Source organism: Streptomyces sp. NPDC048483 (assembly GCF_040651455.1).
Classification (GTDB): domain Bacteria; phylum Actinomycetota; class Actinomycetes; order Streptomycetales; family Streptomycetaceae; genus Streptomyces.
Window position 1 is genome coordinate 1 of sequence record NZ_JBEZJZ010000063.1, and the last position, 46,866, is coordinate 46,866.

43 protein-coding genes and 2 pseudogenes are annotated in these 46,866 nt (G+C 70.6%); 26 read left to right on the forward strand and 19 right to left on the reverse strand.

The window, feature by feature from the left end; translation table 11 throughout:
• A pseudogene (locus AB0D04_RS27120) lies at window positions 1-253 on the reverse strand (hypothetical protein); the annotation flags it as partial.
• 693 nt (window positions 254-946) lie between these two features.
• On the opposite strand from AB0D04_RS27120, the gene AB0D04_RS27125 reads away from it, so the two are divergent.
• The 3 genes from AB0D04_RS27125 (at window position 947) to AB0D04_RS27135 (ending at window position 3,455) form a co-directional block, all read left to right on the forward strand.
• Window positions 947-1,618, forward strand: coding sequence for a transglycosylase SLT domain-containing protein (locus AB0D04_RS27125; RefSeq protein WP_362708219.1), 672 nt, complete (start codon window positions 947-949; stop codon window positions 1,616-1,618).
• A gap of 344 nt (window positions 1,619-1,962) precedes the next feature.
• Window positions 1,963-2,820: a lysozyme gene (locus AB0D04_RS27130; protein WP_362708222.1), complete on the forward strand. Its 858-nt coding sequence runs from the start codon at window positions 1,963-1,965 to the stop codon at window positions 2,818-2,820.
• 236 nt (window positions 2,821-3,056) lie between these two features.
• Window positions 3,057-3,455 (forward strand): spore-associated protein A, encoded by a 399-nt coding sequence (locus AB0D04_RS27135; protein WP_362708224.1) that lies wholly within the window; start codon window positions 3,057-3,059, stop codon window positions 3,453-3,455.
• A gap of 65 nt (window positions 3,456-3,520) precedes the next feature.
• On the opposite strand, the gene AB0D04_RS27140 is transcribed toward AB0D04_RS27135, so the two are convergent.
• Window positions 3,521-3,910, reverse strand: a complete 390-nt coding sequence (locus tag AB0D04_RS27140) for a VOC family protein (RefSeq protein WP_362708226.1) — start codon at window positions 3,908-3,910, stop codon at window positions 3,521-3,523.
• A gap of 107 nt (window positions 3,911-4,017) precedes the next feature.
• Window positions 4,018-5,103 carry a LacI family DNA-binding transcriptional regulator gene (locus tag AB0D04_RS27145; RefSeq protein WP_362708228.1) on the reverse strand — a complete coding sequence of 362 codons (1,086 nt, stop codon included), beginning with the start codon at window positions 5,101-5,103 and terminating at the stop codon, window positions 4,018-4,020.
• Window positions 5,104-5,349: 246 nt separating this feature from the next.
• Here AB0D04_RS27145 and AB0D04_RS27150 point away from each other — a divergent pair, with 246 nt between their 5' ends.
• The 6 genes from AB0D04_RS27150 to AB0D04_RS27175 all read left to right on the forward strand — a co-directional run bounded on the left by AB0D04_RS27150 (window position 5,350) and on the right by AB0D04_RS27175 (window position 15,132).
• Window positions 5,350-6,642 carry an extracellular solute-binding protein gene (locus tag AB0D04_RS27150; RefSeq protein ID WP_362708230.1) on the forward strand — a complete coding sequence of 431 codons (1,293 nt, stop codon included), beginning with the start codon at window positions 5,350-5,352 and terminating at the stop codon, window positions 6,640-6,642.
• A 26-nt stretch (window positions 6,643-6,668) separates the two neighbouring features.
• On the forward strand, window positions 6,669-7,562 hold the full coding sequence (locus AB0D04_RS27155; RefSeq protein ID WP_362708233.1) for a sugar ABC transporter permease: 894 nt from the start codon (window positions 6,669-6,671) through the stop codon (window positions 7,560-7,562).
• The gene (locus AB0D04_RS27160) at window positions 7,559-8,440 is read left to right on the forward strand and encodes a carbohydrate ABC transporter permease (protein WP_362708235.1); all 882 of its coding nucleotides are present in this window, start codon (window positions 7,559-7,561) and stop codon (window positions 8,438-8,440) included. The genes AB0D04_RS27155 and AB0D04_RS27160 overlap by 4 nt, the downstream gene beginning before the upstream one ends.
• 54 nt (window positions 8,441-8,494) lie before the next feature.
• A complete protein-coding gene (locus AB0D04_RS27165) occupies window positions 8,495-9,754 on the forward strand; it encodes a glycosyl hydrolase (RefSeq protein WP_362708237.1) in 1,260 nt (419 codons plus the stop codon).
• An 82-nt stretch (window positions 9,755-9,836) separates the two neighbouring features.
• Window positions 9,837-11,987, forward strand: coding sequence for an endo-beta-N-acetylglucosaminidase (locus tag AB0D04_RS27170; protein ID WP_362708239.1), 2,151 nt, complete (start codon window positions 9,837-9,839; stop codon window positions 11,985-11,987).
• 70 nt (window positions 11,988-12,057) lie between these two features.
• On the forward strand, window positions 12,058-15,132 hold the full coding sequence (locus AB0D04_RS27175; RefSeq protein ID WP_362708241.1) for a glycoside hydrolase family 38 C-terminal domain-containing protein: 3,075 nt from the start codon (window positions 12,058-12,060) through the stop codon (window positions 15,130-15,132).
• Here the strand turns inward: AB0D04_RS27175 and AB0D04_RS27180 are convergent.
• Entirely contained in the window at window positions 15,104-15,406 is a 303-nt protein-coding gene (locus tag AB0D04_RS27180) for a hypothetical protein (RefSeq protein ID WP_362708243.1), read from the reverse strand. The two genes, AB0D04_RS27175 and AB0D04_RS27180, sit on opposite strands and share 29 nt — an antisense overlap.
• 191 nt (window positions 15,407-15,597) lie before the next feature.
• Here AB0D04_RS27180 and AB0D04_RS27185 point away from each other — a divergent pair, with 191 nt between their 5' ends.
• Both AB0D04_RS27185 and AB0D04_RS27190 read left to right on the forward strand, forming a co-directional pair.
• The gene (locus AB0D04_RS27185; RefSeq protein ID WP_362708245.1) at window positions 15,598-15,792 is read left to right on the forward strand and encodes an antitoxin; all 195 of its coding nucleotides are present in this window, start codon (window positions 15,598-15,600) and stop codon (window positions 15,790-15,792) included.
• Window positions 15,793-15,894: 102 nt separating this feature from the next.
• Window positions 15,895-16,464 (forward strand): GNAT family N-acetyltransferase, encoded by a 570-nt coding sequence (locus tag AB0D04_RS27190; protein ID WP_362708247.1) that lies wholly within the window; start codon window positions 15,895-15,897, stop codon window positions 16,462-16,464.
• A 77-nt stretch (window positions 16,465-16,541) separates the two neighbouring features.
• On the opposite strand, the gene AB0D04_RS27195 is transcribed toward AB0D04_RS27190, so the two are convergent.
• The 4 genes and pseudogenes from AB0D04_RS27195 to ligD form a co-directional block, all read right to left on the reverse strand.
• Window positions 16,542-16,745: a cold-shock protein gene (locus AB0D04_RS27195; RefSeq protein WP_362708250.1), complete on the reverse strand. Its 204-nt coding sequence runs from the start codon at window positions 16,743-16,745 to the stop codon at window positions 16,542-16,544.
• 235 nt (window positions 16,746-16,980) lie between these two features.
• Entirely contained in the window at window positions 16,981-17,823 is an 843-nt protein-coding gene (locus AB0D04_RS27200) for an endonuclease (RefSeq protein WP_362708252.1), read from the reverse strand.
• A 269-nt stretch (window positions 17,824-18,092) separates the two neighbouring features.
• A pseudogene (locus AB0D04_RS27205) lies at window positions 18,093-19,346 on the reverse strand (lipid II flippase MurJ); the annotation flags it as partial.
• 82 nt (window positions 19,347-19,428) lie between these two features.
• Window positions 19,429-20,325 carry a non-homologous end-joining DNA ligase gene (gene ligD / locus AB0D04_RS27210; RefSeq protein ID WP_362708254.1) on the reverse strand — a complete coding sequence of 299 codons (897 nt, stop codon included), beginning with the start codon at window positions 20,323-20,325 and terminating at the stop codon, window positions 19,429-19,431.
• A gap of 40 nt (window positions 20,326-20,365) precedes the next feature.
• On the opposite strand from ligD, the gene AB0D04_RS27215 reads away from it, so the two are divergent.
• Both AB0D04_RS27215 and AB0D04_RS27220 read left to right on the forward strand, forming a co-directional pair.
• On the forward strand, window positions 20,366-21,439 hold the full coding sequence (locus tag AB0D04_RS27215; RefSeq protein ID WP_362708256.1) for a Ku protein: 1,074 nt from the start codon (window positions 20,366-20,368) through the stop codon (window positions 21,437-21,439).
• Between the two features lie 58 nt (window positions 21,440-21,497).
• Entirely contained in the window at window positions 21,498-21,881 is a 384-nt protein-coding gene (locus tag AB0D04_RS27220; protein WP_362708259.1) for an RNA-binding S4 domain-containing protein, read from the forward strand.
• A 20-nt stretch (window positions 21,882-21,901) separates the two neighbouring features.
• Here AB0D04_RS27220 and AB0D04_RS27225 read toward each other — a convergent pair whose 3' ends face one another.
• Entirely contained in the window at window positions 21,902-22,339 is a 438-nt protein-coding gene (locus tag AB0D04_RS27225) for a YchJ family metal-binding protein (protein ID WP_362708262.1), read from the reverse strand.
• Window positions 22,340-22,551: 212 nt separating this feature from the next.
• Between AB0D04_RS27225 and AB0D04_RS27230 the strand changes: the two genes are divergently transcribed.
• A complete protein-coding gene (locus AB0D04_RS27230; RefSeq protein WP_362708264.1) occupies window positions 22,552-22,746 on the forward strand; it encodes a hypothetical protein in 195 nt (64 codons plus the stop codon).
• A gap of 72 nt (window positions 22,747-22,818) precedes the next feature.
• Complete coding sequence (locus AB0D04_RS27235) at window positions 22,819-24,462, forward strand: ABC transporter ATP-binding protein (protein WP_362708267.1); 1,644 nt, start codon at window positions 22,819-22,821, stop codon at window positions 24,460-24,462.
• A 26-nt stretch (window positions 24,463-24,488) separates the two neighbouring features.
• On the opposite strand, the gene AB0D04_RS27240 is transcribed toward AB0D04_RS27235, so the two are convergent.
• Complete coding sequence (locus AB0D04_RS27240; RefSeq protein ID WP_362708270.1) at window positions 24,489-25,994, reverse strand: PLP-dependent aminotransferase family protein; 1,506 nt, start codon at window positions 25,992-25,994, stop codon at window positions 24,489-24,491.
• 254 nt (window positions 25,995-26,248) lie between these two features.
• On the opposite strand from AB0D04_RS27240, the gene AB0D04_RS27245 reads away from it, so the two are divergent.
• The 4 genes from AB0D04_RS27245 to AB0D04_RS27260 all read left to right on the forward strand — a co-directional run bounded on the left by AB0D04_RS27245 (window position 26,249) and on the right by AB0D04_RS27260 (window position 29,692).
• A complete protein-coding gene (locus AB0D04_RS27245) occupies window positions 26,249-26,842 on the forward strand; it encodes a hypothetical protein (RefSeq protein ID WP_362708318.1) in 594 nt (197 codons plus the stop codon).
• A gap of 11 nt (window positions 26,843-26,853) precedes the next feature.
• A complete protein-coding gene (locus AB0D04_RS27250) occupies window positions 26,854-27,642 on the forward strand; it encodes a glycerophosphodiester phosphodiesterase (RefSeq protein ID WP_362708321.1) in 789 nt (262 codons plus the stop codon).
• Between the two features lie 54 nt (window positions 27,643-27,696).
• Window positions 27,697-29,064, forward strand: coding sequence for an MFS transporter (locus AB0D04_RS27255; RefSeq protein WP_362708272.1), 1,368 nt, complete (start codon window positions 27,697-27,699; stop codon window positions 29,062-29,064).
• A gap of 250 nt (window positions 29,065-29,314) precedes the next feature.
• A complete protein-coding gene (locus tag AB0D04_RS27260) occupies window positions 29,315-29,692 on the forward strand; it encodes an RNA polymerase-binding protein RbpA (RefSeq protein ID WP_006601711.1) in 378 nt (125 codons plus the stop codon).
• Between the two features lie 118 nt (window positions 29,693-29,810).
• Here the strand turns inward: AB0D04_RS27260 and fxsA are convergent, their stop codons facing one another.
• From fxsA to AB0D04_RS27285, 5 genes are all read right to left on the reverse strand, one after another.
• On the reverse strand, window positions 29,811-30,389 hold the full coding sequence (gene fxsA, locus AB0D04_RS27265) for an FxsA family membrane protein (RefSeq protein WP_362708274.1): 579 nt from the start codon (window positions 30,387-30,389) through the stop codon (window positions 29,811-29,813).
• A gap of 65 nt (window positions 30,390-30,454) precedes the next feature.
• Window positions 30,455-31,213: a polyprenol monophosphomannose synthase gene (locus AB0D04_RS27270; protein WP_362708277.1), complete on the reverse strand. Its 759-nt coding sequence runs from the start codon at window positions 31,211-31,213 to the stop codon at window positions 30,455-30,457.
• A complete protein-coding gene (lnt, locus tag AB0D04_RS27275) occupies window positions 31,210-32,883 on the reverse strand; it encodes an apolipoprotein N-acyltransferase (protein WP_362708279.1) in 1,674 nt (557 codons plus the stop codon). Before lnt ends, AB0D04_RS27270 begins: the two co-directional genes overlap by 4 nt.
• 550 nt (window positions 32,884-33,433) lie before the next feature.
• Window positions 33,434-35,074, reverse strand: coding sequence for an amidohydrolase family protein (locus AB0D04_RS27280; protein ID WP_362708282.1), 1,641 nt, complete (start codon window positions 35,072-35,074; stop codon window positions 33,434-33,436).
• A 62-nt stretch (window positions 35,075-35,136) separates the two neighbouring features.
• The gene (locus AB0D04_RS27285; RefSeq protein WP_362708285.1) at window positions 35,137-35,577 is read right to left on the reverse strand and encodes an Lrp/AsnC family transcriptional regulator; all 441 of its coding nucleotides are present in this window, start codon (window positions 35,575-35,577) and stop codon (window positions 35,137-35,139) included.
• 213 nt (window positions 35,578-35,790) lie between these two features.
• Here AB0D04_RS27285 and AB0D04_RS27290 point away from each other — a divergent pair, with 213 nt between their 5' ends.
• Entirely contained in the window at window positions 35,791-36,216 is a 426-nt protein-coding gene (locus AB0D04_RS27290; protein ID WP_362708288.1) for a hypothetical protein, read from the forward strand.
• A gap of 6 nt (window positions 36,217-36,222) precedes the next feature.
• On the opposite strand, the gene AB0D04_RS27295 is transcribed toward AB0D04_RS27290, so the two are convergent.
• Window positions 36,223-37,317: a phosphotransferase family protein gene (locus AB0D04_RS27295; protein WP_362708291.1), complete on the reverse strand. Its 1,095-nt coding sequence runs from the start codon at window positions 37,315-37,317 to the stop codon at window positions 36,223-36,225.
• Window positions 37,314-38,486, reverse strand: coding sequence for a hypothetical protein (locus tag AB0D04_RS27300; protein ID WP_362708294.1), 1,173 nt, complete (start codon window positions 38,484-38,486; stop codon window positions 37,314-37,316). The genes AB0D04_RS27295 and AB0D04_RS27300 overlap by 4 nt, the downstream gene beginning before the upstream one ends.
• A gap of 122 nt (window positions 38,487-38,608) precedes the next feature.
• On the opposite strand from AB0D04_RS27300, the gene AB0D04_RS27305 reads away from it, so the two are divergent.
• Window positions 38,609-39,589, forward strand: coding sequence for a hypothetical protein (locus AB0D04_RS27305; protein ID WP_362708297.1), 981 nt, complete (start codon window positions 38,609-38,611; stop codon window positions 39,587-39,589).
• Complete coding sequence (locus tag AB0D04_RS27310) at window positions 39,589-39,864, forward strand: hypothetical protein (RefSeq protein ID WP_362708300.1); 276 nt, start codon at window positions 39,589-39,591, stop codon at window positions 39,862-39,864. The genes AB0D04_RS27305 and AB0D04_RS27310 overlap by 1 nt, the downstream gene beginning before the upstream one ends.
• A 27-nt stretch (window positions 39,865-39,891) precedes the next feature.
• On the opposite strand, the gene AB0D04_RS27315 is transcribed toward AB0D04_RS27310, so the two are convergent.
• Entirely contained in the window at window positions 39,892-41,064 is a 1,173-nt protein-coding gene (locus tag AB0D04_RS27315) for an acyl-CoA dehydrogenase family protein (RefSeq protein WP_362708303.1), read from the reverse strand.
• Window positions 41,065-41,466: 402 nt separating this feature from the next.
• Between AB0D04_RS27315 and AB0D04_RS27320 the strand changes: the two genes are divergently transcribed.
• Window positions 41,467-42,717: a glycoside hydrolase family 18 protein gene (locus tag AB0D04_RS27320; protein WP_362708306.1), complete on the forward strand. Its 1,251-nt coding sequence runs from the start codon at window positions 41,467-41,469 to the stop codon at window positions 42,715-42,717.
• 81 nt (window positions 42,718-42,798) lie between these two features.
• Here the strand turns inward: AB0D04_RS27320 and AB0D04_RS27325 are convergent, their stop codons facing one another.
• Window positions 42,799-43,455, reverse strand: a complete 657-nt coding sequence (locus AB0D04_RS27325; protein ID WP_362708309.1) for a TetR/AcrR family transcriptional regulator — start codon at window positions 43,453-43,455, stop codon at window positions 42,799-42,801.
• 319 nt (window positions 43,456-43,774) lie between these two features.
• Between AB0D04_RS27325 and AB0D04_RS27330 the strand changes: the two genes are divergently transcribed.
• The 3 genes from AB0D04_RS27330 (at window position 43,775) to AB0D04_RS27340 (ending at window position 46,600) form a co-directional block, all read left to right on the forward strand.
• A complete protein-coding gene (locus tag AB0D04_RS27330) occupies window positions 43,775-44,284 on the forward strand; it encodes a DUF6230 family protein (RefSeq protein ID WP_362708323.1) in 510 nt (169 codons plus the stop codon).
• Window positions 44,275-45,255, forward strand: coding sequence for a DUF6114 domain-containing protein (locus AB0D04_RS27335; RefSeq protein ID WP_362708312.1), 981 nt, complete (start codon window positions 44,275-44,277; stop codon window positions 45,253-45,255). Before AB0D04_RS27330 ends, AB0D04_RS27335 begins: the two co-directional genes overlap by 10 nt.
• 76 nt (window positions 45,256-45,331) lie before the next feature.
• Complete coding sequence (locus tag AB0D04_RS27340) at window positions 45,332-46,600, forward strand: GAF domain-containing protein (RefSeq protein WP_362708315.1); 1,269 nt, start codon at window positions 45,332-45,334, stop codon at window positions 46,598-46,600.
• The last annotated feature ends 266 nt before the right edge of the window (window positions 46,601-46,866 follow it).

Sequence of the window (46,866 nt, forward strand, 5' to 3'; positions counted from 1 at the left end):
GGAGGCGGCCGGCGCCCTCAAGGGCCTCGGACTGCGCACCCACATCGTGGAGTTCAACGCCCGGCTGATGGACGGAGCGCTTGTCGAGGCGGGCGTGACGGTGGTCGCCGTCGTAGCGCTTGTGCTGGCTCTGGCTCTGGCTGTGGTGCGCGCGCTGGCCGTGCTCGGGAGCGGGCGCCGCGGCGGCGGCACCCGTGGCGAGGATGCCTGCCACCATGGCGCCGGTGAGAACAGTGGATACACGACGGAGCATGAGCTTTCCCTACGGTGAGTGAGTGGGGGACTACTGCTTGCGATCTCACCATCCGGCACGCGCGGCCCGGCTGCCACACGACAGCCCGCATGCTGCTGCGAACGGACCATCAGCACCGCCGTTTCGCCGTAGTGAAACTCCCTGACGGGCTAGTGCGCCGGGCCGACTCGAGCGGCATGACTTACCGCACCCTGCGCCGTGCGCACAGCGGGAATCCAACACCCCTGGGCGCCCGCGGAAGTGGCCTGTGCCACTTTTATGGAATACGGGTGTGCCGCATTACGGATTCAACTCGGATTCCCCTCCCCGCAGCCGGGTACACGGCCGGTACGGGAAAGCCCAATTCGCATGTGAGCCAGGCAACTTTGGCGCGGTACGGGAAGCGGATTCGGGGCTCCCAGAGGTGATGCCGGGCACAGGGCGTACGTCACGTACGACCTCTGCTAGTTGGCTAAATTCCGGGCCACAGGCGAGAAATGAGCCCGGCTCCGGGAATCACGCACCTTCTCACGAAGACGCCTAGTACAAGCCGTCATTGCCAGCTGCTGGGGCGTTCGCTAACTATGGATTTGCGCCGGGAACGAGCCAGCGAATTCCGCCCCTAAAGGCGAACGCGGCACATAGCTCTCGGACTCTCTACGCGCCGTAGAAGGCCGCCTCCCCGTCCCCAGTACCTGGAAGAGGTCACTCCGTATGCCTAGCTTCACCCTGACCCGCACCGCCCGCATTACCCGCATTACCCGTACGCACAAGGTCGCCACCGCCGTTCTGGTCGCCGCCGGCGCCACCACGGCCCTGGCCGTCACCGCCCAGCCCAGCACCGCCCAGGCCGCCCCCGCGCACGCCCCGGCCGCGGTCAAGCCGGTCAGCGCGAACGGAATGCCGGCTGCGGTGCAGGCCAAGGGCGACGCCCCCAAGGCCGAGCACCCGGCGATCGAGTCCGTCGCCGCCCAGGTCAAGGCCAAGGACGCCCCGAAGAAGGCGCACACCGCGAAGCAGGCCACCCACCGCTCCGCCGAGCGCAAGGCCGAGCCCAAGCAGTACGCGAACAACCTGGACGGCTGGATCCGCGAGGCGCTGGACATCATGGACGCCAAGGGCATCCCCGGCTCCTACGACGGCCTCCACCGCAACATCATGCGCGAGTCCTCCGGCAACCCCAACGCCGTCAACGACTGGGACATCAACGCCATCAACGGCATCCCCTCCAAGGGCCTGCTCCAGGTGATCCAGCCCACCTTCGACACCTACCACGTCGCCGGCACCCCCGATAAGCTCACCGACCCGGTCGCCAACATCACCGCCGCCGCCAACTACGCGGCCGACCGCTACGGCTCCATCGACAACGTCAACTCCGCCTACTGAGCCACCGGCATCAAACGGAGAACCCTCCGCGGACAGCCGGCAGCGACCGGCTGTGCGTACGGCGGGACAAGGTGAAGAGGCCGACAGGATGGTCGGCAGAGGCAGTGCGAAGCGGCGGAATGGCGCGTTCGCCGCTGCGCAGCGAAGCGGGCCCCGGCAACTGCCGGGGCCCGCTTCGCGTGGGGATATGACGACCAGTCGGGTGAGATGCCCCGGCCGGTCGGCGGACGGAAGGCCGGTCCGGTCTTAGTCGTGGTCGGTTCAGCATATAAGTCTTCTTATCGGCAGGATTCTGCTCAAATTCCGCCGTACCTGACCCAACCGAAGGACTTCGGAGGCACGCGATGCCCTTGCGCAGATCCGGTCCGGCCCGCCGCACGCGCCATATCACGGCCGGAACTTTCGTCTCTCTCTTCTCCGTGCTCGTGCTGCCCCTCGCGCTGCCCGGTTCCGCTGGGGCGTCGGACGCGGGAAAAGGACCCGCGCACCCGGAGCAGGACTGGATGGGCTCCACCATCGCCGCCCACGAGGGGGGCGACCGGGCCGGAGGTTCCGAGCCTCGCTCGACCCGGCCCGCCGTGTCGGGTGTGGACGTCTCCAGCCACAACGGCAACGTCGGATGGTCGGCGCTGCGCGAGGGCGGCGTGAAATTCGCGTACGTCAAGGCCACGGAGGGCCACAACTACCGGAACCCCTACTTCCTGCAGCAGTACAAGGGCGCATACGACGCCCGCCTCATCCATGGCGCGTACCACTTCGCGCTGCCGGACCACTCCAGCGGTGCCGCGCAGGCGAATTACTTCGCAAGTCACGGCGGCGCCTGGTCCAAGGACGGCAGGACGCTGCCGGGGGCGCTCGACATGGAGTACAACCCGTACGGTTCGACCTGCTACGGCAAGAGCCACGCGGAGATGGCCGGCTGGATCGCGGACTTCGCGAAGACCTACCGGGCGAAGACCGGTCGCGATGTGGTGATCTACACCTCCACCAACTGGTGGAAGCGGTGCACCGGCAACTCGGCGCAGTTCGGCAACAGCAACCCGTTGTGGATCCCGCGCTACGGCGGCTCCGTCGGCGCGCTGCCGGCCGGCTGGAAGTTCCACAGCATCTGGCAGCACACGTCCTCGGCGCCGAAGATCGGTGACCGCAACCGCTTCAACGGTTCGTTCGCCCGTCTCAAGGTCCTCGCGAACGGCGGCTGATCCCGCGACAGCCGCGACAACGGCCGGTCCCCGACGCCCTCTTCGGCGCCGGGGACCGGCCGTTGTGCCCAAGTTGATTCGGGCTTTGGAGAGTTGCGGTACAACCATCCCGGTACGTCCGCTGTCCAACACTGCGACCTGACCACGCGACGCATACACCCGGCGGGGGTATTCCCATGAAGCGTTCTCGTGCCATCGCAGGATCTGCGGTGCTGGCCGTAGCAGGAATTGCCACAATGGCAACGGCCACCACCGCCTCGGCCGCACCCGCAGGCGCAACTGCCGCCTCGTACAACGGGGCCTGTGGCAGCGGCTACAGCGTAGTGAATTCCGTACCGGTCACCGGCAAGGGGACCGTGTACCTGACGTACAGCGCCAAGACCGGGAAGAACTGTGTCGTGACGGTACGGAACAGCCCGGGTAAGCCCGTGTACATGTACACCTATCTCGCACCGAGCGACGGAAGCACCGAAACGGTGTACGACAGCGGCGAATACACCTCCTACGCCGGCCCGGTGTATCTGGCGGCCAAGGGGCTGTGCGTCGACTGGGGCGGCACGATCGAATCCGTCAGCGTGAGCGTCTCCGGCTCGAACTGCGGCCGGATGGCGGCGGGTGTCGTGACGCATCACTGATCGGGCATTCATCGGGGGAGCGGACCGCGTCGGCCCGCTCCCCCTTTTCCGCTACCTGGCGCGGCTCACGCCTCGAGATTGCCGTACGGCTGGGTGAGGAGTTCCATGGCATGGCCGGCGGGGTCCAGGAAGTACACGCCGCGCCCGCCGTGGTTGTAGTTGATCTCGCCCGGATGCTGCTGCCGGGGATCGGCCCCATACATCAGCCCGGCCTCCTTGATACGCGCGAACGACGTATCGGACTCGTCCTCCGAGGCGAGGAAGGCGTAATGCTGGGTCGTGATCAACTCGGGGTCGACGGTGGCGAAGTCCAGCGTGACACCATTGCTGGTGTCGACCGGAATGAACGGACCGGCTTCCGTCCCGACCTGCAAACCGAGGATATGCGCCAGGAATTCGGCCAAGGCCCGGTTGTCCCGGGCGGAAATGATGGTGTGATTCAACTCGACTGACACGGTGGAATGCCTCCAACGGGCATCTCCCGGGCACCTCCACGCCTCACCCGGCCGGTGACCGACGCGCGATGCCGTAGGGCAATCCTCAACACGGGCGGGCGGCGCTGTCACGGTGCGCCGGTGCTCTCCCGGGCCTCCAGGTGCGGCAGTTCGCCCTGCACGGTGCGCAGCGGTCCGCCGTCGAGGACGGCGAGGAGTTCCTGGGCGGCGAGCCTGCCGAAGCCGGGGGTGTCGCGTACGAGGGCGGTCAGGCGGGGGTGGGTGACCCGGCACAGCGGGGAGTCGTCCCAGGCCACGATCGACAGCCTGTCCGGTACGGGGATTCCGCGCTCGGCGGCGACCGAGGCGCCGGCCACGGCCATCACATCGTTGTCGTAGATGATCGCGGTGGGCGGCTCGGCGGCGTCGAGGATGCGGCGGGTGGCCTCGGCCCCTTCGGCGTCGGAGTAATCGGTGGTCACCGAGCGCACCTGCCGGTCGTCCAGGCCGCGCAGGTCCGCTTCGGTGCGCAGCGAGCGGATCCGGCGCTCGGTATGGGCCAGGCCCGGCAGGCCGGCCACGTGCACAATACGGCGGTGCCCGAGGCCGTAGAGGTGGTCGACGAGCCGGGCCATGGCCTTGGAGTCGTCGGCCCAGACGGTGGAGAGCAGGGGGCGCGTGCGGGGCGCGTCCGGAGGGTCCGGTGCCGGTTCGGCGTGGCCGCCGACGACGACGGCGGGGAGGCCGAGCGAGGCGAGCAGCTGCGGGCGCGGGTCCTGGGTGCGCGGGTCGACGACGAGGACGCCGTCGACGCGGCGCTCGGCCCACCAGCGGCGGTAGAGCGCGCATTCGGTCTCGAGGTCCGCCACGACCTGGAAGAGGAGCGCGATCTTCCGGGCGGCGAACACCTCCTGGATGCCGGAGACGAGCTGGAGGAAGAACGACTCCACGCCGAGGGTCTGGGCGGGGCGCGCGAGCACGAGGCCCATGCAGCCCGCGCGTTCGCCGGACAGGGCGCGGGCCGCGCTGTTGGGCTGCCAGCCCAGTTCCTCCGCGACGCGCCGTACCCGGGCGCGGGTGTCCTGGGAGACGCCCGGCCGGTCGTTGAGCGCGAAGGAGACGGCGCTCTCCGACACACCGGCCCGGCGGGCGATGTCCTTGATCGTCGGGCGGCGTGCCGGCTTACGGCGAGCGGCCTCACCGGGCGCTGTCATGGCGGGCTCTCCTCGTGACCTAAACCGCATTAGTGCGGTCAGTCTGATCAGCAGGGAGGGGCATGTCAACCGGCCCTCCGACCACACTTCGCGTACCGGGGTATTGACACTCACTAAAACGCATTAGTACGGTCTGCCGCATCGTTACCCGGGGCGGCTGTCGCGCAGCAATTCTGCTTGTTTCTGGTCGGAAAAGTCAGGACAGAAAGTCAGGGCAAGAGGTCATAGCGAAGGAGCCAGCCAGCCATGCGTATTTCCCGCCGAACGGCCGTGGTCAGCGCAATCATGTTGACGTCTTTGCTTGCGCTGACCGCCTGCGGGACTCCGGAGAACTCCGGTGGATCGGACAGCGTCTCGGGGAAGGTCGAGGGAAAGGTCACCTTCCAGACCTGGAATCTCAAGGCCAATTTCAAGGATTACTTCGAGGGGCTCATTGCGGACTTCGAGAAGAAGTATCCGGATACCGAGGTGAAGTGGATCGACCAGCCGGCCGAAGGGTATCCGGAAAAGCTCAGCGCCGATGCGGCGGGCGGCACCCTCCCCGATGTCGTCAACGTCTCCCCCGACCTCGCCTGTCCGCTGGCCAAGGCCGGTCTCGCGCTGGACCTGGAGAAGGCCGCCGGCAGGTACCGCGGGGAGTATCTCGAGGGGGCGTGGCAAAGCCAGAAGATGCCGGGGATGCCGGGCGTCTATGCCTTCCCCTGGTATCTGAACACCGGGCCGATGTTCTACAACAAGGAGCTCTTCCGGCAGGCCGGTCTCGATCCGGAGAAGCCACCGAAGACATACCACCAGCTCTTCAAGGACGCCCTTTCGATGGCGCGGAAGAGCGGCCGGAAGACGGCGATGCTCGCGAGTACACCGTCCATCGAGGATTTCGGGCGGTACGGCGTACGGCTGATGAATGCGCAGGGTACGGAGTTCACCTTCAACGAGCCCAAGGGCGTCGAGCTGCTCCGGCACTACAAGGAGCTGTATGCGGCCGGGGCACTGGACTCGCAGGCGCTCACCGCGCAGGCCGAGTCCGCCGGGCGGAAATTCGAGCAGCAGTCGGTGGCCATGAATCCGGGCAGTGCGCTGGACCTGCAGAATTTCAAGAAAGAGGCGCCGAGCCTCTATCGGCACATAGGGATCACGGACACGGTCAACAACACCGGTAAGGCCAATATGTATGTCCAGGGCCTGATGGTGAATGCGCAGAGCAAGGTGAAGCCCGCGGCCGTGGCGTTCGCGCACTTCGTCACGGACCGGAGGAATCAGATGGCCTTCGCCAAGGAGGTCACCATCTTTCCGAGCACCCGGGGGTCGCTGGACGATCCGTACTTCACCAAGGAGGACGGCACCGACGCGACCCGGGTACGGGTGGCCTCGGCCACGTCGCTCAAGACCGCGGTGAACTACACGCCGGTGCTGCTCAGCGACCAGATGAAGACCGTGCTGCGCAATGCGGTCGCCAAGGCCGTCCAGGGCAAGCAGTCCCCGAAGGCGGCGCTGGACGGTGCGGTCGCCGAGTGCAACCGTCTGCTGAAGACGGGCTGAGGCCCACCGCGATGAGGCCCACAGTGATGACGGAGAAGCACCGTGGAATCCGTACGCACCGTCCCGCCGGCCCCTGGCTGTTCCTGGCTCCCGGGCTGCTGATCGTCGCCGCATTCGGGCTGTATCCGTTCCTGAGCACCGTGGCGCATTCCTTCACCGATGCGCGCACGCTCACCGAAGGGCACTTCGTCGGCGGCGCCAATTACCAGGAGCTGATCCATGACGCGATGTTCTGGACGGGGCTGCGCAACAGCCTGCTCTATGTCCTGGGGGTCGTACCGCTGCTGGTGATCCTGCCGCTGCTGCTGGCCCTGCTCGTGCGGCGGCACATCCCCGGGATCGCCTTCTTCCGGGCCGCGTTCTACACCCCCGTGGTGGCGTCCGTCGTCGTGGTCGGGCTGATCTGGGTCTGGCTGCTGGACGACCGTGGGCTGATCAATGCGCTGCTGGAGAATCTCGGCTTCGGCAAGGTCGGCTTTCTCAGCGATCCCTGGCTGCTGCTGCTCAGCGCGATGGCGGTGACGGTGTGGAAGGGCCTCGGCTACTACATGATCATTTATCTGGCGGCGCTGGCCCATGTCCCCCGTGAGCTGCACGAGGCCTGCGCGGTCGACGGTGCGGGGGCGGTGCGCCGCTTCCTGACCGTGACCGTGCCGGCGGTGCGGCCGACGATGGTGCTGGTGGGGGCGCTGTCCTCGGTGGGCGCATTCAAGGTGTTCTCCGAGGTCTATCTGATGGCCGGTCCCACCGGCGGCCCCGGCGGGGAGGACACCACCTTGGTGATGCTCGTCCAGCAGGCCGGCACGGGGCTCAGCGGCCGGGTCGGCTATGCCTCGGCGCTGTCCGTCGTCGTCTTCGTCATCACGCTGGGACTGATGCTGCTGGTGCTGCGCGCCAACCGGAAGGAGGACGCGGCATGAGCACCCCGCGCAGGCAGCGCCGCAGGGAACGCGAGCGGCAACGCGCCGAGCGTCGGATGCCCGGATGGCAGCTGGCGCTGCGGTATCTGCTGCTGCTGTCGGTCCTGGCACTGACGGTCGGGCCGTTCCTGTGGCAGCTCTCCACCTCCCTCAAGGGCCCCGGCGAGGACATCTACCGCTACCCGCCGAGCCTGATCCCCCATCAGGCCACCCTCGCCAACTACGCCGGCGTCGCACAGATCATCCCGGTCTGGGACTTCGCGCTGAACTCCTTCAAGGTCGCCACCGCGAATGTACTCACCAACTGCGTGGGCGCCGCGCTCGCGGGCTACGCCCTGGCCCGGATGCGCTTCAAGGGCCGTAAGACCGCCCTGGTCGTCTTCATCATGGCGATGCTGGTGCCGGTGGAGAGCATCATGATCGCCCAGTTTGTGACGATGCGGGAGCTCCAGCTCAACAACACCCTGGTCGGTGTGCTGCTGCCCGGCTGTATCGGCGCGATGAATGTGCTGCTGATGTGCAATGCCTTCGCGGGGCTGCCGTACGAGGTCGAGGAGGCCGCGTTCGTCGACGGCGCCAATGCCTGGCAGCGGTTCGTACGGATAGCTCTGCCGTCGGTCAAGGGCACCCTCGCCGTCGTGGCGATCTTCGCCTTCATGGGTGCCTGGGACGACTTCCTCTGGCCGTTGATCGTGCTGAGCGACCAGTCGAAGTTCACCCTGACCATCGGTCTGAACTTTCTGCACGGCACGTTCGCGGACAACCAGCGGCTGGTCGCAGCCGGCACCGTGGTCGCCGTGCTCCCGCTGATCGTGATGTTCGCCTGTCTGCAGCGTTATTTCTTCCGCGGTGTCGGCGAGGGAGCCGTCAAGGGCTGACGCCGTCGCCGCACTCCCCCGCTGCCGCCCTCACAGGAAGCGCAGGAAGCCCCCGTGCCTCACACGCATCATCGAGTGCGCTTCGGCGCCAACTACACGCCCGCCCAAGGGTGGTTCCATCACTGGCTCGACTTCGCTCTGGACTCCGTACGCGCCGACCTCGACTCCCTCGCCGGCCTCGGCCTGGACCACATCCGGGTCTTCCCCCTCTGGCCGCTCTTCCAGCCCAACCGCACCCTGATCCGGCCGCGCGCCGTGGAACAGCTCGTCCAGCTGGCGGACGCCGCGGCCGAACGCGGCCTGGACGTGGCCGTCGACGGCCTCCAGGGCCACCTCTCGAGCTTCGACTTCCTGCCCGCCTGGACGCAGACCTGGCACCGCCGCAGCCTCTTCACCGACCCCGAAGTACTGGCCGCCCAGGAGGAGTATCTGCACACCCTCGCGGCCGCCCTCGCCGACCGTCCGAACTTCCTCGGCATGACGCTCGGCAACGAGATCAACCAGTTCTCGGACGGCCCGCACCCGGACCCGGACCGGATCACCGGCGCCCAGGCCACTGCCTGGCTGGAACGGATGCTGGCCGCCTGCGAGCGGGGCGCGCCAGGCCGGATGCATCTGCATGCCGCGTACGACGCCGCGTGGTACCGCGACGGGCATCCCTTCACGCCCGCCCAGGCCGCCCGGCTCGGCCCCGCGACCGCCGTGCACTCCTGGGTGTTCAACGGCACCGCTCAGCGGCACGGCCCGACGGGCACCGCCACCGAGCAGCACGCCGCGTATCTGATCGAGCTGTCCAAGGCCTGGGCTCTGGACCCGCACCGCCCCGTATGGCTCCAGGAGGTCGGCGCGCCCGCCCCGCACATCCCCGAGGACCGGGCGGCGCGCTTCACCGAGGCCACCGTCGTCAACGCGCTGGACTGCCCGGACCTCTGGGGCGTCACCTGGTGGTGTTCGCACGATGTGTCGCGGTCGCTCGCGGACTTCCCCGAGCTCGAGTACGGGCTGGGGCTGCTCGGCAACGACCGTACGGTCAAGCCGGCGGGGCGGGCGATCGCCGCGCTGGTCGAGGAGTGGCGCGGCCGGGCGCACCGTCCTGCGACGCGGAGCACCGCGCTGGTCGTCGATGCCGGCGGGGCCGAGGCCGCGCCCTACCGCTCGGTGTGCGCACCCGGCGGCGCCGTCTTCGAGGCGTGGGCGAGGCTCACCGCGCAGGGCGTCCGCCCCTGTCTCGTACTGGCCGAACTGGCCGCGGATGCACCACATTTGACGTCCCGTGGGATCACCGAGGTCCGCACGCCGGACGAGGTCGGCTGAGGCCGAGCGAGGCCGACCGACGTCGAGCGACGTCGAGCGAGGCCGACCGTGAGAGCCACTCCCCCACCCCGAGGAGCCCGTCATGCCCCAGCCTCCCTTCCCGCCGTCCCGCCGCCGTGTGCTCCTGGCGGGGGCGGGCGCCGCGGCCGCCCTGGTCGGGTCGTCCCCCGGTGCCGCGAGGGCCGCCGACCGGCCCGCCCGGCCCCGTACCGGCGCGGATTCCCTGCAGCCGTATGCGTCGTACTGGTTCCCCGACTCGCTGCCGGCGGGCACGCCCGGCGACGGCATCACCTGGCGCAGCCTGGCCAGGTGGACGCCGGAGGGCGACCGGGATCTGGCGTTCAACACGGCGACGGTGCCGCTCGCCGAGCGGTTCACGCCGGTTCCGGCGAACACCACGGCCCGCGCCGGCCAGGCCCGGATCAGCGCGCTCGCGGCCTTCGACCACACCGCGGGCAACCCGTCGCAGGGCTCGGCCACCGCCGACCGCTACGCGCCGACGCACTGGGCGTACCTCGATGAGCTGGTGTTCTGGGGCGGCTCGTCCGGCGAGGGGCTGGTGCTGGCCCCGAACGCCCCGGTGATCGACGCGGCGCACCGCAACGGCGTCCCCGTACTGGGCACGGTCTTCCTCCCTCCGGTCGCCTTCGGCGGTGAGCTGCGCTGGACCCGCGATCTGGTGCAGAAGGATGCGGCCGGGCGCTTCCCGCTGGCCGCGAAGCTGGTGCAGGTGGCGACCGTGTACGGCTTCGACGGCTGGTTCGTCAACGCCGAGACCGACGGCGGGGATGCCGAGCTGGCCGCCGATATGCGCGGCTTCCTGAAGGCGCTGCGCGCCGCGGGGGCCGGCCAGGGGTTGCGGATCACCTGGTACGACGCGATGAATGTGAGCGGCCGGGTCGGCTGGCAGGGCGCACTCAATGACCACAACCGGGCGTTCTTCCAGGACGACGCCGGACCGGTCGCCGATTCGCTGTTCGTGGACTTCCGCTGGAGCGCGCAGACTCTGGCGGACTCGGGGCGACTCGCGGATCAACTGGGCCGCAGCCGCTACGCGTTGTGGGCGGGTGTCGATGTCGAGTCCGCGGGCTGGGACACCGCAACGGACTGGGACGCGATCATCCCGGCCGACCACGACCATGTCGTCTCGTACGGCTTCTACCGTCCCGAGTGGACCCTCCAGCACCTTCCCGAGGGGCGCACCCCCGGCCAGTTCCACGCCGCGGACGACCAGTTCTGGTCCGGCGAAGCCCTCGACCCGACCCGGCCCGCACCTGCCCGGCGGGAGGGCACGGCAAGCGCCATGGGCACCGCCAGCACCACCGGTACCGGCGCCGACGCCGGCTGGCGGGCCCCGGCTGCCGCGGTCGCCGACCGATCGACGCTCACCGCGCTGCCGTTCGCGACCTCCTTCAACACCGGTCACGGCCTTCGGTGGTACGAGGACGGCGCGGCGGCATCCGACGCGCCGTGGAACCATCTCGGCCTCCAGGACCGCCTGCCGCCCCGCCGCTGGCCGATCCGCACCGACGGCCAACGCCCCGAAATGTCACTGGACTTCACCGATGCCTGGCGCGGCGGCAGCAGCCTGCTGGTACGGGGCGCTCTCGACGCCCCCGCGACCGTGGAGCTGTTCCCCGCCCGGCTGCCGACCGGCCCCGGCACGGTCGTCGATCTGACCCATCGCACCGACGCGGCCTCGGGCCCGGTCATCGTCGAGATGGCCGTCGCCCTGCGGGAGCCGCCGGCGCCGGGCGAGCCCGCCCCGTACGCATACCTGCCCGCAGGGGCCGTCGAGGCGGGCGGCGGCTGGCGCACCGTGTCCGTTGGGCTCGACTCCCTCGGCTCCGGCACCCTCCACGCGCTGGGCATACGGCTGACCGGCCGCGACGGCGCCGCGGTGGCGTGGCGGCTGGGGGCACTGGCGGTCCGCACGGGCACCGGGCGGCCGTCCGCTCCCCGCGCGCTGACGGTCACCGACGCCGCCACGACGGAGGGCACGGCATCACTGCGGCTGAACTGGCAGCGCGCCGCCGGCCCCGTGCGCCACTACGAGCTGCATCGCCGGCTCCCGGACGGGTCGCGGCGTTTCCTCGGCGGCACCTGCGGTACGGCCTTCTACGTCCCCGGGCTGCGCCGCGAGCAGAGCGAGCCCGCCGTCCAGCTCGAAGTCCGCGCCGTGGATGAGCTGTTCAGCTCCTCGGAGTCTGCCAGGACCCAACACCCTTGGTGAGCACGAAGACCACACACCCACACCCACACCCACACCGACGCCCCTCCCCACTCCCATGGAGCCGTCTCCCATGCATGACGATCGCGCACTGGTCGAAGCCCGTCTCACGCGTGTGCTGAACGAGCGCATCCGGCCTGCCCTGTATCCGGACTCGGTCCCCCTGGATGTCGCGGCCTGGGTCGCGCCGGGGATTGGGGGCTCCCCTGCTCGAGTCGGTTCGAGAGCTTGGGGAACGGTGCCCGTCGCGGAAGGGCTGGCGGCGGTGCACTCCCCGGTGGCCGTGGGCGATATGTGGGGTGCGCCCTGGGCGACGACCTGGTTCCGGGTTCAGGGGCGGGTGCCAAAGGAGTGGGCCGGGCGCACCGTGGAGGCGGTGCTGGACCTCGGGTTCGATGAGCGGATGCCGGGATTTCAGTGCGAGGCGCTCGTGTACACGCCCGACGGCAGTCCGGTGAAGGCCATCAATCCGCGCAATCAGTGGGTGCGGGTGGGGGCGCCGGTGCGGGGCGGCGAGCGCGTCGAGTGGCATCTGGAGGCCGCGTCCAACCCGGTGATCCTCGACGTCCCGCCCTTCCGGCCCACCCGGCTGGGCGACCGGGAGACGGCGGGCAGTGAGCCTCTGTACCGGCTGGCGCGGATGGATCTGGCGGTGTTCGACACCACGGTGTGGGAGCTGATCCAGGATCTCGAGGTGCTCGGCGAGCTGATGCCGGAGCTGCCGGTGGACAGTCCGCGGCGCTGGGAGGTACTGCGGGCGGTGGGCCGGGCACTGGACCTCGTGGACCTTCAGGACGTCAACGGGTCGGCGGAGCGGGCCCGTTCGGCACTGGGCGATGTCCTGGCGGCGCCCGCGGCGGCGTCCGCGCACCGGATCAGCGCGGTCGGGCATGCGCATATCGACTCGGCGTGGCTGTGGCCGCTGCGGGAGACCGTACGGAAGGTGGCGCGTACGGCGTCGAACATGACGGCGCTGCTGGAGGACGAGCCGGAGTTCGTGTTCGCCATGTCGCAGGCGCAGCAGTACGCGTGGATCAAGGAGCACCGTCCGGAGGTCTACGCCCGGGTCAAGAAGGCCGTCGCGGACGGGCGGTTCGTACCGGCGGGCGGGATGTGGGTGGAGTCGGACACCAACATGCCGGGTTCGGAGGCGATGGCCCGTCAGTTTGTGCATGGCAAGCGGTTCTTCCTGGAGGAGTTTGGTGTCGAGAGCGACGAGGTGTGGCTGCCGGACACCTTCGGCTTCGCCGCCGGTCTGCCCCAGATCATCAAGGCGGCGGGCGCGAAGTGGCTGCTGACGCAGAAGATCTCCTGGAGTCAGGTCAATGCCTTCCCGCATCACACCTTCCGCTGGGAGGGCATCGACGGCACCCGGATCTTCACCCACTTCCCGCCGGTGGACACCTACAACTGTCAGATGGCGGGCGGTGAAATCGCCCATGCGGCAAGGAATTTCAAGGACAAGGGTGTGGCCCGGCACTCGCTGGCGCCGACCGGCTGGGGTGACGGGGGTGGCGGTACGACCCGCGAGATGATCGCCAAGGCCCGCAGGCTGCGCAGCCTGGACGGTTCGGCCGTGGTGGAGTGGGAGAAGCCCGCCGATTTCTTCGCCAAGGCGGAGGCCGAGTACCCCCAGGCTCCGGTGTGGGTGGGCGAGTTGTATCTGGAGCTGCATCGCGCGACCCTCACCAGCCAGGCGAGGACCAAGCGCGGCAACCGCCGCAGCGAGGCACTGCTGCGCGAGGCGGAACTGTGGTCGGCGACGGCGGCCGTAGCGGCCCAACACCCTTACCCTTACGCAGCGTTGGACCGCCTATGGAAGACCGTACTGTTGCACCAGTTCCATGACATCCTGCCGGGTTCGTCGATTGCCTGGGTGCACCGCGAGGCGGAGAAGACGTACGCCGCGGTCGCCGTCGAGCTGGAGGGCATCATCGCGGCGGCGCTGGGCGCGCTGGCCGGCGGCGGGAGCGGCGGTCTGGTGGCGAACTCGGCGCCGCACGCCCGCGGCGGGGTCGCGGCCGGCGCCATCGGCGCAGCGGTCCAGGACGGATCCGCGGTACGCGCCGAGTCCCGCCCGGACGGCGGATTCCTCCTCGACAACGGCCTGTTGCGCATCGGGATCGACGGCCGCGGCCTGGTCGTCTCCGCGTACGACCTCGCCGCCGGCCGCGAGGCCGTCGCACCCGGTGGCACGGCGAACCTGCTGCAGATCCACCCCGACTTCCCCAACATGTGGGACGCCTGGGACGTGGACTCCTTCTACCGCAATGTCGTCACCGATCTCACCGAGGCGGACGAGGTGGTGCTGAGCGAGGCGGCGCCGGGGGCCGCGACGGTACGCGTCACCCGCTCCTTCGGTGCCTCACGGGTCGTACAGGAACTGTCCCTGGCGCGGGGACGGCGGCGCCTGGACATCGCCACCGAGGCCGACTGGCACGAGACGGAGAAGTTCCTCAAGGCCGCCTTCCCCCTTGACCTGCACGCCGAACGCTACGCCGCGGAAACGCAGTTCGGGCATCTGTACCGGCCTACGCACACCAACACCAGCTGGGAAGCGGCCAAGTTCGAGGCGTGTGCGCACCGTTTCGTCCAGGCCGAGGAGCCGGGCTGGGGCGTCGCGCTGGTCAACGACTGCCTCTACGGCCATGACGTCACCCGCACCGTCCGGGACGACGGCGACCGGGGTACGACCACCACCGTACGGCTCTCTCTGCTGCGCGCCCCGCGCTTCCCCGATCCCGAGACCGACCAGGGCCGGCACCGTTTCCGCTACGCGCTCGCCCCCGGCGCGACCCTCGCCGACGCGGTACGCGAAGGCCATCGCATCAACCTGCCCGAACGGCGCATCACCGGCGCCGGCCCCGTAGCGCCGCTGATCTCGGTCGACAACGACGCCACGGTCGTCACGGCCGTCAAACTCGCCGACGATGCCGGCGGCGATGTGATCGTCCGTCTCCACGAGGCCCACGGCGGGCGGGCCAGGACCGCACTCACCACGTCCTTCGCCCTGGCCGATGTGGTCGCCACGGACCTGCTGGAACGCCCGACGGCGGAGGGCCCGGCGGTGGAGCGGGAGGGCAACACGGTGCGGATGGCGCTGCGGCCGTTCCAGATCGTCACGTTGCGGCTGGTCCGGGAGGGCTAGCCTCGGCGCAGGTGTCGCGGCGGGTGTCGGTCCGGCGCTCGCGTCCCGTGCCGCGCTCGCGTCCGGTTCCGGGCTCGGGGTCCGTTCCCGGGCCGTCGGCCGCCTCGTGGCAGGGATCGCCGGCCGGGTCCAGACCCAGCATGTCCATCAGCAGGGACAGATCGTCCGCGTCGCGCGCACGGCCGGCCAGTGCCCCTCGGGCGAGGCGCCGTTGCTCGTGGGACGGCATGCGGCGCGGCGCGGTGTCGTCGGAGGTGCACTGTTCATCGCTCACCGCTGCATTCTCGGCCGGGCGGCGGCGCCGTGCCCGTCGGGCGGGCCGATGGACTGTCGTCACGAATCCCGGATCGGCCTGGCCCGATCGGGTGACTGCGGGGGTGTGCGGGACTGCGGTGTGCGGATGCAGATCATGCGAGCGGGGGCGATGCTGGAGTCGTGGGGGGACCGTGGTGAGGAGGATGCCGCATGTCCATGATGGACAAGATCAAGCAGATGCTGAAGGGCCATGAATCGCAGGCCGACAAGGGCATCGACAAGGCCGGGGACACCATCGACGACAAGACCCAGGGCACGTACAAGGGGCAGATCGACACGGGCCAGGACAAGCTCAGGGAGCAGTACGGCACGCCGGGGGACCAGGACCGGCCGCCGCAGCCCTGACCACGCCGCGCCGCGCCGTTGCACGGCGGCTCACCGCTTCATCTCCGTCGCGGGCGCTCCCTCGGACACGCCCGCGCGGTGCCGTGCTCGTAGGCTGAGCGGATGATCACCGCGTCCGTGCAGCTCACCTCCGACGTTGTCATGCGGCCCGCCACACAGGACGATGCCGCCGGCCTCGCCCACGCCTGTCTTCGGAGCCGTGACCATCTCCGGCCCTGGGAGCCGGACCGCGATGAGGCCTTCTACACCCCCGCCGGGCAGTCGGAACGGCTGCGCGCGCTGCTGGCCGACCGGGAGGCGGGGCGCGGGATCCCCTGGGTCCTCGAACGGGAGGATGCCGCGGCGGAGGCCGGCATCGTAGGGGCGATCTCGCTGTCCGGCATCGTGCTGGGCCCGCTGCGCAGCGGCAATGTCGGGTACTGGATCGACGCGGGCGAGGTGGGGCGCGGGCTGGCGTCCGCCGCGCTGGCCCGGGTCTGTGCGGCGGCCGACACGGAGCTGGGCCTGCACCGGCTGGCGGCGGGCACACTGCTGGACAACCGTGCCTCGCAGCGCGTGCTGGCCAAGTGCGGGTTCGAGCCGTACGGCATCGCCAGGAACTACCTGCACATCAATGGGGCCTGGCGCGACCATCGGATGTTTCAGAAGATCCTCCACGACCGTCGTCCTTGAGCGCCTCGGGGCCCGGCCGCGGAATACCACGGCGCCCGTTCCCGGTACGGGACGGGCGCCATGGCCGGGGGCGGCGATCAGGCCGGGCGGATGCTTTCCGCCTGGGGGCCCTTTTGGCCCTGGGTGACCTCGAAGCTCACCTTCTGGCCCTCCGAGAGCTCGCGAAAGCCCTGGGCGTCGATGTTCGAATAGTGCGCGAATACGTCGGCGCCGCCGCCGTCCTGCGCGATGAATCCGAAGCCCTTTTCGGAGTTGAACCACTTGACGGTGCCGGTAGCCATAGAACCTGTCTCCTTCGTCAAAAAATCGGGCCTGAATCGGCTTCCGCGACCTGCGGAACCCGGAGGTGATCGCCCTGGCCCGGAGACGCACTGCACAGCAAGAACGCCCGTGAATGCGACACGGGCGCCCGGCACTTCGGAACCACGACAGCTGATCAGGACGCTACACCGAGCGACGCCCATCCGCCCGCAATGCCCGCCCCGGTGGCGGCGCGGATGTCTCGCGAGGTGGCTGCTACCAGATCTCGTCGACCCACTCGGGGTGGTCGATGAACGGGTTCCGGTTGTGCTGGTACTTGTCGAATATCACCTGGTTGCGGTGCTGTTCGAAGGCGGACGGCGGGTCCTGGTCGCTCCACTGCTTGAGTACCGAGATCCGCCCGATGTTCGGCGCGGAGCCGTTGTCCACCTTGTCGTTGGGCTCCAGGTCGGGGAACCCGTCGCCGCCGTCGTAGCGGACCGCCATGTAGAGGATCATCCGCGCGACATCGCCCTTGTCGGCGTCGCGGGGCTCGAAGGAATCGCCGTCGGTGTAATTGCCCGGCGCCTCGCCGACCTCCGTACCGCCGTTGTCGAAGTCCTTGTTGCCGCGGGTGCTGTTGACCGACACATCCGACGGTCGGAGATGGTGGATGTCGGTGCCGGGACCGGTGGCCGTACCGAAATCGCCATGGGATTTCGCCCAGACGTGCTCGCGATTCCAGTCGTCCGGATCGGCGCCGTTGGAATTCTTGCTCTCCGAGGTGCCGGAATACAGCAGAATGACGTTCGCGCTGTTGGCCGGGTCCTCGTCGGTGTCCTTGAGGGCGTCCCAGACCTGGGAATAGCTCAGTTTCCCGGTCTGGGTGCTGCTGATGATCTGGTGCAGCGAATTCTTGAGTTCCTGGCCGGTCTTTCCTATCGCGTCCTTGTAGTACGTGTCGTCGTACGTGGCGACGGATCTGCTGTGCGCCGCCGTACCGGTTGCCGTACCGGCCGTGGCGGTGGCCGGGATCTGTACGGCGAGCGCCGCCAGCGCGGTGACGGCGGCCACGGTCAGCGCGGTACGGCCGCGGCGGGTCATGCGGGTGTTGTCCACGGATGGTGTCCTCTCCCCGAAATGTGGCACCGAGCCGTGAAATGTGGGGGCACGACCGGCACCGGCCGTTGGGTATACGGCCGCAGAAAGCTTTCCATCACGGCATTCACCGCAGTGTGAACACAGGGAGAGAGTTATGTGTTTACGCGGTGAGCAACCGGCAACTGGGCTGATGGCACGTCAAAGGCGGCAAGCCGGTGAATTTCTCATGTTCCGTCAGGAAACCCCTCAGGAAATGTCGCCAGGAAAGGTCACGCAGCGTACCGCCTTCATCGCAGACCCGGCAGGCTCCGCAATTCCCCGATGTCAGCAGACGGGCCGGCGCCAGGAACAACAAGGCCATGGCGCCCCCGCCCGCGACAAGACCCAGCACCGGAATCCAGCCGGCCGGGAGGGCCACCCCGTCGCAGGCGCGCACCGCCGGCCGGCCCAGCGCGCCGGCCACGGCTGCGGCCACGGTCAGCTTGCCGCAGGTGCGGCACAGCCGGCGGCCGTCGAGGCGTCCGGAGAGCCGGCGGTGCAGCAGCAGAGCGGTGGCGAGCATGCCGATGCCGTACGCGACGGTGTAGGCGGCGGCCATACCGGTCACCGCCCGGCGGGCAGGCAGGAGGCAGTGACAGGCGGCGGCCAGGGCGATGTTGACGGCGCTGATGCAGACGGCCATCCAGAAGGGCGTACGGGCGTCCTCGAGCTGACGCGCAGCCCGCGGGACAGGTCGTCGCGCAGGCCGTCCAGCCGGCGTTCGGTGGCCGCGCGGCTCATCCGCGGCAGCAGGGCCGTGACCAGCGAGACGGTGACGATGGACTGCGGCAGGTTCCAGAGGGTCTGGGCGTCGAGTGGTTCGCGTATCCGACGCCGGCGTCGGGGAGTTACTGGTCGGCGGCGGTGGCGAAGCGGGAGACGACGGTCATCGCGACGAGGTTGGCGAGCACGAACAGCAGGGTCCAGCGGGCGGCCACGATGCTCTTGCGCAGACCGTGGCCGCGCCAGTCGAAGCGCGGCCGGAAGCGGAAGCCTGCCGCGCGGACGAAGGGGATCAGGGCCAGGCCCTGCAGGGCGATGCCGCCGGTGGTGGCGGGGCCCAGGAGGTTGATCTGGGCGGGCGAGATGTCCTGGACGCGGTCCGGTCCGGCCGGCAGGCCCATGCAGAGGCCGAACATCGTGATCAGCACGATGTTGTTGAGGACGGGCGTCCACATCATGGCGCCGAACGTGCTTCTGGCGTTGAGGACTTGGCCGAGGATGAACAAGAGGCCGTAGAAGAAGATCTGCGGGAGGAGGAAGCGGGCGAAGACGACGGTGAGCTCGAAGGCGGCGTGTGCCTTGGGGGTGTCAGGCAGGTAGATCTCGACGATCGACGGTGCGGCCCACACCGCGAGCGCCGTTCCGGCCGCGAGCACGCTCAGGACGAGGGTGACCAGCCGCTGCTCGAAGGCGCGGCCGCCGTCCGCGTGCTCGGCCCTGGCCCGTACGAGCTGCGGCACCAGCACCGAGTTCAGGGCGCCGCCGATCATCAGGGTGTAGGCGCGGGCTGCGCCGACGATGCTGTGCTGCGTGTTGCCCCCTCCACCATCTGATCAATCCACGGTCCGCAGCGGCGTGCTCTTACCAGGGGCCGTTGGGGAGCGGACGGGCGCGGCCGGGGTCGAGGAGCGGGGTGAGCAGATCGCCGTGCCGGGCGAGGCGGGGCGCGATGTCGTCGAAGAGGAAGGTGAGTTGGCCGGGGTCGGTGCAGTCGGCGATCTCGTCCCAGGTGACCGGGGCGGAGACGGTGGGGGTGGGGCGGGCGCGCAGGGTGTAGGCGACGGCGGTGGTCTTGGCGGCGGCGTTCTGGGAGAAGTCGATGAAGACCTTGCCGGGGCGCAGCGCCTTGGTCATTTTGTGGACGACCAGGTCCGGGAGGGCTGCCTGTGCCTCTACGGCGAGGCTTCTGGCATAGGCCGTGGTGCGCTCCGACGGGGTCGGTTCGATGGGCACGATCAGGTGCAGGCCCTTGGCACCGCTGGTCTTGGCGTAGGTGTCGAGACCGTCTGTGGCCAGCCGGCGGCGCAGCCACTGGGCCGCGGCGCAGCATTCCACGACGGTGGCCGGGGCGCCGGGGTCGAGGTCGAAAACGAGACGGTCGGCAGAGCCGGGCGCCCCTCTGGTCCATTGGGGTGCATGCAGCTCGACGACGAGGTTGGCGGCCCAGACCAGCGAGGAGAGGTCCTGCACCAGGACCTGGCGGGTGGGCCCGGAGGACGAATGGGGCACCTCGCAGGTCTGCACCCAGGCGGGGGTGCCGGGCGGCACGTTCTTGGTGAAGAAGCGCTGGCCGTCGGGCCCGTCGGGGTAGCGCAGAAAGGAGAGCGGGCGGTCGCGGAGGTGCGCGAGGAGCGGGTCCGCGGTGATGGTGTAGTAGTGCACCACCTCGCCCTTGGTCGTGCCGGTCCCGGGATAGATGACCTTGTCGAGGTTGGTCAGCGAGAGGCGCCGCCCCTCCACGACGGTGATCGGCGACATACGATGAGAATCCCACAGATCACCCGGCAGGGGATGAGAGATGCGATCTATCTGGAATGGGTCCATATCGTTCGGTCTGGTGACCATCCCTGTGAAGACGTACAGCGCGACCGACCGCACCTCGTCGGTCTCGTTCGTGCGCATTCATGAGAAGGACGGGGCGCAGATCCGGTACCGCAAGATCTGTGAGCTGGACGGGGAAGAGGTGCCGAACGAAGAGGTCGGCAAGGGCTATCCGGCGCCGGACGACGACACCCTCGTGCAGATCACCGACGAGGATCTGGCCCGGCTGCCGATGCCGACGGCCAAGACGCTGGCGATCCTGGCGTTTGTCGACGCCGCCGAGATCGACCCGCTCCAGATGGACAAGGCCTACTACCTGGGCCCGAACGGGTCCTCCGCCACCAAGCCGTACGCGGTGCTGCGGGAGGCGCTGGAGCACCAGCACAAGGTCGCGATCGGCAAGGTGGCGATGCGCGGGCGGGAGTCGCTGGCGATGCTGCGGGCGTACGACGGGGCGATCGTGATGCACACGCTGCTGTGGCCCGACCAGGTCCGGCCGGTGAGCGGTGCCGGGCCCGGCACCGACGTCAAGATCCGCGAGAACGAGTTCAAGCTCGCCGGGACGCTGATGGATTCCCTGGGCGAGCTGGACCCCGACGAGCTCCACGACGACTACCGCGAGGCCGTCGAGCAGCTGGTCGCACAGAAGCTGGAGGGCGGGGCGCCGGTCGCGCCCGACACGTCGGGCGGCGGCCAGGTCATCGACCTGATGGCCGCGCTGGAGAAGAGCGTCGCGGCGGCCCAGGGACGCGGCGGGGCGGAGGCCGGGCGTCCGGGATCCGTCACGCCGATACGGGGGCGAAAGGCGGCAGAGAAGGCCGGGACGGCGCCGGCCGGGAAGAGCGGCGGCGCAAAGGAGACCGCGGAGAAGACGGCCACGAAGGCGACAGCGAAGAAGACGACGGCGAAGAAGGCACCCGCGAAGAAGACGGCGGCCGCCAAGAGCACCGGCGCGAGCGGGGGCACGAGCAGGACCGCGGCCAAGGCCGGCGCCAAGAGCACCGCCAAGAAGCCCCCGTCGAAGCGGGCGGGCAAGAAGGCCTCCGCCTGACACGAGCGCCTCCGCTTAATCCGCGCGCGCCCGCCCCCGCGCGGCCTAGAGTCGTGTCATGGCTTCAGACGAGGGGACCACCACCCGCATCGACAGCTGGATCTGGTCGGTGCGGCTCACCAAGACGCGGTCACAGGCCACCGCGGCCTGCCGTGCGGGGCACGTACGCGTCAACGGTGACCGGGTGAAGCCGGCGCACGCCGTGCGCAGCGGTGACGAGGTGCGGCTGCGGATTGCCGGCCGGGAGCGGATCGTGGTCGTCTCGAAGCTGGTGCGCAAGCGGGTGGGCGCGCCCGTCGCCGCGGAGTACTTCATCGACAACAGCCCGCCGCCCCCGCCGCGCGAGGAGGTCCCCGCCGTCGCGACGCGGGACCGTGGCGCGGGACGTCCCACCAAGCGTGAGCGCCGTGAGATCGAGCAGCTGATGCTGCGCGGCCAGTAGAGGCGGGTGACGGGGTCGGATTACGCGGGCGGCGCCTCGTCCACGTAGAGCCACTGGCCGTTCTCGCGGACGAAGCGGCTGTTCTCGTCCTGGCTGCCGGTCCGGCCCTGCAGCGTGTAGTGCGCGCGGAAGGCCACCGTGCCCTCGGTGTGGAAGGCGGTGCCGCCGGTGGTGGCGAGGATCTCCAGGCCGGTCCACCGCTGTCCCGCGACGCATTCCAGGGTGCCGGGCCGGGTCGACGGATGCCAGGTACGCAGCAGATATCCGGCGTCGCCGACGGCGAAGGCGCTGTAGCGCGAGCGCATCAGCCGCTCCGCGGTGGGGGCGGCGGCCCGCCCTTCATGGCAGGCGCCGCAGCAGTCGCGGTAGGCCGCATCGCGTCCGCAGGGGCAGGGCGAGGCGGGGGTCGCGGCGGCGGGGGTCGCGGCGGCCGGGCGGCGCGGCTTCTTCTTCGACACCCCCCGATTGTGCCGGAGTCCGCGGGGGCGCCGGGCGGCGGGACCCGTGCGCGACACGCGAAGCACAGTTCCAGGCGACGCGCCCTACAGACGGGGCCCGTTTGGGGGGTTTCAACGATAAATCACCCATTCGCAGCTTTTGATGGCTTGATACTTGCTGTGAGGTTGGAAGAACTCATGGTGATCGTCCCCACCACCCAGGAGAGAACCCCATGATTCTGTCCATTTCCGGCGTCATCCTGCTCGGCGTCATCGTCTTCCTCTTCTTCCGCAAAGACGGCCTCAAGATTTCCCACGCGCTGGTCTGCGCGCTCTTCGGGTTCTACCTCGCAGGCTCCGCCATCGCGCCCAGCATCAAGGCCGGCGGCGCCAGCCTCGCGGGTCTCCTGGGAGGGCTGAAGATCTAGCCCGCCGCACCGCCCCGGCTCGCCGCCCACATCGAGCCGCCACGACCACCGCACGAGCAACAGGAGACAGATGTGGCCCGGCGCCCCCTGCCCCGCATCCTGACCGACAGCGCTTCCCTGGTGCGCAGCAGAGACTTTGCGCGCACCGCCGCCGACAGTGCCTCCGATGTGTTCCATCCGCTGATCACCATCAGCCGTGGACTGCGCCGGCTGGCCGCCCTCGGCAGACAGCGCTGGGATGCGACGCCCAAGGATCGCCGGGGCCCGCTGTTCTTCTTCGTTGCCGCGTGTGTGCTGGGCGTGGCGGTGGTGCCGTACGGGCCGCTGCTCGCGGCCGCCCTGGTGATGGGGGCGGCGGCCTGGGCGGGGCGGGACCGTACGCCTGCGCAGACCGGGCCCGGCGAGGCCGAGGCGGAGCGGCTGCAGTCGCTGTACGAGGCGCTGGTGCCGTATTTCTCCGCCGAGGGCGACCCCAGCCCCCTCTACGCCCACGGTGGTGACTGGGAGGAGGCCTTCACCGAGTACGCCTTCGACGAGAACGGGCGGCTGGAGCACCTGCAACTGAAGTACCCGGCGTATTTCACCGATGGCGAGGACGCGTCCCGGGCCCGTATCGAGCAGGTGCTGCACGCCAAGTCCGGCCGCGGCCGGGAGTACCACTTCGCGTGGGACGAGGCGGCCAATCAGCTGGTGCTGAGCGTCCTCGGCCCGCTGCCCACGGATATCGCGGTGCAGCGCTTCGTCACCTCGCCGGGCGAGACGGTCCTCGGGTTCACCGACCCCGATTCCGTCGAGCGGACCCTGCCGGTCGTGCAGGGCGACGAGATGCAGGATGTGCCGCCGGTGGTCTGGCGGACCGGGCAGCGGTCCACCGAGCCGCATCTGCTGGTGCTGGGGCAGCCGGGGACGGGCGGGACGACGCTGTTGCGGTCGATCGCGCTGCAGGCGCTGGTCGACGGCGATGTGCTGGTCATCGACGGCAGCGGCGCCGGCGACTTCGCGTGCCTGGCCGGGCGCCGTGGCGTGCTGGGGGTGGAGAGCGGGCTCGCGGGGGCGCGGGCGACGCTGGAGTGGGCCGCGCGGGAGACCGAGCGGCGGCTGATCTCGGCGAACCGCGCGCGGCAGGTGGGCCGTTCCGCGCCGGAGGACACCCGGCGGCCGCTGTGGCTCATCGCGGACCGTCCGACGACGCTGGCCCATCTCGCGGCAGCGGAGGACCAGGAGGATCCGCAGCGGCTGCTGCATGTGCCGCTGCGGCACGGCGGGGCGGCCAATGTGACCGTCGTCGTGGCTGAGCAGTTCGAGAGCGCCGAGCTGCTGAACGATGCCGTGCGGGCGTACACGAGGGCGCGGGTGGTGCTCGGTCCGGCGACGGCGGAGGAGGTGCGGTTGGTGCTCGGGGCGCCGCCGCACACCACGCCGACGGCCGATGTGCCGCCCGGCCGCGGCTACGCCCGGCTCGGCAGCGGCCCGGTGCTGCGGCTCCAGGTGCCGGCCACGCCCGACCCGTTCGACGAGGCGACCTGCGAGACGGACCGGATCGACCTGATGGCGCTGCTGCCGGAACGGACGGCTCCGATGGGTGCGGCGACGTCCTTCGCCAAGCCCGCGCCCGCCGCGGACGAGACCTCCCCGCTGAGCCCGCGGGTGACGGCCTTCGACGGCGGCGGGCCGGTCGCGCTCAACGGGTCGGAGGCCGCGCACATCGACGGCTGAGGCCCAACTGCGGGGCCGGCGATCCGTCAGGCAACGAAGGCGTGGCGCGCCTCGGACTCGACGGTGGCGCCGGTGGCCACCAGCCGCGCGGCGCCCGCGAGGCGTACGGCGGCCTCTTCCGCGACCGCGCCGTTGACCGTGAACGGCAGCCGTACGAAGCCCTCGAAGGCGCCGTCGACCCCGAACCGCGGGCCGGAGGGGACGCGTACCCCCAGCCGCTCCCCCGCCTCGGCGATCCGGGAGCCGGACAGGCCGCCCGTACGGGCCCAGAGGGTGAGGCCGCCATGTGGGACGCTGAACTCCCAGTCGGGGAGGTGGCGGCGCAGCGCGGTGACGATCGCCTCGCGGTTCTCGCGGGCCTGCTGGCGGCGGATCTCGACGGCGGCCTCCCAGCCCTCGCCCTCCAGGAGCGAGGCGATGGCGAGCTGTTCGAGAACGGGTGAGCCGAGGTCGGAGTAGGCGCGGGCGGCGACCAGGCTGCGGATGATGTCGGGCGCGGCGCGCACCCAGCCGATCCGCATGCCGGCCCAGAACGCCTTGCTGGCCGAGCCGACGGTGATCACGGCGCTGCCCGCGGGGTCGAAGGCGCAGACCGGGCGCGGCGGTTCGGGGTCGTCGTCCAGATGGAGCTCGGCCATGGTCTCGTCGACGACGAGCAGCGTGCCGGCCGACCGTGCGGCATCGACCATGCGGCGGCGCTGGTCGTCGGTGGCGAGGGTGCCGGTGGGGTTGTGGAAGTCGGCGACGACGTAGGCCATGCGGGGGGCGGCGTCCCGCATGACCTGGCGCCAGGCGGGGATGTCCCAGCCGGCCAGCCGCTCCCCCAGGGCGACGGGGACGAGCCGGGCGCCGGCGTCCCGCATCAGCTGCAGGATGTTGGCGTACGAGGGGGAATCGACGGCGACCCGCTCTCCGGGGCCCGTACACAGGCGGCAGATCGCGGCGACGGCGCCCATCGCGCCCGTCGTCACCATGATCTGTTCGGGCATGGTGGGAATGCCGCGGGCGGTGTAGCGGTCGGCGAGGGCCTGGCGCAGCACGGGGAGGCCGGCCGGGTAGTCGCCGTGGGTGTGGGAGTAGAGCGGGAGGTCGGCCATGGCGCCCTGGACGGCGCGGGTCAGCCAGGGCTCGGGGGCCGGGAGGGCGGCGCAGCCGAGGTCGATCATGGAGCCGGCGGCCTCCGGGGGGAGGGGTTCCAGGCCGCGGGTGGGCAGGGGGTTGCCGGCCGGGACGGCGGTCCAACTGCCGGAGCCGCGGCGGGACTCCAGGAATCCTTCGGCGCGGAGCGCTTCGTAGGCGGCGGCGACGGTGGTGCGGCTGACGCCGAATGCGGCGGCCAGTTCCCGTTCGGCGGGGAGCCGGGCGGCGACCGGGATGCGCCCTTCCAGGACGAGGAGGCGTACGCCGTCGGCGAGGCTGCGGTAGGCGGGCAACCGGCGCCCGGTGGCGGTGAGTTCGGCGTCCCGCGGGTCCTGCGACCGGAGGAGCCGGGCCAGTTGGGGTGCACCCACTGCCGAAGTCCACTGCGCCATGGAAATCAGTCCACCTTCGCCGAATTGGCTCTACTTAACCGACCGCTACCGGCCACATCGTGTCATGCATCAGTCCAATTCTGCCAGGAGGGGGAAGAGCCTTGTCCAACATCAGGCCGATCACCAGGCCGATCACCAGGTCCATCACAAGGTCGTTCGCGAGGTCGACCACCGGGGATTCCGGCGCGCCGAGGGCACTGCTGCCGCGCCGGCTGGTCCAGCTGTACGCGGGGCTGGTGCTGTACGGCGTGAGCATGGGGCTGATGCTGCGCGCCGAGCTCGGCCTGGAGCCGTGGAGCGTGCTGAACCAGGGCATTTCCCGCCATACAGGGCTGACGATCGGCACTGTCACCATCGTCTCCGGGGCGTTGATCCTGCTGCTGTGGATTCCGCTGCGCCAGCGTCCGGGCCTGGGGACGGTGTCGAATGTGGTGATCCTCGGGCTGGTGATGGACGCGACGCTGGCGCTGGTGCCCGAGTTCTCCGCGCTCGGCGCCCGGATCCCGCTGCTGGCCTTCGCCGTCGTCCTCAACGGCGCCGCGACCGGCCTCTATATCTCCGCCCGCTTCGGCCCCGGCCCGCGGGACGGCCTGATGACCGGGCTGCAACTGCGCACCGGCCGGCCGGTGCGCCTGGTGCGGACCTGCATCGAGGTGACGGTCCTGGCGGCGGGCTTTGCGCTCGGTGGCTCCATCGGGGCCGGCACGGTGGTCTATGCGCTGGCCATCGGTCCGCTGGCGCAGTTCTTCCTCCGGCGCTTCGCGATCAAGGGCCTGCCCGAGCGGCCGTCGCCGGTGGTCGCCCACGGCGAAGCCACTTCACCTGAGCGCGCAATACTGCCCACGTGACGACCTCAGCGATACCCCTGCGCCACACCTATCTCGACCATCCCGCACCCCTCCCCTTCGCCCACCGGGGCGGGGCGGCGGACGGCCTGGAGAACACCGCGGTCGCCTTCCGGCGCGCGCTCAAGCTGGGCTACCGCTATCTCGAGACCGATGTGCACACCACATCGGACGGACAGCTCGTCGCCTTCCATGACGCGACCCTCGACCGCGTCACCGACACCCGAGGAAAGATCGCGCAGCTCCCTTGGCGGGCGGTGAGCGGGGCCCGGGTCGGCGGCCGCGAGCCGCTCCCCCTGTTCGAAGAGCTGCTGGAGGAGTTCCCCGAGGCCCGCTGGAACGTCGATCTCAAGGTGGAGAGCGCCCTCGCGCCGCTGCTGAACCTGCTGCGCCGTACCCGTGCCTGGGACCGGGTGTGCGTGGGCTCGTTCTCCGAGGCGCGGGTGGCGCGGGCGCAGCGGCTGGCGGGCCCGCGGCTGGCGACCTCGCTCGGCACCCGCGGCGTGGCCGGGCTGCGGCTGCGCTCGTACGGGCGGGGAGCGGTGCCGCTGGACCGGCTGCTGGGCGCGGCGGTGCGGCGCAACGCGGTGTGCGTGCAGGTCCCGGAGCGGCAGTCCGGCATCCCCGTCGTCGACCCACTGTTCCTGCGGGCGGCGCATGCGCTGGGCATGCAGGTTCATGTCTGGACGGTCAATGACGCAAAACGGATGGCGGCGCTGTTGGATCTTGGGGTGGATGGCATCATGACCGACCACATCGACACTTTGCGCACGGTGCTGACCGAACGGGGCTCCTGGGTCTGACCGCCCGGCACCGGTCCGCCGCGGCGACGGGGACACAAAGACGGGGGTGGGCGCGTGAGCGCACAGGCGGTGGTCGGGGGCGTCGACGAGGAGGCGGCGGCCAGACGCCGGGAACAGCGCGGCTGGTACTGGTACGACTGGGCAAACAGCGTCTATTCGACGAGCGTCCTGACGGTGTTCCTCGGCCCGTATCTGACGTCGGTGGCGAAGGCCGCGGCGGATCCGGACGGCTTCGTCCATCCCCTGGGCATTCCGGTGCGCGCGGGTTCCTTCTTCGCGTACTCGGTTTCCGCGTCCCTGCTGCTGGCGGTCCTGGCGATGCCGGTCGCCGGGGCGCTGGCCGACCGGACCGGCCGTAAGAAGCCGCTGCTGGGCGGCTGTGCGTATACGGGGGCCGCGGCGACGGCCGGGATGTTCTTCCTGGGCGGCGACCGCTATCTGCTCGGCGGGGCGCTGCTGATCATCGCGAACGTCTGCTTCGTCGTCTCGATGATGCTCTACAACTCTTTCCTGCCGCAGATAGCCGAGCCCGACGAACGGGACGCGGTCTCCTCCCGCGGCTGGGCGTTCGGCTACGCGGCGGGCGGCCTGGTCCTGGTCGTCGACCTGGCGCTCTACGCCGGGCACGATTCCTTCGGTGTCTCCGAGGGCACTGCCGTACGGATCTGTCTGGCGTCGGCGGGACTGTGGTGGGGCGCGTTCTCGCTGATCCCGCTGCGCCGGCTGCGCGACCGGCGGGGGGCCGGGAGCAGCGCACGCGAAGAGCCAGGCGCGGCGCTGGGCCAGGGCCGGCGGCAGCTGCGGGAGACGCTGCGCGATATGCGCCGCCATCCCCTCACCCTCGCTTTTCTTCTCGCCTATCTCGTCTACAACGACGGGGTGCAGACGGTGATCAGCCAGGCGTCGATCTACGGCTCCGAGGAGCTGGGGCTGGACCAGACGACGCTGATCATCGCGGTGCTGCTGGTGCAGGTGCTGGCCGCGGCGGGCGCGCTGGCGATGGGGCGGATGGCTCGGCGGTACGGCGCGCACCGCACGATTCTGGGCTCGCTGGTGGCCTGGACGGTGACGCTCGCGGCCGGTTTCTTTCTGCCCGCCAAGGCGCCTGTCTGGTTCTTCGCGCTGGCGGCGGCGATCGGTCTGGTGCTGGGCGGCAGCCAGGCGCTCTCCCGGTCGCTGTTCTCGCACCTGGTGCCGCGCGGCAAGGAGGCGGAATACTTCTCCGCGTACGAGCTGAGCGACCGGGGGGTGAGCTGGCTGGGGCCGCTGGTGTTCGGGGTGGCCTATCAGCTGACCGGGAGCTACCGGGACGCGATCGTGTCCCTGGTGGTGTTCTTTGCGGTCGGATTTGTCCTGCTGGCGAGGGTGCCGGTGCGGCGGGCGATCGCGGCGGCGGGCAACCCTGTTCCGGACCGGATTTAGGTTCGGGGGGCGCGGGCCGGTAGTGTACGCCTTTGGCTCACCAGGCGGACCGTTACTGCGCGCTCAAATCGGGAAAGCGTTGGGTGACATCTACTGCCAGATGTGACAAACCGGGCGCTGGTGGGTACAACAAGGGGCGGCACGACGGGCGACGCAGATTACGGGAATCTTCACCGCCGACCGGACGTTGACCGGATGACGACGACAGCGACACCTGTCCTGTGGGCGACAAGCCCGGGAGGCACGATTCATGAGTGAGCGAGCTCTCCGCGGCACGCGACTCGTGGTGACCAGCTACGAGACCGACCGCGGCATCGACCTGGCCCCGCGCCAGGCGGTGGAGTACGCATGCCAGAACGGCCATCGATTTGAGATGCCGTTCTCGGTTGAGGCCGAGATTCCGCCGGAGTGGGAGTGCAAGGTATGCGGTGCACCCTCTCTTCTGGTGGATGGCGATGGCCCCGAAGAAAAGAAGGGTAAGCCCGCGCGTACGCACTGGGACATGCTCATGGAGCGGCGCACCCGCGAGGAGCTCGAGGAGGTGCTGGCCGAACGGCTGGCCGTCCTGCGCTCCGGCACCATGAACATTGCCGTGCATCCGCGCGACACCAACCGCAAGTCCGCCTGACAACCGGACTCGCCAGAAGTACGCAGCACCAGGGCCGGGGTCATTGCTTTGCGCAGTGGCCCCGGCTTTTGCTGGTATGCGGTGCGGCTTTTGTCCGTATGGCCCCTGCGCGGTGATCTCAGCCGGTCAGCGGCGGGTCCTGGCGGGGCGGGGTGGGCGGCTCGTCGTCGCGGATGACCTCGCCCTGGACGACCTTGCCGTCCGGCCGGTGCATGCGGGCCTGCTGGAATGCGTCACCGAACGACCTCGGGGTGTAGGCCGTCCGCCGGGACAGCAGCTTCTCCGCCCGGCGCTGGATCAGCTTGCCCGTCGGCGGGAAGAGGCACAGCAGCGCCGCCACGTCGGACACCAGCCCCGGCACCATCAGCAGCAGTCCGCCGAGCATCGGCAGCGTATTGCCCTGTCCCGAGGTGTCCTTGTCCGATGCCGTGGGGCCCGTGGCCGGGGCGCCCGTCTGCATGCTCGTCGTGAGATTCCGCCAGGCCCGGCGGCCCGCCCGCTTGATCACCAGCGCGCCGGCCACCATGCCCGCGACAACCAGCAAAAAGGCCGTCAGCCCGCTCGTGGCGTCGGCTACGACGATCAGCAGCCAGATCTCCAGCACCACCCAGGCGGCGATGCCCAACGGTATGAACCGACGGGCGCGCGAGCGCTGGGGCGGGCGGGGACTCGGCGGTGGTATGGCTCCGGACGTCATGCCCCAAGTGTGCCTGGCCGGAGGGCGTGCCGGTGTCGAGGGGGCGGGCTCGTGCAGGCCCGGTGTCAGCGGCCGCGGATCTTGTTCACCCTGGTGTCGACGCCCCAGGCGGTGATCCGCCACAGCGCCTCGACCATGATGTCGCGGCTCATCTTGCTGTCCCCGTGTTCCCGGTCGACGAAGGTGATCGGCACCTCGACCACATGGAATCCGGCCCGCACCGCCCGGCGGGCGAGGTCGACCTGGAAGCAGTAGCCTGCCGAGGCCACGTCCTCCAGCCCGAGCCCCTTGAGCGTCTCCACCCGGAAGGCCCGGAAGCCGCCGGTCACATCGCGGATCGGGACGTCCAGGAGGGCGCGGGAGTACGCGCTGGCGCCACGGGAGAGGAACTCGCGGCTCTTGGGCCAGTTCACCACCCGTCCGCCGGGCACCCAGCGCGAGCCGAGAACAAGATCGGCGCCCTTGAGGGCGGTCAGCAGCCGCGGCAGCTCCTCGGGCCGGTGCGAGCCGTCGGCGTCCATCTCGACCAGTACGCCGTAGCCGTTGTCCGTGCCCCAGGTGAAGCCCGCGAGGTAGGCGGCGCCGAGCCCCTCCTTGCCCTTGCGGTGCAGGACATGCACCTGCTCGTCCACGGCGGCGAGCTCATCGGCGAGCTTGCCGGTGCCGTCCGGAGAGTTGTCGTCCGCGATCAGCACATGCGCCTCGGGGACGGCGGACCGCACCCTCGAGACGATCGGCTTGATGTTCTCCGCCTCGTTGTACGTCGGGATGATCACCAACGTGGTGCCGAGCGGACCGTACTGCCGCTGACCGCCGTCTGTCACTGCTGCCCCTTCTCGGTCTCTTTGCGTCCCCGCCGGCCGACCACCGTCGCGCCGGCGCAGGACAGAAGGCCCACGATAGCGAGCGCCCACTCGGGCGCCGCACCGACGCGGTCGGCGAGCGTCGTTTCGTCGCGCAGCGGGATCCGGGCCGAGACGACGCCCTGGGTGAACTCGGGGATCTGGTGGGTGACCGTGCCGTCCGGGGCGACGACCGCGCTGATCCCGCTGGTGGCGGCGGTGACGATGGCCCGGCCGTGTTCGACGGCGCGCAGCTTGGACATCGCCAGCTGCTGCTCGGGCTGGCCGGTGCGGCCGTAGGTGGCGTTGTTGGTCTGGATGACCAGGGCGCGGGCGCCGGCCTGGACGGTGTCGTGCACGATCTCGTCGTAGGCCACCTCGAAGCAGATGACGTCGCCGAGCTTGGCGGAGCCGACCTTGAGAACGCCGGTGTGGTCGCCGGGGTAGAAGTTGCGGGGCACCCGCTTGAAGCGCGTAATGATCTTGCTGAGCTGCTCCCGGAACGGGACGTACTCGCCGAACGGCACCGGGTGCTGCTTGGTGTACGAGGCGCCCGGCCCCTTCGTCGGGTCCCAGACGATGCCCTCGTTGAAGACATAGCCCTTCTTGGTGGGGTGATCGACCAGCGCGCCGACGAGCACGGGCACCCCGATCGCCTTCACGGCCTCGTCGATCCGGTCGTAGGCCTGCGGGTACTGGAAGGGGTCGAGGTCGGAGGAGTTCTCCGGCCAGATGACCAGGTCCGGCTTCTTGGCCTTGCCGGCCTTGATGTCGGCGGCGAGCTTCTCGGTGGCCGTGGCGTGGTTGTCGAGGATCTTCATGGGGCGGCCCAGGAAGTCCATGCCGGGCTGCTGGACGTTGCCCTGGACGACGGCGATGTCGACGGTGTCGGCGGCCTTCGTGGGGACGGGTACGACCGCGCCCGCGACGGTCACGGCGGCGGCGAGCCCGAAGGCCTCCACTGCCGGCACCGCCTTGCGCAGCGAGCCGGAGTCGCGCAGACCCCACAGGACGGCGGCGCACGCGGCCAGCAGCGTGCCGGCCAGCGCGACGGCGAAGGTCACCAGCGGGGCGCCGCCCAGCGCGGCGAGCGGGGTGAACGGCGAGGCGGTGTTGGCGAACGCCAGCCGCCCCCAGGGAAAGCCACCGAACGGCAGCCGGTCGCGGGCCCATTCCTCGGCGACCCACAGGCAGGCGGCCCACAGCGGCCAGGCCTTCAGCCGGGAGGTGCCGGCCAGTGCCGCGCCCAGCAGCGCCAGGAACAGCGCCTCGGCGACGGACAGCCCGATCACCGCGTCCCAGCCGACCACATGCAGCCACTTCAGCAGGATCACAAAGAACGGCAGCCCGAAGGCGAGGCCGGTCCAGGCGCCCTGCCGTACGGTCCGGCCGCGGGTCAGCAGGGCGAACGCGGCCACGCCCACCAGGGACAGCGGCCACAGGTCGTACGGCGGGAAGGCGAGGCCGAGGGCGAGGCCGGAGACGACCGCGACGGCGGTGCGCGGCGCCTCGCGGCGGGCCAGGGCGGCGAGCCGGCGGAGCCTGCCGGGGCGGCGCGGCAGGTCGGTCACGCCGTTTCCGGCGGACGGCACCGGGCCGTCGGGCGAGGCGCCGCTCGCGGCTTCTTCGGTGGTGTCGGAGACCGATGGCACGGTCGCGGCCTTCCTGCAGGTCGTCTGTGTGGGGGCACCTCCCTGGCTCCTTGAGAGCTGGGGAGAGTGAGCTGACCGTACATCGGGCGGGCGCAATCGTGGATGCCAGGTGCGCAGGACGACGTGGGCGCACCGGAAGGGGAACGGTGCGGATCGGGGCCCGGTGCCCTTCGGGCCGACCTGGGACCCGCTGGCTGCGGGTCGACCGAAAGCCGTTGTCTACTGAGCGTCCGGGCCCCACCCGGGTCGCACCTGCCGACCACCGGAGACGATCCGTCGCGCCGTGCCGCTGACGCTGGACCTGGCTCCCAGTGGCGGTGCGCCGGTTGGCGCCCCGCCCCATGGCCCAGCTGCGTTCGACGACTGCGCGGAGGTCTCCCGATCGGACGTCCTGTGGTGGACTCGGCCGAACCTACCGGCCGTCGACCGCCTGCTGTCAACAGGTGCTCCGCCTGCGTCGTTTTCGCGTCGCCCCAGGTCACTGCCGAGCCTGCCCAGGTGGGGCTAGCGGCGGCAAGCGCGCCCTCCGGCGACACCTGCCCGCCCGATGTCACTCGATCGGCCGCGCGAAGACGGTGCGCCCGCCGACGACCGTGGTCAGGCACACCGGGAGCTCGCCGCCGGGGGTGAGATCGGGCAGACCGGGGGTGCCGGAGCGGGGGTCGGTGGACCAGCGCTGGACCCGCTCGTCGGGGGCCTGGACGAGCAGGTCGCCGGTGCGCCAGACCGCGTAGTCGGCGGGTGCGCCGGGCACCAGGACGCCCGCGTCGTCGCGGCCGATGGCGCGCCAGCCGCCGCGGGTGTGGGCGGTGAACGCGGCGCGGGCGGAGATGCCGTGGGCGCGGGTGCGGTGGAAGACGGCGGCGCGCAGGGTGCCCCAGGGGTCGAGGGGGGTGACCGGACTGTCGGAGCCGAGAGCGAGCGGGACACCGGCCTTGAGCAGGGCGGCGTACGGGTTGAGGGTGCGGGCCCGGTCGGCGCCGAGGCGGGCCGCGTACATGCCGTCCCCGCCGCCCCAGGCCGCGTCGAAGGCGGGCTGTACGGAGGCGGTCAGGGCGAGGTCGGCGAAGGCGGCGACGGTGGCCTCGGTGAGCATTTCGGCGTGCTCGACGCGGTGCCGGGCGGCGCGGATCCGGTCCTGGCCGATGCGGTCGGCGGCGGCCCGTACGCCGTCGACGACGGTGGTCAGTGCCGCGTCGCCGATGGCGTGGAATCCGGCCTGGAGCCCGGCCTCGGTGCAGGCGGCGACATGTGCGGCGACGGCCTCGGCGTCGAGGTGCGCGGTGCCGGTGTGGTCGGCGTCCACGTACGGGGCGTGCAGGTGGGCGGTGTGCGAGCCGAGTGATCCGTCGACGAACAGATCGCCGGCCGCGCCGATGGCCCCGAGTTCCCGGATCCGCTCGGCATCCTTTGCGGATGCGATCAGTTCGGCCCAGTAGCCGACCACCCGCGGCCCGTTGCCTTCGGCGGCGAGGGCGAGCAGTGCGGTGAGGTCGTCCTCGCTGGAGATCTCCGGTCCCGCGCATTCGTGGACGCTGCCGATCCCGAGGGAGGCCGCGCGGGCGAGCGCCGCCGCCTGGGCGTCGGCGCGTTGGGCGGGCGTGACGGTGGCGTACGCGGCCCGCCGCACGGCGTGGTGGGCGTCGCCGGTGAGCGGGGCGTCCAGGTGGAATCCGGCGAGCCCGCGCACGCCACGGACCAGGTCCAGCAGTGCCGTCGTGACGACCGCGGAGTGCACATCGACCCGCGTGAGATAGAGAGGACGGCCGCCGGTCGCCGCGTCGATTTCCGTACGGGAGGGCGGGCGCCCCTCGGGCCATGCGCCGGCGTCCCAGCCGTGGCCCAGCAGGACCTTGTCCGCCGGGCGCGCGGCCGCGTACGCGCGGATCCGGGCCAGCGCGTCGGACAGGGTGGCGACGCCGACCAGGTCGAGCCCGGTGAGCGAGAGCCCGGTCGCCGTCGTATGCACATGTGCGTCCGTGAACGCCGGGGTGACCAGTGCGCCCTCGAGCTGCACCACCTCATCGACGCCGTCGGCGAAGGCATCGGCTGCGCCCTCCTCGCCCACCCAGGCGATGCGGTCGCCCTCCACCACCATGGCGGTGGCGAAGGGGTCCGCGGGGCTGTGCACCTCACCGCCGCGCAGGAGGACGGTACGGGGCCGGGCCGGATCGGGGATGCGCTCGCTCATACCGGACAGTTTGGCCCCTGTGCGCGGCCGGCCGGCGCGCGGGGGGGCCGAAAGCGGCCAGGTCAGATGCGGGGCGGCCGGGCCTCGTACGGGGTGGAGAGCACGACCGTCGTACGGGTGGAGACGCCCGCCAGGGTGCGGATGCGGGTGAGCAGATGCTCCAGCTCCAGCGGGGTGGCGACCCGGACCTTGAGGATGTAGTTCTCGTCGCCCGCGACGCTGTGACAGGCCTCCAGCTCGCCGACCTCCGCCAGCCGGTCGGCGATGTCGTCCGGGGCGCTGGGGTCGAAGGGTTTGACCGAGATGAAGGCCGTGAGCGGCAGGCCCACGGCTTCGGGGTCCACGATGGCGGCATAGCCCCGGATGACACCGCGCTGCTCGAGACGGCGCACGCGCTGGTGCACCGCCGAGGTGGACAGGCCGGTGGCCTTGCCCAGGTCGGTGTAGCTCATCCGCCCGTCCTTGACGAGCAGATCCACGATTTGTCGGTCCAACTCCTCCACCCGCTCAACCTACTGTGCTCGGCCACAGATGCGCAGCGCACGCCGGATCGTGGACACCTCCGCGCCGGTCCGTGTGAGGAATGCCACACCCATGAACCCGTGTCCGTCGGGCGCCGGTGATTATGCGCGCGGCATGAAGGGAATTGCTGGTGGTGGCCGGGACCGCCCGTCAAGGAAGTCAGCGGTCCGAGTGGCCTGGCCCACCCGAGGGGGATGGACATCATGCGACGCCTCAAGAAGGAATCCGCGGCGCCGAGCGTCGGCGCACAGGAGGGCGACAGTCTCGGTTTCTCCGGCGACGACGGCAGCGCCGAGGCCTTCGAGACCTTTGACATCTACCGCGTGACCTGCCCGGACTGCGGGCAGCCGATCGCCATGCTGGCGGACGAGGACACGCTTCCGGAGCACGCGCTGTGCCCCTCGCCGTGGAACCCGTTCGGCCTGACGGTCTGCCAGGGATCCGGTCGGCCGGTGGCCGAGGCCCCGGAGACCGACGACACGATGGGCACTCAGGAGCAGGACGCGGCCGTGCTGTTGACGCTCCCCGAGAGCCTGGACTGGCGCCGCCAGCCGTTCTCGCACATCGGCGGCCCCGACACGCACCCGGCCCAGGTGCCGCAGATGCGCCGCAGTGCCTGAGCCGGCTCACCAGTAGCGGCCGGCGATCATCGCTTCCAAGGTGTCCCGGTGCAGGATCAGCGCATCGGCGTCGTCCGGCACCGGCACCTCACCGAAATGCACCTGACGATACGCCACCCGCAGCATCACAATGGCCTGCCGCAGCGCGGCATAAAGGGTGTGGAATTCCATATCGCGGGGTGTGTGCCCGGTGAGCCGGGCATAGCGCCCCTCGATACGGTCACGGCGCAGGAATTCGGGAAGCCCGCGCTGCCCACTGCTTTCCGTGAGGTCCTGGAAGAAGCGGTGGAGATACACCATCCAGCCCAGGTCGAGTTCGCGCGGCCCCAGGGCAGCCATTTCCCAGTCCAGTACGGCGGCCGGCGCAAAGGAATCGTCGTAGACGATATTGCCGATCCGGGCATCGCCCCAGGTCAAGACCGTCTCACCGGGGTCGGCGGGCCAGTGCTCGGCGAGCCAGGCGAAGCCGCGCTCGATGACCGGGGAATGCGGGCGCCCGTCCACCACCCATGCGTAATAGGCGCGTTGGGCCTCGACGTGGCGGTGCAATGCCGACCCGTTTCCCGGTGTGTCCAGGAACTCCGCTTCCTTTACCGGGACTTGATCGTGAAGCCGGGCAAGGATCGCCACACTCGCCGCCTCGAGGCGCGCCCTTTCCGCCTCCGTGGCCTCGTACAGCCAATTCCCCTCGTACGTATAGGGCATGACGTCCGGTGGGACGCGGCCCGCGGCGCGCTCCATGACGAAAAAGGGTGCGCCGAGATGCGCCGGGTTCTCTTCGAGCCAGAAGGTACGGGGGACGGGCAGGTCGGTGCGGTCGGCGACCAGGCGCAGGGTGCGGTACTGCCGGGCCATGTCGTAGCGCGGGAAGATCGTGTACGCGGCGGGGTCGCCTGCCAGGCGCAGCGCACAATTGCGCACCGGCGGGTCCGGGTGGTCGATGTCGAAGAGCAGGGTCTCGCTGGACATGCCGTTGGAGTCGGGGACGGTGGCGTCGGCCGCGCGGGCCCCGGGAAGACGGGTGCCGAGCCAGGCGGTGAGGCGCCGGGTGAGGGTTTCCGGGTCGCGGGTGGTGGTACGGGGGCGCGGGGCCGTGGTCATCGGGCCCCCTTCTGCGCCACCGAGTCGTACCCGGTGAAGCCGCTCGGGTCGTGGCGGCCGAAGCTGCCGTGCTCGAAGATGCCGTAGCCGGTGCGGCCGTCGAGGGTGAAGCGGGCGGCGTGGTCGGTGACCCCGTACGCGGCGTGCGGGTGTGCCGCCGGGTCGGAGAGGTCGTAGCTGCGGCGGTCGGTCCAGCCGCGGCCGCGCCAGGTGCCGTGCTGCCAGTCGTCGGCATGGGGGTCCCCCCTGCTCGAACGGAGCTGAGAGCTTGGGGGAGGGTAGCCGGCGCCCACGGCCAGGGGGGAGGAGGTGAGGATCTCGGCGGTGAGTTCGAGGGGCTTGCGGCCGGGGTCGGTGAGGTGGATGACGGCACGTTCGGGGTGGCGGGTGCCGGGGCGGTAGGTGATGTCCGTGTGCGGCCAGCCGAGTTGGACATCCCGTACACCGTCGCGGACCAGCGAGGCCTCGTTGAGGGTGCGATGGCCGTCGGCGTCCTCCTGGACGATGACCATCACGAACCGGTCGTCGAAGCGGACCGGGCACCAGACCCAGTGGAAGCCCTCGGGACGCATTTCCTCCCCCGCCCGCCCGGCCTCCTCTCCCGGGATCGGGCGCACACCCCAGCTGCGGTCGCGGGTGCCGGTCCACTCCCCCGCCGTCACCGTCAGCTCCTCCCCCGCGACCCGGATGCTGCCGGTGCACGTCCCCGCCTGCACGAACCGCCGCCCCTCCAGCATCAGCCGGTCGCCGCGGTACTGGGTGTGGTGCGGCTCCCAGGTGGCGGGAAAGGCCGCGGTCCAGGTCAGGTCGTAGGAGAGCCCGTCGGGGTCGGCCGGGTCGGCGTCACACGTCAGCCGCAGGCGGGCGAGGGGCTCCTCGACGGTGATGGTGAGCGGGCCGACGGTGAGCGCGAGCCGGTCGTCGGTGAGCGCGTCGGAGGCCCGTACGGCGTGCAGCCGGTCGCCGACACGGAGGGTGGCGTAGGCGTCGATGACCCCGGTGTTGGGATACACGCCGAGGCCGGCGATGAGCAGGGCGCGGCCGGAGTGGTCCAGGACGTGGAAGATGCACCGGTCGTAGGCGTTGCGGTCACCGGTGGCGACATGCCGCATGGACAGCGGGGCCTGGTGGATCGGGTATTCGTCGAGCGCGATCGGGCGGTCGGGCACGGTGTCCTCCTGGGGCGCGCGGCCGGACGGCGGGAGTTGACGGTACGTCAGGTAGGGAACGGCGGCCAGACCCGCGGGCAATTCGGTTGGGCCGTGCAGGGGGCGCGGATAGCTTGGCGGGCATGGAAGGGTCCGGGTGGAATGACGATGAATTCGACAAGGTGGTGCGGCAGCTCTCCCGTACCGACCCCGATGCGGAGGAGATCTACATCCACGCGGAGGGCCTGCGCGCACTCCCTGATGAGCTGTGGGAGTTCGGGCGGCTACAGGAGCTGGACATCCGCTCCGACTACCAGGAGGAGATTCCTGCGGGCATCGGACGACTCACGCAGCTTCGGTCCCTGGAGTTGACCTGTGCACCGATCGCCACACGGCCGCCGGAGATCGGCCTGTTGAGCGAGCTTCGCGAACTGGACGTCAGCAAGGGCACATTGACCCATCTGTTGCGCGAGATCGGCGGACCGAGCCGACTGCGGAAGATGTCCTTCTGCAGCAGTCCGCTGGTCGAACTACCCCTGGAGTTCTGGAAGTTGAGTGGCTTGGAGGTCCTGGACCCGACGGGCGCGGAGCTGACGGCCATCCCGCCGGAGATTGCGAGGTTGCAGGCGCCGGCCGAGCTGTCCCTGGGCACCAGTGAGGACCTCGACGTCATTCCCCCGGAACTCTGGGAGCTGCGCGGTCTGAGGAAGCTGCGGCCGCCCACAGTCTGCTGGGGCGAAGAACCGCCTGCGGGGATCGGCAAGCTTCGCTCGCTGCGGGAACTCGATCTGTCCGGCCCGATCCTCACGGGCGACGACTTCCGGCAAGAGCCACCCGCCGATCTGTGGGATCTCACCCGGCTCGAGGAATTGCGCCTGCCGGCCAGCGGCCTCGCAGTGATCCCTCCCTCGATCGGCCGCATGACCCGACTGCGCCATCTCCCTCTCGACGGCTGCCAGGTGCGCATGCTGCCGCCGGAAATGGCCCGGCTCACAGAGCTGGAGACCCTCGACCTGAGCTGGTCCTGGGTGGAGACGGTCGGAGAAGAGATCCGCAGCCTCCCGCGTCTGCGCAGCCTCACGACGAGCCGTCGACGAGCCTCCCAGCCCCGGGAGGACAGCTGATGGCCCTCGCCACCCGCGGCTCCCGCACCCTCACCGTCGACGGAACCCGCTACCGCTGGACGGTCTCCCCCGACGCGTCCGGCCTCGCCGTAGTCGTCGGCTGGGCGGACGGCGACGGCGCACGCATGGTGACCTGGCTGGAGCACGGCACGGTGATCGCGCCCGGCGTGGTGGCCGGTCTGATCCGTACGGCGCTGCAACACGGCTGGCGGCCGCGGCAGTGCGGTCCGGAGATCATTTTCCGTAGCGACGAGGACGGGTACCGGGCACTGTGACGCACCCGGCCCGCCCTCGCCCCGCCCTCAGTGCGATTCCGGCCCCGCCAGATGCCGGGCGATGACCATCCGCTGGATCTGATTGGTCCCCTCGACGATCTGCAGCACCTTGGCCTCGCGCATATAGCGCTCGGCCGGGAAGTCGACGGTGTAGCCGTAGCCGCCGAGGAGCTGGACGGCGTCGGTGGTCACCCGCATCGCGGTGTCCGTGCAGAAGAGCTTGGCCATGGCCGCTTCCTTGGAGAACGGCTGTCCGGCGTCGCGCAGCCGGGCGGCGGAGAGGTAGAGGGCCCGGCCGGCCTCCACCTGGGTGGCCATGTCGGCCAGCATGAAGCGCAGGCCCTGGAAGTCGGCGAGCGGGCGGCCGAATTGCCGGCGCTCGGCGACGTAGGCGAGCGCCTCGTCCAGCGCGGCCTGGGCGACGCCGATGGCGCACGCCGCGATGCCGAGGCGGCCGGAGTCGAGGGCGGAGAGGGCGATGGCGAAGCCCTGGCCCTCCTCGCCGAGGCGGCGGGAGTCGGGGATACGGACGTCGTCGAAGTGCAGCTGGGCGGTCGGGGAGCCCTTCATGCCCATCTTGCGCTCGGGCGGCGCGGCGCTGAGGCCCTCGGCGTCGCCGGGGACGAGGAAGGCCGTGATGCCGCGGGCGCCGCTGCCGCCGGTGCGGGCGAGGACGGTGTAGAAGTCGGCGACGCCGCCGTGGGTGATCCACGCCTTGGTGCCGTTGAGGGTCCACGAGTCGCCGCTGCGGGTGGCGCGGGTGGTCAGTGAGGCGGCGTCGGAGCCGGAGGCGGGTTCGGAGAGGCAGTACGCGCCGAGCAGCCCGCCGCCGAGCATGGCCGGCAGGTTCTCGGCGCGCTGCTCCTTGGTGCCGTATCCGGCGAGCGCATGGCAGGCGAGGGTGTGCACGCTGACGCCGAGGCCGACGGTGAGCCGGGCGGCCGCGAGTTCTTCGAGGACCTGGAGGTAGACCTCGTAGGGCTGGTCGCCGCCGCCGAACTCCTCGGCGTACGGGAGCGACAGCAGTCCCGATTCGGAGAGCAGGGTGAAGGTCTCGCGGGGGAAGCGGCCGGCGTCCTCCTCCTCGGCGGCGACCGGCCTGATCTCGCGCTCGATGAGTTCCCGTACGAGCGTCAGCAGGTCGCGGGCTTCCTCGGTGGGCAGCCTGCGGTCCACCGGCCGGGGGCCGTACTCGGTCATGGCGGCGCTCTCCTCCCTGTCGGGCGCGGCGGCGACGCGCGCGCGGGGTAAGGCGGCGCCGCCGGATTTCCAAGATGCCCAGCCGATGATCGCCGTCCGGGTCGCGGAAGGCGATGACCTGCAGCTGTGGCGCTAGGAGTATGCCCGATCGGCGGCCCCACGTCACGGGTTGATCATCGGCGGATCCGGGCGATCCGGCCGGGGCCCCCGCGACCGCCCCCCGGCCACGAAATTGGTCCGAACCATTGACCCCACTGGTCTAGTCCTTCTACCTTCTCCCCCAACGTTCCATGCGTTCACGCTCCTTCACCCCATGCGTCATTTCGCGTTGTGCACCCCTTCGCGTTCATGCCCTTCGGAACGCAGGTCAGGCTCCACCTCGCCCCCCTCCGAGGAGACGACATGCTCAGACCGCACCGGAAGCGCTCGCCACGCAGGCTGATAGCCGCCGCCACCGCGCTGTGTACGGCGGCGCTGGCCGGCACCCTGCTGACCGGCTCGGCCTCCGCCCACCCCACCGGGACCACCGCCCCCACCTCGGCCGCGGCCGGCAACAAGGTCGTCGGATACTTCACCAACTGGGGTGTCTACGACCGCAATTACCACGTCAAGAACATCGAGACGTCGGGGTCGGCGGCCAAGCTGACCCACATCAACTACGCCTTCGGCAACGTCCAGGGCGGCAAGTGCGCGATCGGCGACTCCTACGCCGACTACGACAAGGCCTACACCGCCGACCAGAGCGTGGACGGCAAGGCGGACACCTGGGACGACGGGGCGCTGCGCGGCAACTTCAACCAGCTGCGCAAGCTCAAGAAGCTGCACCCCGGCCTCAAGGTGATCTGGTCGTTCGGCGGCTGGACCTGGTCGGGCGGCTTCACCGAGGCCGCCAAGAACCCGGAGGCCTTCGCGCAGTCCTGCTACGACCTGGTCGAGGACAAGCGCTGGGCGGATGTCTTCGACGGGATCGACGTCGACTGGGAGTACCCCAACGCCTGCGGTCTGACCTGCGACACCAGCGGCAAGGACGCCTTCACCAAGGTCATGAAGGCGCTGCGGGAGAAGTTCGGGCAGAGCAATCTGGTGACGGCCGCGATCACGGCGGACGCCTCGGACGGGGGCAAGATCGACGCCGCCGACTACGCGGGCGCGGCCCAGTACGTCGACTGGTACATCCCGATGACGTACGACTACTTCGGCGCCTGGGACGCCAAGGGCCCGACGGCACCGCACTCCCCGCTCGCGTCGTACGACGGCATCCCCAAGGCCGGGTTCAACACCACCGACACCACCAAGAAGCTCGTCGGCCTGGGCATTCCGGCGGACAAGCTGCTGCTGGGCATCGGCTTCTACGGCCGCGGCTGGTCCGGTGTCACCCAGGACGCTCCGGGCGGTACGGCCACCGGCGCGGCCCCGGGCAAGTACGAGGCGGGCATCGACGACTACAAGGTGCTCAAGGACCGCTGCCCGGCCACCGGCAAGGCGGGCGGCACCGCGTACGCCAAGTGCGGTGACCAGTGGTGGAGTTACGACACCCCGGAGACCATCGGCGCGAAGATGGCCTTCAAGGACGCGCAGGGCATGGGTGGCACGTTCTTCTGGGAGCTGAGCGGTGACACCGCGAACGGTGAGCTGATCAAGTCGATCAAGTAGCCGTACCGGGACGGAAGCGGGGCGGGAGGCAGTGGGGCCTCCCGCCCTCTTCCGTGTGCCCGGTGGACCGCCGGAGGCCGCTCAGGCGGGTGGCCGGGACGGCGCCGGGCAGCTCGGCTCGTACTCCTCGATCAGCCGGAGCGTGTCGCCCAGGCCTCGCACCAACAGGGCGGCCACCGTCTCGCGGGGTATCTCCTGCGCCGCGATCCAGTCGAGGGTGACGCCCTCGACGCTGGAGAGCCAGCCGGTCAGGGCCGTACGGGCGAGCGGCGGAATGTCCTCGCGGCCCCAGGTCCCCTGCGCGATGGTGGACAGCAGCCGGGCGCGTACGGTGTCGCGGATCGCCAGCACCTCGGCGTCGAAGCCGACGCCGCCGGTGACGATGGCGCGATAGGCGGCCTGGTGGTGCTGGGCGTAGCGCAGATAGCCGTCGACGGTGCGCTGGACCCGTTCGACGGGCGGGAGGTCATGGGTGTCGCCGGCCCGCTCGACCAGCTGGGCCACCGCGTCCTCGATGATCGCCAGGTAATAGCCGCGCTTGTTGCTGAAGTAGTAGTAGATCAGGCCTTTGGCCACCCCGGCCTCGCGGGCGATGTCGTCCATGGACAGCGCGTCGTACGAGGTGTCGGCGAACAGCTTCCGCCCGGTGGCGATGAGTCCGGCGCGCCGCGCCTGCGAACGCAGGGTGCCGCGGGCGCCCTGGGAACCGCCCTGTCCGCGCTGTTGACTATTATTCAAAATCGGCCCTAGTCTCCAACTGAGTCTCCAACTGCCAGGAGTTTGCGGCAGTATGACAGAGCGTCATGGATCATCGGACCGACTCTCTTCGTGATCTCCCGCCGCGCTCTTCCGGCGGCGTATCGAGCACTTCCCTCGCGCATTCGACCGCTGCCCCGGGGAGGACGCAGTGAGCTCTACGAACCGAATCCCGCGTACATCGCGTACCTCGCATACGTCGCGTACCTCGCGTACCTCGCCCGAGGGGCGGACCTCCTGGAAGAAGACCGCCGTGGTGGCGCTGCCCGCCGTGCTCGCCGTGGGCGCGCTGGCGACGGTGATGGCCCAGGGCGCACTGGCCGCATCGTTTGCCGTCTCGGGCACCAACTTCCAGGTCTCGTCGGGGAAGCTGACCAGCAGCGGCCTGTCCTCGTACGTGCACACCGACCGCGACACCGACGGGAAGGGGCACCCCGTCGCGCTGCTCGGCATCGGCAAGGCCACGCTCGCCGACATCTGCCAGGCGGCGCAGGTCAGGACGCCCGTCGGCACCGTGGTGTTCAAGCTGACGGCGGGCGGCCGGGCCGGTGCGGTGTCCGCCGACAGCCTGGTCATCGACGGCGAGGACCTGGCGGGTGACGCCCGCTTCGGTACGGCGCAGATCGGCCGGGACGCCTCCTCGCTCGATGCCGTACCGGGGGTCAAGGGTCCCAAGGGGAAGTTCGGGCTGCAGGCCGGGAACATCGAGGTCGCCGGGGTCAGATCGCACGCCTGGTCGGCCACCGGCGGCAACTTCCGCCTCAAGGGGCTGCGGGTGAGCGTGAGCCTGGACGGCGACAAGTGTTTCTGAGCGCGCGCCGCGCGCGGTGGGGCGCGCGGCTCGAGCGGACACTGCCCTGGCCCGAACCGCGGGCGGCGCTGCGGCGCTGGCGGCGGACCCGGCCGTTCTGGGCCGGGCTGCTGCTGGTGCTCGGCGGGGCCGAACTGCTGCTGGTGCCGCTGTCGCCGCTGACCGTACTGGTGAGCCTGGGCCTCGGTGGGCTGGCCGCGCTCGGTATCGGGCTGGCGCTGATGGTGGCGGGGATCTTCCTGTGGTGCGCGCCGGCCGCACACCACTACGTGAGCATCAATGCACTGATCCTTTCGGTGCTCTCCTTCGCCGCGACCAACCTCGGCGGGTTCCTGGTGGGCATGGGGCTGGGGATCGCGGGCAGCGCGATGGGGTTCGGCTGGACGCCGGTACGGGATACGGCCGACGCCGGGTCCCCGGACCGTCCGGCCGCCGCCCCCGCCCGCCGCGGCTCCGGCAGCAAGGTCCTTGCCGTCGGCCTGCCGGTGGCGCTGCTCGCGGCTGTCGGCGGCCCGGCGCAGAAGGCCGACGCGACGGAGGTCCCGGCGCCGCCCGCCCCGCCCACCGTGCAGACGACGGTGTTTGCGCCCCAGGGCTTCACCCTGGCCGGGGTCACCGAGGTGCCGACTCCCGACGGGCCGCTGAAGGTGATGGTCCTGAAGATGAAGGCGGCCTCGCTCACCGACTACCGGCTCACCACCCACGATGCCGAGGGACCCCAACTCGGCCTGAATGCCGACTCGTTGAACCTCCGCGGCGAAGTGACCCTCTACCTCACCAGGTTCAGCGGCTGCCTGGAGGGCGTCCTCTGCCTCACCTTCACCCCCGACACCCTCCCCGTACCCCCCGTCGTGCCGCCGTTCGTCTTCATGACCGATGTGGAGGCCGAGCAGGCCCTGGTCACCTCGGACCTGATCGTCGCGGACGGGCTGCGGCTGCAGGCCGGCGGCCGGGGCGGCGCCCGTACCTGAGGCGGGGTTTACGGCTCCGCCCCGTACCCGCACCATCGGCGTGCGGGGGGCGGATCCGTTGAGGAAGAGGTGACGCGTGGTCAACCCTTGGCTGGCGCTGGAGTCGGGCGCCGACCCGGTGGCGCACACCCGTACGGTGCGGCGGGCCCATGAGGCGTTCCTGGCCGGCGGGACGGTGGCGCCGCCCGTACGCAGCGTGGTCGCGGACTCCTGGCGCCGCTCGTCCCGGGCGCGGGCGGCATCGGACGGCGCGGCGCCCATCGAGCTGGACGAGCCCGCGCTGCGCGCCTACCGGGACCGGCATCCGCTGGCCCGCGCGATGCCTGTCTTCCGGGAGCTGCTGGGCACCATCGCGCACGACGGCGCGCATCTGATGGCCGTCTGCGATCCGCAGGGGCGGCTGCTGTGGGTCGAGGGGCACCCCGGAGTACGGCGGCAGGCGGAGCGCATGAACTTCGTCGTCGGGGCCCGCTGGGACGAACGGCATGCGGGCACCAATGCGCCGGGCACCGCACTCGCCGCCGATCACGCCGTACAGATCTTTGCGGCGGAGCACTACAACCGCCGGGTGCAGCCGTGGACCTGCGCCGCCGCACCGCTGCACGATCCCCGGACCGGCCGGCTGCTGGGTGCCGTGGACATCACCGGCGGCGATCATCTGGCGAGCCCGCACAGCCTGGCCCTGGTGCAGGCCACCGCCCGCGCCGCCGAGGCCCATCTGGCTTCTGTGGCACCGGAGTTGGGGGTATGCCTGGCCGCATTGGGCAGGGCCGAGGCGCTGCTGACCGTGGACGGCACGCGACTGCGGCTGGGCCGCCGGCACAGCGAGATCATGGTGCTGCTCGCCCGGCACCCGGCGGGCCTGACGGGTGATCAGCTCGCCGTACTCCTCTACGGCGAGCGCGAGATGCGTCCGGTCACGCTGCGGGCCGAGCTGTCCCGGCTGCGGCACCTCGTCGGCCCGCTGCTCGGCTCGCGGCCGTACCGTCTGAGCCGCCCGGTCGAGACCGATCTCGCCGCCGTCGAGGCCGAGTTGGCCGTCGGCGACGTCACTGCCGCGCTGGACGCCTACAGCGGTCCGCTGCTGCCGCTCTCGGAGGCGCCCGGGGTACGGCGACTGCGCGGAGCACTCGAGGACCGGCTGCGGCGCGTCCTGCTCGGTACCCGGGACCCCGGCCCGCTGCGCCAGTGGACACGGACCCCCTGGGGCGAACACGACCTGGAGATCTGGGAGGCCCTGGTGGACGCCCTGCCCGACCGCTCCCCGGCACGCACCGCCCCACTCGCCACGGCAGGGCGACTGCGGGCGGCGTACGGGCTGGCGGACCGCTCCCCGGTCCGATAGCCCCCCACCGTCAGCCTTTACCAACCGGTCAACCCACAATCGCCGCAGGTCACATAGCCTCTGGACATCCCTGGACCCGCTGGAGGCGGCTGCCGGCTGCGCGCCGGGCCGCCTGGAGGAGCACGCCATGAACCCGGTCACCGCCCACCCGGTCAACCTGCACGACACCGGCGCCGCTCTCCCGCAGGAGTGGCGCTCTCTCCTGCGTCGTAGGTGAAGCGAAGGGGCAGGCCGGAGGAGTTGGTGGTGCTGGTGAGGTTGCCGGC

Bases quoted from the DNA above. Each gene is read 5' to 3' on its own strand.
- AB0D04_RS27130 (WP_362708222.1), top strand. From the start codon at position 1,963: ATGCCCTTGCGCAGATCCGGTCCGGCCCGCCGCACGCGCCATATCACG.
- AB0D04_RS27185 (WP_362708245.1), top strand. From the start codon at position 15,598: ATGTCCATGATGGACAAGATCAAGCAGATGCTGAAGGGCCATGAATCG.
- AB0D04_RS27330 (WP_362708323.1), top strand. From the start codon at position 43,775: ATGGCCCAGGGCGCACTGGCCGCATCGTTTGCCGTCTCGGGCACCAAC.
- AB0D04_RS27230 (WP_362708264.1), top strand. From the start codon at position 22,552: ATGATTCTGTCCATTTCCGGCGTCATCCTGCTCGGCGTCATCGTCTTC.
- AB0D04_RS27320 (WP_362708306.1), top strand. From the start codon at position 41,467: ATGCTCAGACCGCACCGGAAGCGCTCGCCACGCAGGCTGATAGCCGCC.
- AB0D04_RS27190 (WP_362708247.1), top strand. From the start codon at position 15,895: ATGATCACCGCGTCCGTGCAGCTCACCTCCGACGTTGTCATGCGGCCC.
- AB0D04_RS27260 (WP_006601711.1), top strand. From the start codon at position 29,315: ATGAGTGAGCGAGCTCTCCGCGGCACGCGACTCGTGGTGACCAGCTAC.
- AB0D04_RS27125 (WP_362708219.1), top strand. From the start codon at position 947: ATGCCTAGCTTCACCCTGACCCGCACCGCCCGCATTACCCGCATTACC.
- AB0D04_RS27295 (WP_362708291.1), bottom strand. From the start codon at position 37,317: ATGACCACGGCCCCGCGCCCCCGTACCACCACCCGCGACCCGGAAACC.
- ligD (WP_362708254.1), bottom strand. From the start codon at position 20,325: ATGTCGCCGATCACCGTCGTGGAGGGGCGGCGCCTCTCGCTGACCAAC.
- AB0D04_RS27220 (WP_362708259.1), top strand. From the start codon at position 21,498: ATGGCTTCAGACGAGGGGACCACCACCCGCATCGACAGCTGGATCTGG.
- AB0D04_RS27310 (WP_362708300.1), top strand. From the start codon at position 39,589: ATGGCCCTCGCCACCCGCGGCTCCCGCACCCTCACCGTCGACGGAACC.
- fxsA (WP_362708274.1), bottom strand. From the start codon at position 30,389: ATGACGTCCGGAGCCATACCACCGCCGAGTCCCCGCCCGCCCCAGCGC.
- AB0D04_RS27290 (WP_362708288.1), top strand. From the start codon at position 35,791: ATGGACATCATGCGACGCCTCAAGAAGGAATCCGCGGCGCCGAGCGTC.
- AB0D04_RS27175 (WP_362708241.1), top strand. From the start codon at position 12,058: ATGCATGACGATCGCGCACTGGTCGAAGCCCGTCTCACGCGTGTGCTG.
- AB0D04_RS27145 (WP_362708228.1), bottom strand. From the start codon at position 5,103: ATGACAGCGCCCGGTGAGGCCGCTCGCCGTAAGCCGGCACGCCGCCCG.
- AB0D04_RS27135 (WP_362708224.1), top strand. From the start codon at position 3,057: ATGGCAACGGCCACCACCGCCTCGGCCGCACCCGCAGGCGCAACTGCC.
- AB0D04_RS27280 (WP_362708282.1), bottom strand. From the start codon at position 35,074: ATGAGCGAGCGCATCCCCGATCCGGCCCGGCCCCGTACCGTCCTCCTG.
- AB0D04_RS27305 (WP_362708297.1), top strand. From the start codon at position 38,609: ATGGAAGGGTCCGGGTGGAATGACGATGAATTCGACAAGGTGGTGCGG.
- AB0D04_RS27315 (WP_362708303.1), bottom strand. From the start codon at position 41,064: ATGACCGAGTACGGCCCCCGGCCGGTGGACCGCAGGCTGCCCACCGAG.
- AB0D04_RS27155 (WP_362708233.1), top strand. From the start codon at position 6,669: ATGACGGAGAAGCACCGTGGAATCCGTACGCACCGTCCCGCCGGCCCC.
- AB0D04_RS27170 (WP_362708239.1), top strand. From the start codon at position 9,837: ATGCCCCAGCCTCCCTTCCCGCCGTCCCGCCGCCGTGTGCTCCTGGCG.
- AB0D04_RS27150 (WP_362708230.1), top strand. From the start codon at position 5,350: ATGCGTATTTCCCGCCGAACGGCCGTGGTCAGCGCAATCATGTTGACG.
- AB0D04_RS27215 (WP_362708256.1), top strand. From the start codon at position 20,366: ATGCGATCTATCTGGAATGGGTCCATATCGTTCGGTCTGGTGACCATC.
- AB0D04_RS27195 (WP_362708250.1), bottom strand. From the start codon at position 16,745: ATGGCTACCGGCACCGTCAAGTGGTTCAACTCCGAAAAGGGCTTCGGA.
- AB0D04_RS27160 (WP_362708235.1), top strand. From the start codon at position 7,559: ATGAGCACCCCGCGCAGGCAGCGCCGCAGGGAACGCGAGCGGCAACGC.
- AB0D04_RS27240 (WP_362708270.1), bottom strand. From the start codon at position 25,994: ATGGCGCAGTGGACTTCGGCAGTGGGTGCACCCCAACTGGCCCGGCTC.
- AB0D04_RS27245 (WP_362708318.1), top strand. From the start codon at position 26,249: ATGGGGCTGATGCTGCGCGCCGAGCTCGGCCTGGAGCCGTGGAGCGTG.